Origin of the sequence: Streptomyces sp. NRRL WC-3742 (assembly GCF_000720635.1) — a bacterium.
Classification (GTDB): domain Bacteria; phylum Actinomycetota; class Actinomycetes; order Streptomycetales; family Streptomycetaceae; genus Kitasatospora.
In genome coordinates this window covers 1-56535 of record NZ_JOCF01000051.1, presented here as the reverse complement: position 1 = coordinate 56535, position 56535 = coordinate 1, and the positions used below count along the sequence as shown (strand labels likewise).

The window sequence follows — 56535 nt, the reverse complement described above, 5'->3', positions numbered from 1 at the left end:
CCCCGACCCCTCCCAATCCGCCCGACCCGCCCGACCCGCCTGATTCCGGAGCCCCCGCCATGCGCCGCCTCGCCCTCCGGCTCGCCCGGATGTACATGCACCTCCTGGCCCACCGCCCGCCCCGCGACTGGACCGTGCCCGTCGCGGACGGCCGGTACGGGTGCGGCGACGGGCCGTTGACCCTGCTGATGCTCGGCGACTCCCTCGCCCAGGGCTACGGCGCCCAGCGCCCCGACCAGACCCTCGGCGCCCTGCTCGCCCAGGGCCTCGCGGAGGGCACCGGCCGGCCCGTCGACCTGCGCGTCCACGCCAGGGTCGGCGCCACGACCGCCGCCGTGGGCCGCCAGGTGCACCGCGCGGCCCGGCTGCGGCCGGGCATCGCCGTGCTCCTCGTCGGCGGCAACGACGTCCTGATCCCCGCCCCGCTGGGCCGCGCCGCCCGCCAACACGCCCACCTCGCCCAGGCGTTGAGGGAGTCCGGCTGGCAACTGGTCGTCGTGCCCTGCCCCAACCCCGGCTACGGCCCCGGCTTCCGCGCCCCCGCCCGCTGGATCGGCCACCACCGCTCCCGCCGCCTCGCCCGCCGCCACACCCGCACCGCCGACCGCCTCGGCGCCCACCTCGCCCCCACCTCGGGCCCCGAGTTCCGCGACCGGGCCCCCCACCTCCTCGGCCCCGACGGCATCCACCCCTCCCCCCACGGCTACGCCACCCACGCCGCCCGCATGCTCCCGACCCTCCTCGCCGCCGCCGACCGCATCCCGCACCCCGCCCCGGCGACCACTTGACGCCCCCGTGCCCCCGTGCCCCAGGGGCGCGGGGGCACGGGGAACGGGGGCTCCCGAACCGACTCCCGTTCCCCGACGGTCAGTTCACCCCACCGTCACCGCAGTGGCGGCCCGCACCAACGCCTGCATCACCCGCAGGTCGTCCCCCTGCTCCGGGTGCCACTGCACGCCCAGGGTGAACCCCGGCCCCTCGATCGCCTCCACCGTCCCGTCCGGCGCGTGCGCCGACACCCGCAGGCCCTCGCCGACCCGCCCCACCGCCTGGTGGTGGTACGTCGGCACCTCCACCTCGCTCTCCGGCAGCAGCCCCCCGAGCAGCGTTCCCGGCACCGGCCGCACCAGGTGCGTCCCGTACTTCCCCGGCGAGCCCGTGTGCACGTCCACGCCCACCACATCGGGCAGGTGCTGCACCAGCGTCCCGCCGCAGACCACGTTGAGCACCTGCATCCCCCGGCAGATCCCCAGCAGCGGCATCCCCGACGCCAACGCCGCCCGCAGCAGCGCGACCTCCCACCGGTCCCGCTCGGGGGAGTCCACCTCGGTGGCCGGGTGCGGCTCCTCGCCGTAGTACGCGGGGTCGATGTCCGGCCCGCCCGCGATCACCAGCGCGTCGAGCCGCGCGAGCACCTCGGGCGCCCGTTCCGACGCGTCGGGCGGCAGCAGCACGGCGGTCCCGCCCGAGTCCCGTACGTACGCGGTGTACCGCTCGGGCACGAGGGCGACCCGCCGCGCCCGCCAGTTGCTCCAACTCGCGTCCACCAGGTAGGTGCTGACGCCGATCAATGGCCTGCGATCCATGGCGCGCATTCTGCACCCGCGACCCCCGGACCCCCGTCCGCCACGCGGCCGCCGTCCGGCCGGGAACCCGAAAGCGCGCCACACCCGTCCGCCCTCTTCCGCCCCGAGAGCCCCAGGCCGTACGGTTCCGTGTGACCGCTTGATCTCGAAGAGTGATCGATGAGGATGGTCCCGCCATGTCCGAACCCGCCGCCGCGGCCGCCCGGCCCCGCGCGCCTCTGACCGTGGACGAGTTGCGCACCCTGGTGGACGCCGGCGAGGTGCACACGGTCGCGCTGGCCTTCACCGACATGCAGGGCCGCCTGCAGGGCAAGCGCTTCGCCGCCCGGTTCTTCCTCGACGAGGTCCTCGTCAACGGCGCCGAAGCCTGCGACTACCTGCTCGCGGTGGACGTGGACCTCAACACCGTGGACGGCTACGCCTTCTCCTCCTGGGCCACCGGCTACGGCGACTTCGCGATGCGCCCGGACCTCGCCACCCTGCGGCTGACCCCTTGGCAGCCGGGCACCGCCCAGGTCACCGCCGACCTGGCCCGCCACGGCGGCCACCCGGTGGACGCGGCCCCGCGCCAGCTGCTGCGCCGCCAGATCGCCCGCCTCGCCGAGCACGGCCTCGCGGCGGACGTCGGCACCGAGCTGGAGTTCCTGGTCTTCCGCGACACCTACGAGTCCGCCTGGCTGGGCGGCTACCGCGGCCTGACCCCGGCGAACCTCTACAACGTCGACTACTCGATGCTCGGCACCGCCCGCATCGAGCCGCTGCTCTCCCGCATCCGCAACGACATGGCCGGCGCCGGGCTGGTCGTCGAGTCCGCCAAGGGCGAGTGCAACCTCGGCCAGCACGAGATCGCCTTCCGCTACGCCGACGCGCTCACCACCTGCGACCAGCACAGCGTCTACAAGACCGGCGCCAAGGAGATCGCCGCCCAACTCGGCTGCGCCCTCACCTTCATGGCCAAGTACGACGAGCGCGAGGGCAACAGCTGCCACATCCACCTCTCGCTGCGCGACGCCGTCGGCGCGCCCGCCTTCGCCGACCGCGACGGCCGGATGACCGACACCATGCGGCACTTCCTCGCCGGACAGCTCGTCGCCCTGCGGGAGTTCAGCCTGCTGTACGCGCCGAACATCAACTCCTACAAGCGCTACCGCCCCGGCTCCTTCGCCCCGACGGCCGTCGCCTGGGGCCGCGACAACCGCACCTGCGCCTACCGGGTGGTCGGCCACGGCCCGGGCCTGCGGATGGAGAACCGGGTGCCCGGCGGCGACGTCAACCCGTACCTGGCCGTGGCCGGGATGGTCGCCGCGGGCCTGCACGGCCTGCAGCGCAAGCTGGACCTGCCCGCGCCCTGCCTGGGCAACGCCTACGCGGTGGACGAGTACGCCCGGGTGCCCGGCTCGCTGCGCGAGGCGTCCGCGCTGTGGGCGGAGAGCGAGCTCGCCCGGGAGGCGTTCGGCGACGACGTGGTCGAGCACTACCTGAACATGGCCCGGGTCGAACAGTCCGCCTACGACGGCACGGTGACCGACTGGGAGCGCTACCGATCCTTCGAACGGATGTGAGGGCATGAGCGAGCCGACCGGCAGCACCGGCAGCGCCGTCCGCAACCCCGCCACCGGCGAGGTGCTGGCCGTCGTCCCGGACACCACCCCCGACCAGCTGGCCGAGGCCGTGCAGCGCGCCGCCAAGGCCCAGACGGGCTGGGCGGCGCTGGCCCCCGGCGAACGGGCCCGCCTGCTGCGCCGGTTCGCCGACCAGGTCGAGGTGCACGTCCCCGAACTGGCGGCCCTGGAGGTCAGCGAGGCCGGCCACACCCTGGCCAATGCCCGCTGGGAGGCCGGCAACGTCCGCGACCTGCTGGAGTACGCCGCCGGGGGAGTCGAGCGCCTGACGGGCCGTCAGATCCCGGTCTCCGGCGGCCTGGACGTGACGATCCACGAGCCGATCGGCGTGGTCGGGGTGATCGCCCCCTGGAACTTCCCGATGCCGATCGCCGCCTGGGGCTTCGCCCCCGCCCTCGCCGCCGGCAACGCCGTCCTCCTCAAGCCCGCCGAGGCCACCCCGCTCACCGCCCTGCGCCTGGCCGAACTCGCCTCCGCCGCGGGCCTGCCCGAGGGCCTCCTCCAGGTCGTCCCGGGCACCGGCGCCGTCACCGGACGGGCCCTGGTCGACCACCCGGGGGTCGGCAAGATCGTCTTCACCGGCTCGACCGTCGTCGGCAAGGAGGTCGCCGCCCGCTGCGCCGCCCGCGCCAAGCACGTCACCCTGGAACTCGGCGGCAAGAGCCCCAGCATCGTCTTCGCCGACGCCGACCTCCCCCGCGCCGCCGACCCGATGTCCTTCGCCGACAACAGCGGCCAGGACTGCTGCGCCCGGAGCCGCATCCTCGTCCAGCGCGAGGTCTACGAGGACTTCCTCGCCCACCTCCTGCCCGCCGTCGAGGCCCTGCGCACCGGCGACCCGGCCGACCCGGCCACCCAGCTCGGCCCGCTCATCTCCGCCGCCCAGGTGCGCCGCGTCTCCTCCTACGTCACCCCCGACATCCCCGTCCTGGCGCGGGGACCGGTCCCCGACGGCCCCGGCTACTGGTACCCGCCCACCGTCCTCGCCCCCGAGGACGAGGGCGAGCCCGCCGTCACCGAGGAGATCTTCGGCCCCGTCGCCGTCGTCCTGCCCTTCACCGACGAGGCGGACGCGCTGCGCCTGGCCAACGCCACCCGCTACGGCCTCTCCGGCTCCATCTGGACCAGGGACCTCGGCCGCGCCCTGCGCCTGGCCAGGGGCGTGCGCGCGGGCAACCTCTCCGTCAACTCCCATGCCTCCGTGCGCTACTGGACGCCCTTCGGCGGGTACGGCGAGTCCGGGGTGGGCCGCGAACTGGGGCCGGACGCGCTGCGCCACTTCACCGAGACCAAGAACGTCTTCATCCACACCGAGGAGTGACAGCCCGATGAGCGAGAAGGACGAGGCGGTCTGCCGCCGACTGGTCGGCCGCACCGCCGTGGTGACGGGCGCGGGCAGCGGGATCGGCCTGGCCGCCGCCCGCCGGCTCGCCTCGGAGGGCGCGGAGGTGGTCTGCGCGGACCTCGACGAGGAGAGCGGCCGGGCCGCCGCCAAGGAGGTCGGCGGGCTGTTCGTGCACACCGACGTCACCGACCCGTACATGGTCGAGGCGCTGTTCGACGAGGCGTACGAGACGTACGGCAGCGTGGATGTCGCCTTCAACAACGCGGGCATCTCCCCGCCGGAGGACGACTCGATCCTCACCACGGGCCTGGACGCCTGGCGCAAGGTGCAGGAGGTCAACCTGACCTCGGTCTTCCTGTGCTGCAAGGCGGCCCTGCCGTACATGCGCCGCCACGGGCGCGGCTCGATCATCAACACCGCCAGCTTCGTGGCCCGCATGGGCGCGGCCACCTCGCAGATCTCGTACACCGCCTCCAAGGGCGGGGTGCTGGCCATGTCCCGGGAGCTGGGCGTGCAGTTCGCCCGCGAGGGCATCCGCGTCAACGCGCTCTCCCCGGGGCCCGTGGACACCCCGCTCCTGCGCGAACTGTTCGCCAAGGACCCGGAGCGTGCCGCCCGTCGGCTGGTGCACATTCCGCTCGGCCGCTTCGCCAGGGCCGAGGAGATCGCCGCGGCGGTCGCGTTCCTGGCGAGCGACGACTCCTCGTTCATCACGGCGAGCGAGTTCCTGGTGGACGGCGGGATCTCCGGGGCGTACGTGACCCCGCTGTGACCGGGGGCGGCCTTCCCGCCGGCTTCTCACCGGAAAATCATCGAGAACCGGCGGAATTCGACGCCGCGCTGATTTCGCGTTTATCCGCCGGGCTTTAGATTCTCTTCTGTGAGTGAGCAGATTCCCGCCGGGTGGTACCCGGACCCCAAGGAGACCGGCGACCCGCGCCCGCAGCGCTGGTGGGACGGCAAGGGCTGGACGGCCTCGACCCGCCCCGCGCCCTCGGACGCGCCGACCCCGCCCCCGGCGCCCTCGGACGCGCCGACCCCGGCCCCGGAGGCCCCGGCGCACCCCGAGCCTCCGGCGGCGGGGGCTCCCGGGGCTCCCGGGGCTCCCGGGGCTCCCGGGGCTCCCGGGGCCGCCGAGGACGGCACGGCGGAGCAGCCCCGGGTGCTGGAGGGCGAGATCCTCTCCAGCGGCCCGACCGTCCGCTACCCGGAGCCGCCGCCCGTCGGCGCCGTCTGGGGCGCGCCCGCCGAGGCCCCGCGCAAGCCTCGGCGCAAGCCGTCCAAGCTGGTCGTGGTCACGGCCCTCGCCGCCCTGCTGGGCCTGGGCGCGGGCTCGGGGATCACCTACCTGGCGATGGACGGCCGCGACCACGACCGCCAGAAGCGGGTCTCCCGGCAGCTCGTGCCGGACGGCGGGAAGGGCATTCCCGGCTTCGGCGACGGCTCCGAGGGCCCCAACGGCGACGGCTCCAACGGGGGCAGCGGTGGCAACGGCGGTGGTGGCAACGGTGGCAACGGCGGTGGCGGAAGCGGCGGCAACGGCGGCGGCACCGGCAAGGCCAAGCCCGGCGCCGCGATCGACCTGGTGAACCGCCTCTCCGTCCCCGTCCCCGCCGGCTGGAAGGGCAGCCACACCTCCGAGGGCTACGCCGCGGCGTACGTCGGCTCGTACAGCTGCGCCGACGACCCCGCCAAGGAGTGCACCCTCGGCGGCGTGACCACCGGCCGGATCGACGGCGGCGGCAGCGACGCCCGGGCGGCGGCGAAGGCCGACATCGAGAAGGCCGCCAAGGAGTCCTACGGCGACCTCACGGGCCACCAGGAGCTGAAGAACGAGTCCGTCACGGTCAACGGCCAGGACGGCTGGCTCGTCCGCTGGAAGGCCGACCCGGTCAAGGGCAACTCCGGCTACGTGCAGACGGTGGTCTTCCCGTCCAGCGACGGAAAGGCGCTGATCTCGGTGCACTTCGGCTTCGACATCGCCGACAAGGCGCCGGACGTCTCCGTGATGGACACCATCGTCAAGGGCATCACCGACTTCAAGGGCAAGCTCCCCCAGCTCCCCGGCGGCGGCAAGCCCGGCCAGAATGGCGGCCAGAACGGCGGCCAGAACGGCACCGGCGGCACCACCACCTGACCGTCCAGGCCCGGAGAAGCCACACTCACGACGACGCGGCGGCCCGCCCGGAGGAACCCCCCTCCGGGTCGGCCGCCGCGTCGCGTCTGCGGGCGGTACCGACGGAACCGGACCGGACGGGGGTGTTTCCGGTCCGGTTCCGCGTCCGGCGTCAGACGTCGCGTCGAACAGCCTCGAGGCGACGACGCCGGAGCACCATGGTGGCCCAGCCGACGCCGATCGCGCCCGCACCGGCGAGCAGCAGCGGGCCGGCGGCCGAGGTGCCGACCGCCGCGGAGGCGGTCGGGACGGGCTGGCCGGCCGGGGCACCCGGGTCCCCGCCGTGGCCGTGGTGGGCGACCGTCGACCTGGAGGCGTCGGCGGCGATCTGCGCGTCGCTGGGCGCGGCGGCGACGGCCGGGGTGGCCGGGGCGGCGAGCGAGGAGACGGTGGCGGCGCCACCGAAGTCGACGTCCGAGCAGCTGTAGAACGCCTCCGGGCTGTCACTGCGCTGCCAGATCGTGTAGAGGACCTGACGGCCGGTGCGCTGCGGCAGCGTGCCCGAGTAGGAGTAGGACCCGTTGACGGTGTTGCGGTCGACCTGGACCTGGGCGACGGGCGTCGGGTCGAGGTCGGCCCACTTGAGCGGCTGGGTGGGGTTGTAGCCCGCCTTGGTGATGTAGACGGTCTGGGTGCCCAGGTGAGGGGCGGTGGCGCGGAACTGGAAGGTGAACGCGCCGGGCTTGACGGCGGTGGCGGCCCAGTCGGTGCGCGGCCAGTCGAGGGCCGCGTACTTGTCGCGGTTGGCCGAGCAGAGCCGGCCGTCCGGGATCAGCGCCTGGTGGTTGCCGGCGGCGTTGGCGATGTTGACCTCGTTCCAGTCGTACAGCGGCTGGGTGCCGCTGGTGGCGACGAGGTCCTTGCAGACCTGGGAGACGGGGTGCTCGGGGCCCTCCGCGTAGCAGGAGGCGATGCGGCTGGGCGGGTTGGTCATCGTGCCGTGCGCGTTGGCGGTCCCGGCGGTGGTGAGCGCCACCGCGAGGCACGCGGCGCCGACCACGCCGACGGACAGGGCGTTTCGCTTGATGGACATGGGGTGAGGACTCCTCGACCGTCGTTCCGGGCTGGTGTGGGGGAGAGCGGGCACGCCTGCCCGTCCGGAAGCCGCCGGCCCGGACCGCGGCTCCCGGCCGAAGCGTAGGATTGGTCTGGACCAGAAGGCAATAGGCCCGACGTTGACGACTTTTGACGGCCTGTCGGCCCGTGAGCAGCGCAAAGGCCCGACGGGACACCCGGGTTAGGTGTTCCATCGGGCCCGCTTAAGACTGCCGAAAGGGTCGCGGTGGCTCCGGCGGCCCGTTACAGGAACGTCCGCCCCTCGCCCCGGTACGTCGGAACGGTCCGGACGACCTCCGCGCCCTCGATCAGGTGCAACTCGCCGAAGCGCTCGCACAGTTCGCCCGCCTTGGCGTGGCGGAACCAGACCCGGTCGCCGATCAGCAGGTCGTCCGCCGCCGCGCCCAGCAGCGGGGTCTGCACCTCGCCGGCGCCCTCCATCGGGTCGTAGCGCAGGCCCGCGGGCAGGTACGGCACGGGTGAGCGGTCCGGCCCGGCCGCGCCCGAGGCCGGGTACCCGCCGCCGAGCACCGTCACCACGCCCACCCCGGGCCGGCGCACCACCGGCTGGCCGAACAGCGCGGCCGGACGGCCCTGGAACGCACGGTAGTTGTCGAAGAGCCGCGGCACGTACAGCCCGGAACCGGCGGCCACCTCGGTGACGGCCCGCTCGGCCGCCGTGGACTCCACGCTGCCGGTGCCGCCGCCGTTGACGAACTCCAGCTCGGCCACCCGCCGCAGCCGCCGCACCACCTCGGCCCGCCGGGCGGCCAGTTCGGCCCGCGCCCTGTCCTGCATCAGCCGGATGACCCGCGAGTACATCGGCCGCCCCGGCACCCGGTCGCCCACCCCGGCCACGTGCCCCTCGTACGCCATCAGGCCCACCACCCGGAATCCCCGGCGGCGCTGGACGAGCGCGGCGAACGCCTCCACGTCCTCCGGGCTGCGCAGCGGCGAGCGCCGGGCGCCCACCCGGACGCGGCCGCCCAGCAGGTGCAGGGCGGTGTCCAGTTCCAGGCAGACCCGCACCTCCGCGTCGCCGGCGCGGGCCCGGTCGATCAGGTCCAGCTGGGCGGGGTCGTCCAGCACCACGGTGATCTCGCGCGCGAGTTCCGGATCGGCGGTCAGCTCGGCGTACCCGGCGCGGTCGGCGGAGGGGTAGGCGAGCAGCACGTCGCGCAGGCCCGTACGGACCAGCCAGATCGACTCGTCCAGGGTGAAGCTCATCACCCCGGCGAAGCCCTCCACCGCCAGCGCCCGCTCCAGCAGCGCCCGGCAGCGCAGCGACTTGCTGGCCACCCGGATCGGCTTCCCGCCCGCCCGGCGCACCAGGTCGGCGGCGTTGGCGTCGAACGCGGCGAGGTCGACGACGGCCACCGGGCCGTCCAGATGAGCGGTGGCCCGGTCGTACCGGAGGCGATCGGAGACCGGGGCGGGTGCGTCGAGCAGAGCCATGCGCGCAGGCTGCCACACCGCGCTACCGGAGGGTAGGGGGTGCGGGCGCCGGAATACCTCGAAGGGCCGGAATACCTCGAAAGGGGTGTTCTGTCATACGGTCGGCCGGTGGACCGCAAAGACTTCTCCAACCCGGCGTTCGCCGGCAAGAGCATCCCGAACCCCGGATTCTCCGAGGACGACGGCAGCGCCGACCCCGCCCTGGCCGCCGCCCTCGCCCGCTGGTCGCAGGACCGCTCCGCCGAGCCCGAGGTGCTGGCCGCGCTGACCCCGACCCGGCTGATGGTGCCGATCGTCGCGATCCTCGGCGAGGTCGAGGTGGACGAGCACGGCCACCAGCACGACAAGTCCAGCGACATGGCCGTCCCCGTGCTGCAGGCCCCGGACGGGCGCCGCGCCCTGCCCGCCTTCACCTCGCTCGAGACGCTCACCCGCTGGCGCGCCGACGCCCGCCCGGCGCCGACGGCGGCCCCGCAGGCCGCGATGGTCGCCTTCTCCGAGCGCGCGGACACCCTGCTGATCGACCCGGCCGGTCCGGTGACGTTCCTGCTCGACGGTGCCCGGCTGCGCGCCCTCGCCGAGAACCGCCCCTACCTGCCGCCGGCGGCCGACCCGGAGGCCCGCGAGGCCGTACGGGCGCTGCTGGCCGCGGAGCCGCAGGTGGTCACCGCCCTGCTCGCGCCCTCGGAGAGCTCGGACGGGGTGCTCGCCGTGGTCTTCGACCCGGGGCTGGACCAGCAGGGGCTCCAGGCGGCCGCCCAGCGCGTCGGGCAGGCGGTGGCGGCGGACCCGGTGCTGCGGGTGCGGCTGGACCGGGGCCTCGACCTCGCGGTGCTCCCGGCCGGCGCCGAGCTGCCGGGCGAGCCGCTGTACAAGCGCTGAAACACGGGAGAGGCGCGTGCCGGGTGGCACGCGCCTCTCCCGTACGACGGTCAGGAGTAGACCGGCCCCGTGAACTTCTCGCCCGGCCCCGCGCCCGGCGCGTCCGGCACCAGCGAAGCCTCGCGGAAGGCCAGCTGCAGCGAGCGCAGCCCGTCGCGCAGCGGCGCGGCGTGGAAGTTGCTGATCTCCGGGGCGCCGGCGGTGACGAGCCCGGCCAGGGCGGTGATGAGCTTGCGGGCCTCGTCCAGGTCCTTGTCCTTCTCGCCGCCCTCGGCGAGACCGCACTTGACGGCGGCGGCGCTCATCAGGTGCACCGCGACGGTGGTGATCACCTCGACGGCCGGGACCTCGGCGATGTCCCGGGTGAGGTCGTCGAAGCCGATGGCGTCGTCGTCCGCGGCGGGGTTCTGGGTGGGCTCGCTGCTCAAGGGGGGCTCGTTCCGTCGTGCCGTGAAAGTGGGTACGGGGGGAGCCTACAAGGGCCCCGGAACGCGGCGGGAAAGGCCGTGCGCGGGGGCGGAATAGCGTTCGAGGTCCCGGCGCTGTATGCTTCGAGACTGACCGGCCGGGAGTCCGCAAGGGCACCTGGCCAGCAAGTGGAGGCTCCACTGAGGAGGCCCGAGAGGGCAACCGCGAAAGTCTCCCACCTTGTCGGCCTCGCGGCCGACGGGTCCCGGTCCGCGACGGGCGCCACGGCGCCGAGTCGCCCGCAGTGCCCCTCACCGGGTGTTGCCCCCGGATTTTGTGGAGCCCCGCTTGTACCGAGCGGGGCTTTTTTCGTGTCGCGGTGCACACGGTGCCGGAAGGTGCCGGGCAGCGAAACACGAATGAAGCCCTGCCCAGTGGTCGAGTCCACTACGTGCGACCGCCGTCCGACGGCCGCATCGCAGAAGGTGCAACCGAGGAGGCCCCATCAGCACCGAGCCCCGCATCAACGACCGGATTCGCGTCCCGGAGGTGCGACTCGTCGGTCCCAGCGGCGAGCAGGTCGGCATTGTGCCGCTTGCCAAGGCGCTGGAGCTTGCGCAGGAGTACGACCTCGACCTGGTCGAGGTCGCGGCGACCGCCCGGCCGCCGGTGTGCAAGCTCATGGACTACGGCAAGTTCAAGTACGAGTCGGCCATGAAGGCCCGTGAGGCGCGCAAGAACCAGGCGCACACGGTCATCAAGGAGATGAAGCTCCGGCCGAAGATCGACCCGCACGACTACGACACCAAGAAGGGTCACGTCGTTCGGTTCCTCAAGCAGGGTGACAAGGTCAAGATCACGATCATGTTCCGTGGTCGTGAGCAGTCCCGCCCCGAGCTGGGCTTCCGCCTGCTGCAGCGCCTCGCCGACGACGTCCAGGACCTGGGCTTCGTCGAGTCGTCGCCGAAGCAGGACGGCCGGAACATGATCATGGTTCTTGGCCCGCACAAGAAGAAGACCGAGGCGATGGCCGAGGCCCGCGCCCTCGCCGACGCTCGCAAGGCCGAGCGTCTGGGCCGCACCGCCGGCCCCGAGGATGACGCCGAGGACCTCGACGACGCGGAGCTCGACGCCGACATCGTCGACGCCGTCGAGACCGAGGAGCTTGACGCCCCGGTCGAGGCCGAGGCGGAGGCCCCCGAGGCCGACGCTCCGGTCGAGCAGCCGGCCGCCCCCCAGGGCGCCTGAGCCGCAAGGCTCGGGCCCGGGGATCGGCCACCAGGGTGACAGGGCGTCCCGCCCGGTCATCACAGATCCATCCAGTTCACGCCCGCGCGGCCCACGTCGCGCGGGCGCGGACGGGACCGACGAGGAGATACGGCGAAATGCCGAAGCAGAAGACGCACAGCGGCGCCAGCAAGCGCTTCAAGATCACTGGCTCTGGCAAGGTGCTGCGCGAGCGCGCCGGCCGCCGCCACCTCCTGGAGCGCAAGCCCTCGACGCTGACCCGCAAGCTGGCCGGGACGATCGAGCTGGCCCCCGCTGACGCCAAGAAGATCAAGAAGCTTCTCGGCAAGTGATCGCCTCCCGCCCGGCGAGAGCCGTGCGGGGCAGCTGATCCTTCCCGACCCATTCGATTGACGGACCACGTGAAGTAGTCCGTGGTCCAACCCAAGGAGTAATGAAGTGGCACGCGTCAAGCGGGCAGTCAACGCCCACAAGAAGCGCCGGGTCATCCTGGAGCGCGCCAGCGGCTACCGTGGCCAGCGCTCGCGCCTGTACCGCAAGGCCAAGGAGCAGGTCACCCACTCGCTGGTCTACAACTTCAACGACCGCAAGAAGCGCAAGGGCGACTTCCGTCAGCTGTGGATCCAGCGCATCAACGCTGCGGCCCGTGCCAACGGCATCACCTACAACCGCTTCGTGCAGGGTCTGAAGGCCGCCAGCGTCGAGATCGACCGCAAGATGCTCGCCGACCTGGCCGTCAACGACCCGGGTGCGTTCGCCTCCCTGGTCGAGGTCGCCCAGAAGGCGCTGCCGGCCGACGTGAACGCCCCGAAGGCCGCCGCCGACGCCGCCTGATCTTCCGAGATCGGTTGAGCTTCCGACCGGACCCGCAGGCTCGCCTGCGGGTCCGGTTCTGCTTTCGCCACCGCCAGCGCCTCCAGAGAACGAGACCATGCCGAGCACCGACACCCCCCTGCTGACCTCCCTGCGCTCGCCGCGCGTCGTCGCGGCCCGCCGGCTCGCCAAGCGGAACCAGCGCACCAAGGAGCGCCGCTTCCTGGCCGAGGGCCCGCAGGCCGTCCGGGAGGCCGTCGCCTTCGGCAGGCTGCCGGGCACGGAGGACCACGCCGTGGTCGAGGTCTACGTCACCGCGGAGGCCGCCGAGCGGCACGCCGGCATCGTCGAGGCGGCCCTGGACGAGGGGCTGCCGGTGCTGACCGCCACCGACGAGGTCGTCGCCGGCATCTGCGACACCGTGACCCCCCAGGGCATCGTGGCGCTGTGCCGCTTCATCGACACCCCCTTCGCCGAGGTGCTCAGGGCCCGCCCCAAGCTGGTCGCCGTGCTGGCGCACGTGCGCGACCCCGGCAACGCGGGCACCGTGCTCCGTACGGCCGACGCGGCCGGTGCGGACGCCGTGGTGCTCACCGACGCCTCCGTGGACCTCTACAACCCCAAGGCCGTCCGGGCCTCCGTGGGCAGCCTGTTCCACCTGCCGGTGGCGGTCGGCGTGCCCGTGGAGGAGGCGGTCGCGAAGCTGCGCGAGGCGGGCGTACGGGTGCTCGCCGCGGACGGCGCGGGGGAGCGCGACCTGGATCAGGAGCTCGACGAGGGCACCCTGGGTGCGCCGGGCGCGTGGGTGTTCGGCAACGAGGCGTGGGGGCTCCCGGAAGAGACCCGCGCGCTGACCGACGAGGTGGTGAGGGTGCCGATCCACGGCCACGCCGAGAGCCTCAACCTGGCCACCGCGGCGGCCGTCTGCCTGTACGCCTCCGCCAGGGCGCAGCGTTCCCCGGGCGGTTGCCGGGCCGGGGCCTGAGCCCGGACGACCCAGGATGACGTCGGCCTGACGACGGCCTGACGTCCGCGGACGGCGCGCGGGGCACGCCGTACCCGGCGCGAACGCGCGACACGCCCCACGACGCGCCGGTGATCCCCACCGCAGGCCCTACTGTCGGGGCCTGCGAGGCGCTAGGGTCGCCTCGGTGGGGGGAACGGCACGGTGGGTAATCGGGGAGGACACCCATGGTCGGCAGCGGGCCTGAGCTGGACCCGGACGACCTGCCCGACGGCCTGGTGGTCGCCGACGCGGACGGCCGCGTGGTCCGCTTCAACCGGGCCGCGGCCGCGCTGACCGGCGTGCCCCCGGAGGCGGCGCTGGGCGGGCTGCTGGAGGAGGTCCTCCCGCTGGAGGACCTCGACGGGCGCCGCTGGTGGCAGCTGACCGACCCGTACGGCGGGCTGGCCATCCGCACCCGGCAGCCGGAGCGCAACCTGCTGCTGCCGGGCGGGCGCGAGGTGCTGGTCACCGCCCGGTACGTCCGCGACGAGCCCGGAGGGCCGCTGCAGCGGCTGGTGATCGCCCTGCGCGGTACGGAGGAGCGGCGGCGCACCGAGCGCAGCCACGCCGAGCTGATCGCCACCGTCGCGCACGAGCTGCGCTCCCCGCTCACCAGCGTCAAGGGCTTCACGGCGACGCTGCTGGCCAAGTGGGAGCGGTTCACGGACGGGCAGAAGCGGCTGATGCTGGAGACGGTCGACGCGGACGCCGACCGGGTCACCCGGCTGATCGCGGAGCTGCTGGACATCTCCCGGATCGACGCGGGCCGGCTGGAGCTGCGCAAGCAGGTCGTGGACGTGGCGGCGGCGGTGCGCCGGCACGTGGAGCGGACGGTGGCCACCGGCATCGCCGAGGACCGCTTCGACGTCCGGATCAACGAGCCGCTCACCGTGCTCTGGGCGGACCCGGACAAACTGGACCAGGTGCTCGCCAACCTGCTGGAAAACGCGGTGCGCCACGGCGAGGGAACCGTCACCATCGAGGTGGCACCGGCCAAGGAGGTCGTCGAGGCCCCCGCATGGGAGCGCCCCGGCACCCCTCCCCGCATCGTGGAAGGCACAGCGGTCACCGTGAGCGACGAGGGCAGCGGGATCCCCGAGGAGTCGATGCCGCGCGTCTTCACCCGCTTCTGGCGCGGCTCCAAGCGCGGCGGGACGGGCCTGGGCCTCTACATCGTCAAGGGCATCGTCGAGGCCCACGGCGGTTCGATCCGGGTCGACCGCGCCCCCGGGGGCGGGGCCCGGTTCCGATTCATCCTGCCCGCCGGCATCCCGGACTTCATGCTCTAGCGAGTTCGCGAGCATGTTCCGAGGTCACGCCCGGCGGGCTCCGCGGAAGCCGCGCCACGGGCTGCGACTACACTCGACCTTTGGCGTTGGCCCACACACCTGAGCACGGACGAGCAGGGAGCACGGGAAGATAGAGATGTCGGCACCCAACAAGTCGTACGACCCGGTCGAGGTCGAGGCCCTCAAGCCCGAGGTGGTGGAGCAGGCGCGGGACGAGGCGATCGCCGCCTTCGCCGCCGCCGGCAGCCTCGACGAGCTGAAGCAGGCCAAGGTCGCCCACATCGGCGACCGTTCCGCGCTCTCCCTCGCCAACCGCGAGATCGGCGCCCTGCCCCCGCACGCCAAGGCCGCCGCGGGCAAGCTGATCGGCCAGGCGCGCGGCGCCGTCAACCAGGCGCTGGCCAAGCGCCAGGCCGAGCTGGAGGCGGAGCGCGACGCCCGCGTGCTGGTCGAGGAGGCGGTGGACGTCACGCTGCCGTACGACCGCGCCCCGCGCGGCGCCCGGCACCCGCTGACCACCCTGGCCGAGCGCATCGAGGACACCTTCGTCGCCATGGGCTACCAGGTCGCCGAGGGCCCCGAGGTCGAGGCGGAGTGGCTCAACTTCGACGCCCTCAACCTGGGCCCGGACCACCCGGCCCGCTCGATGCAGGACACCTTCTTCGTCCAGGCCCCGGACGGCTCCGCCGACTCCGGCGTGGTGCTGCGCACCCAGACCTCCCCGGTCCAGGCCCGCACCCTGCTCGACCGCGAGCCCCCCGTCTACGTCGTCTGCCCGGGCCGCGTGTACCGCACCGACGAGCTGGACGCCACCCACACCCCGGTGTTCCGCCAGGTCGAGGGCCTCGCCGTCGACGAGGGCATCACCTTCGCCGACCTCAAGGGCACCATCGAGGTGCTGGTCGAGAAGCTGATCGGCGGCGGTCTCGAACTGCGCTGGCGCCCCTCGTACTTCCCGTTCACCGAGCCGAGCGCCGAGATCGACCTGCAGTGCTTCGTGTGCCGCGGCGAGAGCGTCGGCAACCCGGACCGCCCGTGCCGCACCTGCTCCTCCGAGGGCTGGATCGAGCTCGGCGGCTGCGGCGTGGTCAACCCGCGCGTGCTGGTGGCCTGCGGCGTCGATCCGAACCGCTACAGCGGGTTCGCCTTCGGCCTGGGTCTGGAGCGGATCCTGATGAACCGTCACAACGTCGCCGACATGCGCGACATGGTCGAGGGCGACGTGCGCTTCACGCTGCCCTTCGGGATGGAGATCTGATGCGCGTCCCGCTTTCCTGGCTGCGCGAGTACGTCGACCTGCCCGCCGGCGAGACCGGCCGTGACGTCGCCGAGCGCCTGGTCCGGGCCGGCCTGGAGGTCGAGACCGTCGAGCGCCTCGGCGGGGACCTCCAGGGCCCGCTGGTGGTCGGCGAGGTGCTCTCCATCGAGGAGCTGTCCGGCTTCAAGAAGCCGATCCGCCACTGCTTCGTCAACGTCGGCGACGCCAACGGCACCGGCGAGCCGCAGGAGATCGTCTGCGGCGCGCGGAACTTCGCCGTCGGCGACAAGGTCGTGGTCGTGCTCCCGGGCGCCGTGCTGCCCGGCCCGTTCCCGATCGCGGCCCGCCAGACGTACGGCCACACCTCGGCCGGCATGATCTGCTCCGCCCGCGAGCTGGGCATGGGCGACGACCACGACGGCATCATCGTGCTGCCGCCGGAGTTCGAGCCCGGCACCGACGCCATCGAGCTGCTGCAGCTGGTCGACGACGTGCTGGACATCGCCGTCACCCCGGACCGCGGCTACTGCCTGTCCATGCGCGGCGTGGCCCGCGAGGCCGCCGCCGCGTACGGGCTGCCGCTGGCGGACCCGGCGCTGCTGGACGTGCCGCCGGCGAACTCCTTCGGCTACCTGGTCAAGGTCAACGACCCGGCCGGCTGCGACCGCTTCGTCGCCCGTACGGTCGTCGGCGTCGACCCGACCGCCAAGTCCCCGATCTGGCTGCAGCGCCGGCTCCAGAAGTCGGGCATCCGCCCGATCTCGCTGACCGTCGACATCACCAACTACGTGATGCTCGAGGTCGGCCAGCCGCTGCACGCCTACGACAAGCAGCGCGTGGACGGCCCGATCGTGGTGCGCCGCGCGGAGCAGGGCGAGACCCTCACCACCCTGGACGGCGTCAAGCGCGAGCTGTCCGTCGAGGACCTGCTGATCTGCGACAACAGCGGCCCGATCGGCCTGGCCGGCGTCATGGGCGGCGCCTCCACCGAGATCCTCGACCCGGCCGCCGGGCCGGGCACGACCGAGGTGATCATCGAGGCCGCGCACTTCGACGCCGTCGCCATCGCCCGCAGCGCCAAGCGCCACAAGCTGCCCTCCGAGGCGTCCAAGCGCTTCGAGCGCGGCGTCGACCCGGAGGCCGCCCGCGCGGCCGCCCAGCGCGCCGTCGACCTGCTGGTGCTGATCGCCGGCGGCACCGCCGAGGCCGGGGTCACCGACATCGCGGCCCCGCACCCGGTGCGCACCATCACCATCGCCGCCGACCTGCCCGACCGCGTCGCCGGCACCGGGTACGGCCGCGAGACCGTCACCCGGCGCCTTCAGGAGATCGGCTGCTCCGTCGCGGGCGCCGACGTCCTGGAGGTCACCCCGCCGACCTGGCGGCCCGACCTCACCGACCCGTTCGACCTCGCGGAGGAGGTCATCCGGCTGGAGGGCTACGACAACGTCCCCGCCCGGATGCCGAACGTGCCGCCGGGCAAGGGCCTGACCGAGGCCCAGCGCGTCCACCGCCGCATCGGCGTGGCGCTGGCCGGGGCCGGCTACGTCGAGGTCAACAACTACCCGTTCCTCGGCGAGGCGGCCTTCGAGGCGCTCGGCCTGGAGCCGGACGACCGCCGCCGCCGTACGGTCAAGCTGGTCAACCCGCTCAACGACGAGGAGCCGGCGCTGCGCACCACGCTGCTGCCGGGCCTGCTCGGCGCGCTGCGCCGCAACGTCGGCCGGGGCAACACGGACCTGGCGATCTACGAGACCGGCACCGTCTTCCTGCCCAAGGACGAGCTGAGCGTGGCCCCGCGCCCCGGCGTCGACCGCCGGCCCAGCGACGAGGAGCTGGCCGCGCTGGACGCCGCGCTGCCGGACCAGCCGCGCCGCGTGGCCGTCGCCCTCGCGGGCGAGCGGCTGCCCTCGGGCTGGTGGGGCAAGGGCGACCAGGCTTCCTGGGCGGACGCGGTCGAGGCCGCCCGTACGGTGGCCCGCGCCGCCGGTGTGGAGCTGACCGTCAGCCAGGACCAGCACATGCCCTGGCACCCGGGCCGCTGCGCCGCGCTGTACGTGGCGGGCACCGACCGGCTGGTCGGGCACGCGGGCGAGCTGCACCCGCGCGTGGTCAAGGCGCTCGGGCTGCCGGCCCGTACCGCCGCGATGGAGATCGACATCGACCTCCTGACGGCCGACGGCGCCGAGAAGGTCAGCGGTCCGGCGGTCTCCGGCTTCCCGGTGGCCACCCAGGACGTCGCGCTGATCGTCGACACCGCCGTCCCGGCCGCCGAGGTCGAGGGCGCGCTGCGCTCGGGCGCGGGCGAACTGCTGGAGGCCATCCGGCTGTTCGACGTGTTCACCGGTGAGCAGGTCGACGAGGGCAAGAAGTCGCTGGCGTACGCGCTGCGCTTCCGCGCCACCGACCGCACGCTCACCGCCGACGAGGCCACCGCCGCCCGCGAGGCGGCCGTCGCCGAGGCCGTGGCCCGTACGGGCGCGGTGCTGCGCGGCGCCTGAGCGCTGCCGTAGGGCCTTCGGGGCCCCGTCCGGACCGTTTCGCGGTCCGGACGGGGCCCTTCGCGTTGTCCGGCGCGTTGTCCGGCGAGATGTCCGGCGCGTGTCCGGGGAGTTGTCCGGGTTGACGGCGCGTCATCCGATCGTTTATATCTTTCACTATGGAAGTAGATAAAGTCTCTGACCGGCCCTCTCCCATCGAGTTCCGCCTGGACCCGGCCTCCGGCGTCCCGACCTACCTGCAACTCGTGCAGCAGGTCGAACAGGCGCTGCGGATGGGCTGGTTGAAGGAGGGGGACCAGTTGCCCCGGGTGCGTGAGGCGGTCGCCGCGCTGGCGATCAACCCCAACACCGTGCTCAAGGCGTACCGCGAACTGGAACACCGGGGCCTGGCCGCCGGCCGGCGCGGCCAGGGCACCTTCGTGCGCGGGCTGCCCGCCGGAGTGGTGCCGCTGCGCGAACGGGCCGAACTGCGGCGGGGACTGCTGGACTGGATGCGCTCGGCGCGGGCCGCCGGGCTGGACGAAGGGGGGATGGTCGCCGTGTTCGAGGACGCGCTGCGCGACCTGCGCGAAGGACACGACGGGGCGGTGGCCTGATGGCGGGGGACACCGTGATCGACTGCGGCGGGATCGGCAAGCGCTACCGCCGCTCCTGGGCGCTGAAGGACTGCCACCTGGCCGTGCCCGCCGGGCACGTGGTGGCGCTGGTCGGCCCCAACGGCGCCGGAAAGAGCACCCTGCTCGGCCTGGCCGCCGGGCTCACCCGGCCCAGCGAGGGCGCGATGACCGTCCTCGGCGACCAACTCCCGGGCTCGCCCCGCGCGTTGGACCGGATCGGCTTCGTCGCCCAGAACGCCTCCCTCTACCCCGGCCTGCGCGTGCGCGACCTGCTCGCCCTGGGCCGCCACCTCAACCGCCGCTGGGACGCCGCCCGGGCGTTCGACCACCTGGACGGCCTCGGCATCCCGATGGACCGCAGGTACGGCCGCCTCTCCGGCGGCCAGCAGGCGCAGGTCTCGCTCGCCCTGGCCCTCGCCAAGCGCCCCGAACTGCTCCTGCTGGACGAGCCGTTGGCCGCGCTGGACCCGCTCGCCCGGCACGACTTCATGTCCGTGCTGCTCACCGCCGTGGCCGAGGACGGTCTCTCGGTGGTGTTCTCCTCGCACGCCGTCAGCGAGCTGGAGCAGAGCTGCGACTACCTGGTGGTCCTCGGCGGCGGCCGGGTGCAGGTCGCCGGTGAGGTCGACGACCTGCTCGCCGGCCACCGGATGCTCACCGGCCCCACCGCCGAGGCCGACGCCCTCGCCGAGAAGCTTCCCGTCGTGCGCGACCGCCGCGCCGCCGGGCAGTCCCACCTCCTGGTCCGTACCGGCGGCGTGGACGCCCCCGTCTCCGGTGGCTGGCGCCAACAGCGCGTCGGCCTGGAGGAGTTGGTGCTGGCCTATCTGCGCGAGCCCACCGCCTCCGCCCTGCCCGGCCCGCGCGGGGCGGTCCGTACGAACCAGAAGGTCATGTCGTGAGCTCGATCACCCTCGCCCCGCCCCGCTCCGCCGTCCTGCGGGCCGCCGGGCTGCGCCACCGCCCCGCGCTGCGGACCCTGCTGTGCGTCGCCGCCGGGCTGGTCCTGCTGCTGGCCGTCAGCGGGTACCTCCTGCACGCCGACTTCACCGCCTCCGGGGCGGGTGGCTGCGACGAGGCCCAGCGGGCCTGCAACGAGCGCTGGAAGGGCTTCCTGCGCCAGGACGGCACCATGCTGATGGTCGGCGGCAACATCGTCTTCTTCCTGGGCGGCGCGCTCGGGGCGTTCGTCGGCGGGCCGCTGCTGGCCCGGGAGTTCGAGCACGGCACGGTGCGCTTCGCCTGGACCCAGGGCGCCGGGCGGACGCGGTGGACGACGGGTGCCCTGACGGTCGTCGGCCTCGCCCTGGCCGTCGCGACGGCGCTGACCGCCCTGGCGTACACCTGGTGGATCGACCCGATGGTCCAGCACTCGGGCGAGTTCGACGCGATGGCGTTCTCGGGCGCCGCGCCCGCCCTGGTGGGCCGGGTGCTGCTGGTGTTCGCGGTGTCCGCGCTGGCCGGCGCGGTGCTGCGGCGCACGGTGGTGGCGGTGGGGATCGGGGTGGCGGCCTCGGTGGTGACCGGCCTGGTGGCCCAGTCCCTGCGCTTCGGCTACATGGCGCCGCTGGAGGACACCGTTCACACCCTCACCCAGACCTCCGTCGACCACCGGTGGGAGGGAGGCATCTGGTACGCCGACCCGGCGGGAAAGCACCTCACTGTCGGCCAGTTCTACGACCTGGGGGGCGACTACTACGGCTCCCAGAAGCTGGTCAGCGAGGGCGGCTACTCGCTGCACGAGAACTACCAGCCGATCGAGCGCTACTGGCCCTTCCAGTGGATCGAGTTCGGCTGGACGACCCTGCTGGCCGTGGCCCTGTGCGCGGCGGCCGTCTGGTGGGTGCGCCGCCGCGCGGTCTGAACCGCGAAGGGCCCGGGAGCCGGAGCTCCCGGGCCCCACCGCGTCGCCCGCCGCTGGTCAGGCTGTTCCGGTCGTGGCCAAGGAGGTGTGAGACGGGCCCTGGCTGGCCGTGCCGCCGTACGGCCAGCCAGGGAGATCAGCCGTGGTGCGTGCGGGCGCGCACCTGCCGGGGCCGCTCGCCTGGGCAGTCGTCGTGCTCGACCAGCTCCCAGCGCTCGTCCACCGTCACCAGGAGCCGACCCGTCACGTGTCGGCGGCACGTCGCGCAGAAGCCCCGTGTCGTCACGGTCGGCACGGGCACCCCGCCCTCGGCGCTCATCCAGAGCCCTTCGGGCAGCCGGCGTGGTCGGTGATCCAGTCGGTGACCAGGCTGTGAGCGCCGTCGTATGTACCCAGCCCGTACTGCCTGCACCGGCGGCAGAGGCCGGTGACCCTTTCCTCGGGCTCGTCGCCCGTGATGTGCTCCAGCTCGGTCATCCGTCTTCCCTCGGGGTTATGCATCAGGAGCCTCCTGATAGGTGTCGGGTGCACGAGCAGCCGGTGACGCGGCAGAGGCACACGAGCGTCCCCTTGTCGTGCCGGAAGCCGCCCGGGCACGCCCAGTGGGCGCCGAACCGGCATTCTGCGCTGACGTACCGGCCGGCCCGGTGCACGTCGAGCTTGATGACGACGCCGGCCGACGGGGGCGGCCAGCTCGACGGGACGGCCGTCACGACTCGGCCGCGAGGCAGCCGGGGTGTGCGACGACCGGCCAGCCGAGCGGCGCGGTCCGGGCGCCGGTCGGCGTGTAGACGTGGCCGGCCGGGACCAGCCAGCCATCCTCACCGCCGCACTGGATGCAGGCGGTGCCTTGTAGCTGGGATCGGGTGTAGACAGGCGTGGTCACTCTCCAAGCGTCGACTGATGAGGCGCCAATCCCAATATCCGGGCGGTAATCTCACGGTGAGATGCATCGACCGAGGCGAGGGTTGAGGCCATGGGCACCGCGCTGGAACCGATCAGACTGCCGGATCTCGCATGGCAGAACGAAGAAGTCAGGGCCGCGCTCCGACGCCGGGATGTCGCATGCCTCTTCCGGTACGTCCAGCACCACAGCGGTGCCAGCCAGGCTCGGCTCGCTGTCCAGGTCGGTATGACCCAGAGCCGGGTGAACGAGATCATCAACGGTCGCCGCGAGGTCACCAGGCTGGATGTCTTCGAGCGCATCGCAGATGGCCTGAACCTGCCCGACCCGGCACGCCGGTTGCTGGGACTCGCCCCACGCACGGAGGGCCGGCACTCGACCGGGTCAGCATTCGATCTCGCCGCCTTCCCCGAGATCATCCGGGTCTTCAGCGACCAGTCGTCCGCCACCGCCGAGGTCCAACGTTCGGCCCGGTCGGCGGCCGAGCTGGACGTACTCGCGGTACGCGGGCTCGGGTTGCTCGCCCTCCGTGACTCGCTGCTGCGGCAGCACCTCGACCGCGACGGCGACGAGGCCCCGCGCCTGCGCGTGCTCCTCCTCGACCCGAACTCGCCCTCGGCCGCTCGGCGCGCAGCCGAGATCGGGGAGTCGACCGAGTCCCTCGCCGGCGGAATCCTCCTGGCCGAAGCCCGGCTCAGGGAGCTTGCCGAGGTCGGCCACGTCGAGGTCTACCGGTACACCACGGTGCCTGTGTGGCGCCTCATTCGCCTGGATCGAACCCTCTACGTCGGAACCTTCGACACGGATTGGGAGGGACACGAGTCGGCAACGTATAAGGTGCTGCCCACCCCGTACGGCCCGCTGTACAGGGGCTTGCGGCGGCAGTTCGAGGTGTTGCTGGATGGCGCTGAGCGCGTGATCTGACGGGAGGCATCAGAATGGCGATCGAGGCTGAGCTCAAGGCGCTTGTGCGTGACCCGGAGACGGTCCTCAAACAGTTGGAGGACCGGTACGGCGCAGGCCGCGCGGAGGTCTACCGGGACACCTACTACGACGCTTCGGACGGCAGCCTGATGAGTGCTGACCGCGAGCTGCGGATTCGTACCGTCCACGGTCCCGACGACACCAGAACTGTGCTCACCTACAAGGGTGCTCGGGTCGACGGCGCATCAGGGTCGAAGCCGGAGGCCGAGACGCGAGTTCAGGATGCCGATGCGATGCATGAGATCGTCCGGGGGCTGGGCTTCGTTGTGCGCATCGAGTTCGAAAAGCGGTGTCGGAACTACACCTTCGAGCGCGACGGCCGTCGGATGCTTGCCACGCTCGTTCGAGTCCCGGAGCTGAACGACGCGACGTTCATCGAGGTGGAGACGGAGGCCGTCACGGGCGATGATCTCGCACCCGCGCTTGCCTCGGTCCGTGAGGTCCTGGCGGAACTCGGCGTCGATGAGATCGATTTCACCACCGAGCTGTACACCGATGCGGTCGCTGCGGCGCGCGCCTGACGACGGCGGGGCCGACTTGGGAGCGGCGGGCCCAGCGAAGCGGCTCGGACGAAGGAGCGTCGCCTTCGTCCGAGCCGCTTCGTTTTGGGGGTCGACTGCCGTACTCGCAGCGGTTTGCGCTCGTCAGGCGGTCGCGGTGTAGTCGTAGAAGCCGCGGCCGGACTTGCGGCCGAGAAGGCCCGCGTCGACCATGCGGGACAGCAGCGGGGGAGCGGCGTACAGCGGCTCCTTGTACTCGTCGTACATGCTCTCGGCGATGGAGACGATGGTGTCCAGGCCGATCAGGTCGCACAGGCGCAGCGGGCCCATCGGGTGGGCGCAGCCGGCCTCCATGCCCTTGTCGATGTCGGAGGCGGTGGCCACGCCCGACTCGAACATCCGCACCGCGGAGAGCAGGTAGGGCACGAGCAGGGCGTTGACGACGAAGCCGGCGCGGTCGCGGGCGCGGATCGGCTCCTTGGCGAGCACCTGGGTGGCGAACGTCTCGACGCGCTCGGTGGTGGCGGCGGAGGTGGTGAGGGTCGGGATGACCTCGACCAGCTTCTGTACCGGTGCCGGGTTGAAGAAGTGCAGGCCGATGACCTGCTCCGGGCGGGAGGTGGCGGCGGCCAGCTTCACGATCGGGATCGAGGAGGTGTTGGAGGCCAGGATCGCGTCGCGGCGCTCGACGACCTTGTCCAGGGTCTCGAAGATCCGGATCTTGATGTCCTCGCGCTCGGCGACGGCCTCGACGACGAGGTCGCGGTCGGCGAAGTCGGCGAGGTCGGTGGTGAAGGACAGCCGCGACATCGCCTCGTCCCGCGCCTCCTGGCTCAGCTTGCCGCGCTTGACCGCGGTGTCCAGGGAGTTGGTCAGCCGGGTGCGGCCGAACTCCAGGGCCTCGCCGCTGGCCTCCGACACCAGGACGTCCAGCCCGGCGCGGGCGAACACCTCGGCGATGCCCGACCCCATCAGGCCGCAGCCGATCACTCCGACGCGCGCGATGTCACTCACTCAGTTGCCCTTCGGTGGTGCTGGGGATCGCCCAGCGTCTGGTGGCCCGGCGAGCCGCCGGTCAAGGGGCCGGTGTGCCGGATTTGGTGCACCGGGCACCGCCCCCCGACGTTACTACTCCCTACCGGCGAGTAGGTCACCCCCTCCCTGTCACGGTGCCACCACCCCTCGAGTCTCTCGACGGTCCCGAGGCAGTGCCCCGGCAGTGCCCCGGCGGTCCCCCGGCAGTCCCCCGAAGGAGTGAGGCGGCGGGCCCGGCGCGTGTGCCCGGGCCCGCCGCCGCCCGGCGGCCGTCAGAATGCCGCAGACGGGGGCCGGGGACGGGAAGGGAGCACGGGGTGCCGACGGGATCGTTGCAAGGACAGGTCGCCCTGGTCACCGGCGCGGGCCGGGGCATCGGCCGGGAGATCGCCGTCGGCCTGGCCGCCGAGGGCATGGCGGTCGGCCTGGTCGGCCGCACCCACGAGACGCTGACCGACACGCTCAAGGAGTGCGTCAGGCGCGGCGCCCGGGGCGTGGCCGTCACCGCCGACGTCTGCCGGATCGGAGCGGTCCGCGAGGCCGTACGGGTCGTCGAGCGGGACCTCGGGCCGGTCGACCTGCTGGTCAACAACGCCGGACTGGTCGACCGTGCCGAGGTGCCGATCTGGGAGACCGACGCCAACCAGTGGTGGCAGGTGGTCGAGACCAACCTGCGCGGCCCCTACAACCTGCTGCGCTGCGTCCTGCCCGGCATGGTGCAGCGCGGGCGCGGCCGGGTGGTCAACCTCAACTCCGGCTTCGCGCTGCGCCCGGACGGGCACTACACCGCGTACGCCACCTCCAAGGGCGCGCTGCTGCAGCTGTCGGACAACATGGCGGACTCGCTGGCCGGGCACGGCGTGGTCGTGCTCGACATCAGCCCCGGGGCGGTGGCCACCGACATGACCGCCGGGATGCCGATGTTCCGGGAGATGAAGACCTGGGGGTCCGTCCCGTACGTGGTCGCCGTCACCGTGGACGCCGCCCGGGGCCGCTTCGACGCCCTGCACGGGCGGTTCATCCACGCCGGGCGGGACGACCTGGAGGAGCTGGTCAACCGGGCGGAGGAGATCCGCGCCACCGACGCCCGTACGCTGCGGCTGCGGCCGTACAAGGACGACGACCCGATGGTCTGATCATGCGGTCACACGTTCATGCGGTCACACGTTCACGCGTTCATGCGGTCACACGGTCATGCGCAGAGCTGGCTCGCGGTCACCGGCTGGAGCCCCGCCTTGGCGAGCCCGTCCAGGATGCCCGGCAGCGCGTCGATCGTGCACTGGTGTCCCATGTGCAGGGCCACCACCGAGCCGCCGCGCACCGAGGTGAGCACCCGGCGCTGCAGCTCGGCGGCGCTCGGGTCGCTGTAGTCGCGCGGGTCCACGTCGAAGGACAGCACGTGCTCGTAGCCGACCGCCCTGGCCTGGTCGCGCACCGTCGGGGTGGCGTACTGGGCGGCGGAGGGCCGGAACCAGCGGCCGATCGAGCCGGTCAGGCGCATCAGCCGGTCCGCGCACTGGGCGATCTCGGCGCGGGCCTGGTCGGGGGTCATCGCCGAGATGTTGAGGTGGTTCTGGGTGTGGTTGCCCAGCTCGTGGCCGCCGTCCAGGATGCGCCGGGCCATCTGCGGCTGCTGGTCCAGCCAGCTGCCGACCACCATCACCGTCAGGTGGACTCCGCGCTGCTCGGCGGCGGTCAGCAGGGCGGTGGCGAGCTTCGGGTCGCCGCTGCCGTGGAAGGTGAGCGCCACGTACTTGCTGGTGCGCGGTCCGGACACCACCTCCACCGGGGTGCCGGGCGCCAGCGGCGTCAGCACCGGCGGGGCCGGGGGCGCGGTCGCCTGCGCGGCGGCGGCCGGCGTCTCCTCGGCGGGCTGGGGCGAGGCGGTCGGCGCGCCGGAGGCCGGGCCCTCGGCGCCGTTCCAGGCCGGGTCGGTGGTGTGCGACGGGTCGCCACTGCCGGGGTGTGCGGCGAGTGCCTCGTGGTCGGCCCGGCGGTGCCCGTCGCTGCCGCAGGCGGCGAGGAGCCCTCCGGCGGCGGTGAGGGTGGCGAGCCGGGCGGCGGTGCGCAGTACGGTGCGGCGGTCGGTGCTCATCGGCAGCCAGCATAGAGACGGCGGGAGGGCGGAGCGATCCGGGCGAGGGGTCGACGGGGGGTCGACGGGGGGTCGACGGAATGGCGCGCACCCTTTTTGACGTGCACACACTCCCATTTTCGGAGCTTGCGTAAACCTGAACTCCCGCTGTTTCCAGCAGAACTCCGTGGATACGATCGCGGCGCATCGCGCGTAGAGCGACGGTGAAGGCGTACGGCGTCGAGCGAGGGGGGCCCAACGGCATGTACGAGGACACGGAAGCCGTCGATCAGGTGACCGACTGGGAGTGGGCGCGCGTCGACGACTGGCAGCCGCCCACCGAACTCGACACCGGCACCCCGCACACCGCGCGCATGTACGACTACTACCTCGGCGGCAAGGACAACTTCGAGGCCGACCGCCGGGCCGCCCAGGCCGCCATCGCCGCCTACCCGGCCCTGCCGCTGCTGGCCCGCACCAACCGCCAGTTCCTCGGCCGCGCCGTGGAGTTCGCCGCCGGAAGAGGCATACGCCAGTTCATCGACATCGGCACCGGCATACCGGCGGTCGGCTCCACCAGCGAGGTCGCCCGGCGCGTCGTCCCGGACGCCCACGTGGTGTACGTCGACAACGACCCGATCGTCGCCACCCACGCCCGCGCCCGCGTCGCCGCCCACCCGGCGGGCCGCACCGCCGTCGTCGAGGCCGACCTGCGCGAGCCGGAGTCCATCCTCGAGCACCCGTTGCTGCGCGACACCGTCGACCTGTCCCAGCCCGTCGCCCTGATGCTCCTCGCCGTCCTGCACTTCATCCGCGACGAGGAGGGAGCCCAGAGCATCGTGCAGACCCTGCGCGACGCCCTCGCGCCCGGCAGCGCTCTGATCCTCTCCCACGGCAGCCCCGACTTCGCCTCCCGCGAGAGCGCCGCCGAGGGCGTGCGCATCTACCGGGGCGCCAGCTCCCCCCTCGTCCTGCGCCCCCGCGGCGACGTCGAACCCTTCTTCGGCGACTTCGAGTTCGCCGGCCCCGGCCTCGTCCAGCTCCCCCTCTGGCGCCCCACCCCCGGCCACGTCCGCACCAGCGAACTCCCTGAGGGCTGGCAGGACGTCTCCGCCTACGCGGGCGTCGCCTTCAAGCTGTAGGACATGAGCGCCACCCTCCCCCCGCTGCCGCCCGCCGCCGCCGACCTGCTCGCCGGGGCGGGCGCCCCGCCCCGGCTGCTCGCCCACCTCGCGCTGGTCCACGAGGTCGCCGAGCGGATCGCCGACTTCTGCGAGCGGCAGGGCCTGGCCTTCGACCGCGAGGCCGTCCTGTTCGGCGCGGCCACCCACGACATCGGCAAGACGCTCCACCCCGAGGAACTCTCCGTCCCCGGCAGCCTCCACGAGCCGGCCGGGCACGAACTGCTGCTCGCCCGGGGCGTGCCCGAGCGGCTGGCCCGCTTCGCCGGCACCCACGGGAGCTGGGGGGAACCCGGCGTCACCGTCGAGGACCTGCTGGTGAGCCTCGCCGACAAGGTCTGGAAGGACAAGCGGGTGCGCGACCTGGAGGACCTGGTCGTCCGGCACCTCGCCGCCGCTACCGGCCGGGAGCCCTGGGAGACCTTCCTCGCCCTGGACGACCTGCTGACCGCCGTCGGCGAGGACGCCCCGAGGCGCCTCGCCGTTCAGGCGGCCCACCCCGTCGTCTAGGCCCGGACAGGGCCTGGGGCCTCACCGCTGCCGGAGCTGGTCGATCTCGCGGCGTTCGCGCTTGGTGGGGCGGCCGGCGCCGCGGTCGCGTTCGGCGATCCTGGGGGCGAACTCGCGCGGCGGGCGCGGCGGGCTGTTGTCGGTCAGGCACTCGGCGGCGACGGCCGCGCCCACGCGCTTGCGGATCAGCCTGCGCACGACCACGACCCGCTCGTAGCCCTCCTCGCGCACCCGCACCTCGTCCCCGGGGCGCAGCGCCTGCGCGGGCTTGGCCCGGTCCCCGTTGACCCGTACGTGCCCGGCGCGGCAGGCCGCCGCCGCCAGGGCGCGGGTCTTGGCGAGCCGGACGGACCAGATCCAGGCGTCCACCCGTACGTTTCCCTCGTCTTCGGCCATCCCAGGAGCCTACGGGACCGAGTCCCTACGCCGCCGGGGCCTCCTGCACGGCCCAGCCGTTGCCGTCGGGGTCGTTGAAGAACACGAAGGAGTTCCACGCCTCCCCGCGCCCGTTGACCCGGGCCCCCGCCTCGAAGTGCTGGACGGGGCTGACGGGCACGCCCCGCGCGGTGAGCTCGGCGTGCGCCTTCTCGATGTCGGCCACCACCAGCTGGAGACCCTTCACCGAGCCGGGCGGGGACTCGATGACCCCGGAGCCGACCACGATGGAGCAGGGCGAGCCCGGCGGGGTCAACTGGACGACGCGGACGCCGTCGCGCAGCCGGGTGTCATGGTCGACCGTGAACCCGGCCTGCTCCTCGTAGAAGGCTTTCGCGCGCCCGACGTCCGACACCGGGACCACCACGACTTCGAGCTTCCAGTCCATCGCCCTCACCCCTCTCGCGGCGGGCTCTTCCAGTATCCGCCGGAACCGTTCCCCGTGTGCCCGTCCGATAGCCTGAGAACACGATGAATCCCGACATCACCAGCGCTTTCGCCACCCCGTGGGGCACCTTCGACCTCACCCGCCACCCCCAGGACCCGCGCGAGCGCCTGCGCGCCTGGGACGCCGCCGACGAGTACCTGCTGCGCCACCTCGCGGGCGAGAGCCCCAGCGCGGAGGGGACCGCCGTCGAGCTGGAGGGCCGCCGGATCGCCGTCCTCGGCGACCGCTGGGGCGCGCTGACCACCGCGCTGGCGCCGTACGGGCCCGTCCAGATCAGTGACTCCCACCTCGGCCGGGAGGCCACCCGGGCCAACCTCGCCCGCCGCGGCGCCGCCGTCGACGAGCAGCGGCTGCTGACCACCCGCGAGACCCCGCCCGAGCGGATCGACGTGCTGCTGGTGCGCGTCCCCAAGAGCCTGGCCCTGCTGGAGGACCAGCTGCACCGCCTCGCCCCGGCGCTCCACCCGGGCACGGTGGTCCTCGGCGCGGGCATGGTCACCGAGATCCACACCTCCACGCTGCAACTGTTCGAGAGGATCCTCGGCCCGACCCGCACCTCGCTGGCCGTCCGCAAGGCCCGGCTGATCCTCTGCACCCCCGACCCGGCGCTCGCCCCCGGACCCAGTCCGTGGCCGCACCGCTACGCGCTGCCGCCGGACATCGGCCCGGCCGCCGGCCGTACGGTCGTCAACCACGCGGGCACCTTCTGCGCCGAGAAGCTCGACATCGGCACCCGGTTCCTCCTCGCCCACCTGCCCGCCCCCGCGCCGGGCGCCCGGGTGGTCGACCTCGGCTGCGGCAACGGCGTGGTCGGGACGGCGGCCGCGCTGGCCGGGCCGGGCGCGGAGCTGGTGTTCGTGGACGAGTCGCACCAGGCGGTGGCCTCCGCCGAGGAGACCTTCCGCACGAACCTGGGCCCGGAGGCGAAGGCCGAGTTCCTGGCCGCCGACGCGCTCGACCCGGCCCTGTTCGCCCCCGCCTCGGTGGACCTGGTGCTCAACAACCCGCCGTTCCACAGCCACCAGGCCACCACCGACGCCACCGCCTGGCGGATGTTCACCGGCGCCAAGCGGGCGCTGCGCCCGGGCGGCGAGCTGTGGGTGGTCGGCAACCGCCACCTCGGCTACCACGTCAAGCTGCGCCGCCTCTTCGGCAACTGCCGCCTGGTCGCGGGCAATCCGAAGTTCGTGGTCCTGCGCGCCGTCAAGCGGTAGAACCCAGAATCCCCCGGTCGTACCCCGCCGCCACCGCCGCCGCACGGTCGTTGACGCCCAGCTTGGCGTACAGGTGCGTGAGATGGGTCTTGACGGTGGCCTCGCTGATGAACAGCGCCCGGGCGATCTCCCGGTTCGCCGTGCCCCGGGCGACCAGCACCAGCACCTCCCGCTCCCGGGCGCTCAGCGGCGTCCGAGCGGGAGACACCGGGGTGCGTACCCGGGAGACCAGCCGGGAGGCGACGGCGGGGGAGAGGACGGTACGGCCCTCGGCGGCGGCGCGAACCGCCGTGAACAGCTCCTCGCGCGGGGCGTCCTTGAGCAGGTAGCCGGTGGCGCCGGCCTCGATCGCCGGGAGCGTGTCGGAGTCCGTGTCGTACGTGGTGAGGACGAGCACCTTGCTGCGGGCGCCGCGCCGGGTGAGCTCGGCGATGGCCTCGACCCCGCCGCCGCCCGGCATCCGAAGGTCCATCAGCACCACGTCCGGGTCGAGCCGCCCGGCGAGTTCCACCGCCTCGACGCCGTCGGACGCCTCGCCGAGGACGCGGAAGTCGGGGGCGGAGTCGAACATGCCGCGCAGCCCGTCGCGGACCACGGGGTGGTCGTCGACGAGGATCAGGGTGATGGCCGAGCCGGTGTCGGTCACGTCGGTCACGTCGGTCATGTCGGTCACGTCGGTCATGTCAGTCGGACCAGTCCTGTCAGTCATGGCGCACCAACGGTACGCGGGCGGAGATCGCGGTGCCGCCGCCGGGCTCCGACTCCAGGTCGACCGTCCCGGCGAGGCGTTCGGCGCGGGCGCGCATCCCGCCGAGCCCGAAGCCGCCGGACTCGCTGCGCGGGGGCAGGTGGAGCGGGTCGAAGCCGCAGCCGTCGTCGCGTACGTCGAGGGTGACCTCGTCGTCCATGTAGGAGAGGGTGACGCCGACCCGCTCGGCCTTCGAGTGCCGGGCGGCGTTGGACAGCGCCTCCTGGGCGATCCGCAGCAGCGTGGCCTCGATCTCGTCGTGCAGCGGTTCGGCGGTGCCGGTGATGGTGAACTCGGCCCGCACCCCGGCCCGTTCGGACCACTCGGCCACCGTCTTGCGCAGCGCCTCGCCCAGTACGTCGTGCTCGAGCGCGCCGGGCCCGAGGCCGTGCACCGAGCGGCGGGCCTCGCCGAGGCTCTGCCGGGCCAGGGCCTGGGCCCGTTCGAGGTGCCGGTGGGCGACGTCCCGGTCCTCGGCCGCGGAGACGGCCTGGAGCTGGGTGATGATCCCGGCGAGGCCCTGGGCGATGGTGTCGTGGATCTCGGCGGCGAGGCGGCGCCGCTCCTCGTCCACGCCCGCCTCCCGTGCCTGGAGCAGCAGTTGGGCCTGCAGCCCGGCGTTCTCGGCGAGGGCCTGCTCGAGCCGGGCGTTGGTGCGCTCCAGCTCGGCCATGGTGGCGGCCTTGGCGCGGGCCTCCGCGGCCTCCCGCTCGCCGAGGTTGCCGAAGATGGTGGAGAGCGCCGCGTGGACGGCGAAGATCGCGCCGAAGAGCAGCCAGCCGCCCATCGAGCGCGGCGGCAGTCCGCCGGACTGCGATCCCGCCAGGGTGACGGCGGTGGCGAGCAGTCCGGCCTTGGCCAGGCGCGGAGGCAGCAGCCGGACGGCGTCGAAGTAGCCGATCACCGCGAAGATCGAGAACAGCGGGTTCAGCCAGGTCAGGACGAAGGCGAGCACCGTGCGCAGCACGTAGTAGACGCGCGCCGCCGGCGCGTGCTCCGGCAGCCTGGGCCGCAGCCGTCCCCACCACAGCTGCAGGCCGAGCGCGAGGGGGAGCAGGGCCGCGGCGGCGATCACGCCGTCGCGCGTCATGAGGACGGGGGCGGTGGCGGCGCTGATGGAGGTGGCGAGGGCGAGGAGGCCGTACGGGCCCCAGCGGAAGAACTTCCCCCAGCGCTCCTCGGCGCTGGACACCCGTCCGGCCTGCATTCCCGTCCCCCGTTCGATCCCCGTCACTGTCCACGCCACCGCCGTCACTCCCAGCGGAACCAGCGCACGGCCACGCCGATCAGCAGTACCGCCCACAGCCCGGTGACCCCGAGGTGCGACCAGTCCGGCCACTGCCCGACGCTCGCCTGGTCCAGCGCCTGGGAGGCGGCCCCGATCGGCGTCAGGCCGACGATCTGCCGCAGCACGCTTGGCATGACCGGTACCGGAGCATAGACCCCGGCGGTGAACATCAGCGGGAAGAAGACGATCGTTCCGATGGTCTGGGCGATCTTCGCGGTGCGCGACAGCGCCGAGATGGTGGCGCCGAGCGCGAGCCCGGCGAGCACGGTGACCACGAGCGCCAGCACGTACCCGGCGGCCTGCTTGGGCAGGGCGACGCCGAACGCGATCCGTCCGACGGCCAGCGCCAGCAGCACGGAGACCAGGACCGCCGCCGAGTGCAGCACGATCTGTACGGTGAGCAGGTGCTTGGGGCTGGCCGGTGTGGTGGACATCCGGCGCAGGATGCCGCGTTCGCGGTAGCCGGTGAGCACCCCGGGCATGGTCTGCGCCCCGGCCATGATCACGGACAGCAGGACGACCACGGGCACGTACAGGTCGACGGTGCGCCGCCCGCCGAGTTCGGCGTGGGCGACCCGGAAGGCGGGGATCGACCCGAGGATGACGAGCAGCACGGCCGGGAACGCGATCAGCCAGAAGATCACGGCGGGCTCGCGGCGGAAGAGCCGGGCTTCGGTCCTGAGGACGGCGGTGGTGGCGGACACGTCAGGACTCCTGGTGTTCGGTGAGGTCTTCGGTGATGTCCTCGGTGAGGTCGAGGAAGGCGTCGTCCAGCGTGGCGTCGACGACGCGCAGCCGGCCGGCGGTGATGCGGTGGCGGGCGAGCAGGGACAGCACGGCGCCGACGGTCTCGTCGGTGCCGGTGATCACGATCCGCCGGTCCGGCTCGTGGCCGGCCTCGACGGCGGCGATGCCCGGCAGCAGGGCGAGTTCACGCTGGTCCAGCGGCTGGGAGGGGGTGAAGGACATGACGGTGGAGCTGGAGGCCCGGCCGATGAGGCCCTGCGGGGTGTCGAGGGCGGCGACGCGGCCCTTGTCGATGACGGCGATCCGGTCGCAGAGGCGCTGCGCCTCCTCCATGAAGTGGGTGACGAGCAGGACCGTCACCCCGGAGTCGCGGACCTCCTCGATCAGCTGCCAGGTGTCCCGGCGGGCGCGCGGGTCGAGCCCGGTGGTGAGCTCGTCGAGCACGACGACCCGCGGGTTGCCGATCAGGGCGAGCGCGATGAACAGCCGCTGCTTCTGCCCGCCGCTGAGCTTGCCGAAGCGCACGTCGAGGCGGTCGGTGAGGCCGAGGCGCTGCGCGAGGTGGCGCCAGTCGGCGGGCCGGCGGTAGAAGGCGCCGTACAGTTCCAGCGCCTCGCGGACGGTGAGCTTGGCCTGGAGCTCGCTCTCCTGGAGCTGGGCGCCGAGGACGCGGGTGACGCGCTCGCGGTCGGCGACCGGGTCGAGCCCGAGGACCCGGACGCGGCCGGCGTCGGGGGAGCGCAGGCCCTCGACGCATTCGACGGTGGTGGTCTTGCCGGCGCCGTTGGGGCCGAGGATGCCGAAGATCTCGCCCTCCTCCACGGCGAACTCGACGCCGTCGAGGACGGTGCGTCCCCCGTATGCCTTCTTCAGGCCGCTGACTTCGATGACTGACATGCCTCGATCCTGTCGGTGGGGCCCTGTTGCGGGCATCGCCCATCGCGCTCGAAGCGGCATCAACCGATCGGCTGATGGCGGGGTACGACCCCGGGTGCCGGGTGCCGTCCGAGGCGAGCCTTGCATGAATTTTCCGTCGCGCGTATATTCATGCCACGACCCAGCGAGCAAGAGCGACCAAGGAGGAACGCCATGGCTGTGCGAGTCGCCGTCGCCGGCGCGAGCGGATACGCGGGCGGTGAGGTGCTGCGCCTGCTGCTCGGCCACCCGGAGGTGGAGATCGGGGCGCTGACCGGCGGCTCGAACGCGGGCACCCGCCTGGGCGCCCTCCAGCCGCACCTGTGGCCGCTCGCCGACCGCGTGCTCGAACCCACCACCCCCGAGGTGCTGGCCGACCACGACGTGGTGTTCCTGGCGCTGCCGCACGGCCAGTCCGCCGCCGTCGCCCAGGCCCTCGGCCCGAACGTCCTGGTCGTCGACTGCGGCGCCGACTTCCGGCTCAAGGCGGCCGCCGACTGGGAGCAGTTCTACGGCTCCGCCCACGCCGGCACCTGGCCCTACGGCCTGCCCGAACTCCCCGGCCACCGCGCCGCGTTGAAGGGCAGCAACCGCATCGCCGTCCCCGGCTGCTACCCGACCGCCGTCTCCCTCGCGCTGTTCCCCGCCTACGCGGCGGGCCTGGCCGAGCCGGAGGCCGTCGTGGTCGCCGCCTCCGGCACCTCCGGCGCCGGCAAGGCCGCCAAGACCCACCTGCTGGGCAGCGAGGTCATGGGCAACGTCAGCCCGTACGGTGTCGGCGGCGTGCACCGGCACACCCCCGAGATGGCGCAGAACCTCACCCCGCTCGCGGGCGAGCCCGTCACCGTCTCCTTCACCCCCACGCTCGTCCCGATGCCGCGCGGCATCCTCGCCACCTGCTCCGCCAAGGCGAAGCCCGGCGTGAGCGCGCAGAGCCTGCGCGCCGCCTACACCGAGGCGTTCGCGGGCGAGCCCTTCGTCCACCTGCTGCCCGAGGGGCAGTGGCCGCAGACCAGCAGCGTCTACGGCGCCAACACCGCGCTGGTCCAGGTCGCCCTGGACGCCACCGCCGGGCGGATCATCGCGATCAGCGCGATCGACAACCTGGTCAAGGGCACCGCCGGCGGCGCGGTGCAGAGCATGAACATCGCCCTCGGACTGCCCGAGGAGCTCGGCCTCCCGATGAACGGAGTCGCACCGTGAGCACTGCCCCGAACCTTGAGACCGGCTCCAATGTCGGCGTCACGGCCGCCAAGGGCTTCCGCGCCGCCGGGGTCACCGCCGGCCTCAAGGCGTCCGGCGCCCCGGACCTCGCGCTGGTGGTCAACGACGGCCCCGCGAACGCCGCCGCCGGCGTCTTCACCTCCAACCGCGTCAAGGCCGCGCCCGTCCTCTGGTCCGAGCAGGTGCTCAAGGGCGGCCGGGTCACCGCCGTCGTCCTCAACTCCGGTGGCGCCAACGCCTGTACGGGTCCGCTCGGCTTCCAGGACACCCACGCCACCGCCGAGAAGGTCGCCGACGACCTGGGCCTGAGCGCCGGCGAGGTCGCCGTCGCCTCCACCGGCCTGATCGGCGTGCGCCTGCCGATGGACCTGCTGCTGCCCGGCGTCACCGCCGCGGCCGGCGCGCTCAGCGCCACCGGCGGTGAGGCCGCCGCCGTCGCCATCAAGACCACCGACACCGTCCACAAGACGGCCCAGGTCACCAGCCCGGCTGGCTGGACGGTCGGCGGCATGGCCAAGGGCGCGGGCATGCTCGCCCCGAGCCTGGCCACCATGCTCGTCGTCCTCACCACCGACGCCGCCGTCGACACCCCCGGCCTGGACGCGGCCCTGCGCGGCGCCACCCGCACCACCTTCGACCGGATCGACTCCGACGGCTGCATGTCGACCAACGACACCGTGCTGCTGCTCGCCTCCGGCGCCTCCGGAGTCGTCCCGGACGAGGCCGAGTTCGCCGAGGCCGTCCGTACGGTCAGCGCCGACCTCGCCCGCCAACTCATCGGCGACGCCGAGGGCGCGAGCAAGGACATCCGCATCGACATCACCGGCGCCGCCACCGAGGACGAGGCCGTCGAGGTCGCCCGGACGATCAGCCGCAACAACCTGCTCAAGTGCGCCGTCCACGGCGAGGACCCCAACTGGGGCCGGGTGCTGGCCGCCATCGGCACCACCGCCGCCGCCTTCGAGCCGGACGAGCTGGACGTCGCCATCAACGGCGTCTGGGTGTGCAGGTCGGGCGGCGTGGGCGAGGACCGCGATCTCGTGGACATGAAGGGCCGCGAGGTGGTCATCACGGCTAACCTCAACGCCGGAACGGCCAGTGCCTCGCTGTGGACCAACGACCTCACGGCCGACTACGTCCACGAGAACAGCGCCTACTCCACCTGATCCGCGACATCCTCCCCGAGCCTTCGGCCGGGGGGACCCGCACCTACGAGGGACATCCCCGTGCAGATCGCACCCAAGGGCGAACAGGCCCGCAACAACACCGCGTTGCCCAAGGCCATGACGCTCATCGAGGCACTGCCGTGGCTGGAGCGCTTCCACGGCAAGACCATCGTCATCAAGTTCGGCGGCAACGCCATGGTCGACGAGAGCCTCAAGGCGGCCTTCGCCCAGGACGTCGTCTTCCTGCGCTACGCGGGCCTGCACCCCGTCGTGGTGCACGGCGGCGGCCCGCAGATCAGCGCCCAGCTGAACAAGCTCGGCCTGGAGTCCAACTTCACCAACGGCCTGCGCGTCACCACCCCCGAGACCATGGACGTGGTCCGGATGGTGCTCGCCGGCCAGGTGCAGCGCGAACTCGTCGGCCTGCTCAACGAGCACGGCCCCTTCGCCGTCGGCATGACCGGCGAGGACGCCCACACCATGACGGCCGTCAAGCGCTACGCCGTCGTGGACGGCGAGCAGGTCGACATCGGCCTGGTCGGCGACATCGTCAACATCGAGGCCGGCGCGGTGAAGGCGCTGATCGCCGACGGCCGCATCCCGGTCATCTCCTCGATCGCGCGCGGCGCCGACGGCCACGTCTACAACATCAACGCCGACACCGCCGCCTCCGCCCTGGCCGTCGCGCTGGGCGCCGAGATGCTCGTGATCCTCACCGACGTCGAGGGCCTCTACAAGGACTGGCCCGACTCCGACGACGTCATCAGCCAGCTCGGCGCGAGCGAGCTGGAGCGGCTGCTGCCGGGCCTGGCCACCGGCATGCTGCCCAAGATGGAGGGCTGCCTGCGCGCCGTCCGCTCCGGCGTCGGCACCGCCCGCGTCCTGGACGGCCGGGTGCAGCACAGCCTGCTGCTGGAGATCTTCACCGACGAGGGCATCGGCACGATGGTCGTGCCCGACGACGAGACCACCGTGACCGGGGGACTGGCATGACCGCGAACGACCAGCTCAAGGACCGCTGGCAGCACACCTTCACCGACAACTACGGCACCCCCCGCCTGCCCCTGGTGCGCGGCGAGGGCAGCAAGCTGTGGGACGCGGACGGCAAGGAGTACACCGACCTGCTGGGCGGCATCGCCGTCAACGCCCTCGGCACCGCCCACCCGGCCGTCGTCGAGGCCGTCACGCAGCAGATCGCCACCCTCGGCCACGTCTCCAACCTCTTCATGGCCGAGCCGACCATCGCCCTCGCCGAGCGGCTGCTCGAGCTGGACGGCCGCGAGGGCGGCCGGGTCTTCTTCTGCAACTCCGGGGCCGAGGCCAACGAGGCCGCCTTCAAGCTCAGCCGCCTCACCGGCCGCACCCACCTGGTCGCCCTCGAGGGCGGCTTCCACGGCCGGACGATGGGCGCCCTCGCCCTCACCGGCCAGCCCGCCAAGCAGGCCCCCTTCCTCCCGCTGCCCGGCGACGTCACCCACGTCCCCTTCGGCGACGTCGAGGCCCTGCGCGCGGCCGTCACCACCGAGACCGCCGCCGTCGTCCTCGAGCCCGTCCAGGGCGAGAACGGCGCCGTCCCGCTGCCGGACGGCTACCTGAGGGCCGCCCGCGAGATCACCCGCGCCACCGGCACCCTGCTCGTCCTGGACGAGATCCAGACCGGCGTCGGCCGCACCGGCCACTGGTTCGCCCACCAGGCGTACGAAGGCGTCGAGCCGGACGTCGTCACCCTCGCCAAGGCCCTCGGCGGGGGCCTGCCCATGGGCGCCGTCCTCGCCTTCGGCCCCGCCGCCGACCTGCTCAGCCCCGGCCAGCACGGCACCACCTTCGGCGGCAACCCGGTGGCGGCCGCGGCCGCCCTCGCGGTGCTGGACACCATCGAGTCCGAGGGCCTGCTGGAGCACGTCCGCAAGATCGGAGACCGGCTGCGCCACGGCGTCGAGGCGCTCGGCGACCCGCTGGTCTCCCATGTACGCGGCGCGGGCCTGCTGCTCGGCATCGTCCTCACCGAGCCGGTCTCGGCCCGGGTGCAGGCCGTGGCGCAGGAGGCGGGCTTCCTCGTCAACGCCGCCGTCCCGGACGCCGTGCGCCTCGCCCCGCCGCTGGTGCTGACCGAGCAGGAGGCGGACGCGTTCCTCGCCGCCCTGCCCGGCATCCTCCGGACGGTGCGCGAGAGCGCCCCGGCCGTGGCGAGCTGACCGTCGTCCGGGAGAATAATCACATGACCGCTTCCCTCTCCGGCCCGTCCGCCGCCGGTCCGACGCCGCAGGTCCCCCAGACCCGCACGGCGCGCCACCGGCGGATCGTGGACCTGCTCACCCGCCAGCCCGTGCGCTCGCAGAGCCAGCTCGCCAAGCTGCTCGCCGACGACGGACTCGTGGTCACCCAGGCCACCCTCTCCCGGGACCTGGACGAGCTGGGAGCGGTCAAGATCCGCAACCGGGACGGCGCGCTCATCTACGCCGTCCCGGCCGAGGGCGGGGACCGCACCCCCCGCGCGCCCATGGGGGAGTCGGCCAGCGAGGGCCGGATGGCCCGCCTGGCCGGCGAGCTCATGGTCTCCGCGACGGCCTCCGGCAACCTCGTCGTGCTGCGCACCCCGCCCGGGGCCGCGCAGTTCCTCGCCTCGGCGATCGACCAGGCCGAGGTGTTCGAGATCATCGGCACCATCGCCGGCGACGACACCGTGCTCCTGATCAGCCGGGACCCGGCCGGCGGCCAGGCCCTGGCCGACCACCTGATGCAACTGGCCCAGGCCAAGGCGCAGTAGGCCCGCAAGGCCCGCAGGGCCCGCAGGGCCCGCAGGGAACGCCGACCCCGTCCACCGGGCGGGGTTGGCGTTTCATACGCCATCGTGCATACTTATGCCCATCACCGTAAACCTGTACGCGATGTACGTCCCGCACGTCCTGCACGTCCCCTCGTAAGGAGCTCGACGCGATGACCGCCGACCAGTCCGCCGACGTCCGCCTCTGGGGCGCGCGCTTCGCCGACGGCCCGTCCGAGGCGCTGGCCAAGCTCTCCGCCTCGGTCCACTTCGACTGGCGCCTCGCGCCGTACGACATCGCCGGCTCCAAGGCGCACGCCCGCGTCCTGCACAAGGCGTCGCTGCTCTCCGACGAGGAACTCGCCGCCATGCTGGCCGGGCTGGACCAGCTCCTCGCCGACGTCCGGGCGGGCACCTTCACCGGCACCATCGCCGACGAGGACGTGCACACCGCCCTGGAGCGGGGCCTGCTGGAGCGCCTCGGCGCCGAACTCGGCGGCAAGCTGCGGGCCGGGCGCTCGCGCAACGACCAGATCGCCACCCTGTTCCGGATGTACCTGCGCGACCACGCCAAGGTCATCGGCGGCCTGGTCCTCGACCTCCAACAGGCCCTGGTCGGCCTCGCCGAGGCCCACCCCGACACCGCGATGCCGGGCCGCACCCACCTCCAGCACGCGCAGCCCGTCCTCTTCGCCCACCACGTCCTCGCGCACGTGCAGGCCCTCGGCCGCGACGCCGAGCGGCTGCGCCAGTGGGACGCCCGCACCGCCGTCTCCCCGTACGGCTCCGGCGCGCTGGCCGGCTCCTCGCTCGGCCTCGACCCGCAGGCCGTCGCCGCCGAACTCGGCTTCGAGGGCGGCTCGGTGGGCAACTCCATCGACGGCACCGCCTCGCGGGACTTCGTCGCCGAGTTCGCCTTCGTCACCGCGATGATCGGCATCAACCTCTCCCGCATCGCGGAGGAGGTGATCATCTGGAACACCAAGGAGTTCGGCTTCATCACCCTGCACGACGCCTTCTCCACCGGCTCCTCGATCATGCCGCAGAAGAAGAACCCGGACATCGCCGAGCTGGCCCGCGGCAAGTCCGGCCGCCTCATCGGCAACCTCACGGGCCTGCTGGCCACCCTCAAGGCGCTGCCGCTGGCCTACAACCGGGACCTCCAGGAGGACAAGGAGCCGGTGTTCGACTCCTGCGACACGCTGGAGGTGCTGCTGCCCGCGTTCACCGGGATGATGGCCACCCTCACCGTGCACCGGGAGCGGCTGGAGGAGCTGGCCCCCGCCGGGTTCTCCCTCGCCACCGACATCGCCGAGTGGCTGGTCAAGCAGGGTGTGCCGTTCCGGGTCGCGCACGAGGTGGCGGGCGCCTGCGTGAAGGTCTGCGAGGCCGAGGGCATCGAGCTGTCCGACCTGACGGACGAGCAGTTCGCCGCGATCTCGGAGCACCTGACCCCCGAGGTGCGCTCGGTGCTCAGCGTGCACGGCGCCATCGCCTCCCGCGACGGGCGCGGCGGCACCGCCCCCTCTGCAGTCGCGGTCCAGCTCGCCGAGGTGAAGGCGGACCTGGCGCGGCAGCAGGAGTGGGTGCGGGGCTGACGCGCGGTCGGGGGAGGGGCGCGGCGGCCGTGCCGTCGCGCCCCTCCCGCGTGCGTGCCCCCGGTGGTCCGTAACCGCGCCCGCCCCGGCCCGGTCATGCACGGTGTGTGCACCCCCGACCCGGTCCTCCCCTCCGTCCCCTCCGCCGAGGACGTCTACCTCGCCGAGCACCGCCGCCGCGTCGTCCGCGAGACGGTCGCCGCCCTGCCCGGCCGCTGCCCGCAACTCGTCGCCGCCCTCGCCGAGGACCCGCCGCCGACGTACCGCGAGCTCTCCGAGCGCCTCGGCATGCCCAGGGGCTCCATCGGCCCCACCCGCTCCCGCTGTCTCGCCTGCCTGCGCCAACTCCTCCACGCGGAGCGCTATCCGTGACGTTCGCCACGTATGACCCTCCCGAAGGTTGAGCGGAGCTTGCACCCGGGTAGAGCGCTGGCGAACGAAAGCTCTTGACGGTGGCGCGATCACTCGGATACTGAGCGTGAGCGCGCCACCCTCTGCGCGCCGGGTACGACGATGGGGAGGCCCCAGCACATGGGCATGAGCGTGATCATCTCGGCGGCCGACGCCGAGGACGCGGAGCAGATCCTCAAGCTCCAGTACCTCGGCTACCAGCCCGAGGCGGAGCTGTACGGCAACTGGGCCATCGAGCCACTGACGCAGAGCCTGGAGAGCCTGCGCGGCGAACTGTCCCGGCAGCACGTCCTGGTCGCCCGGCTGGGCGACGAGGTGGTCGGCACCGTCCGCGGCAGCCTCGGCAAGGACAGCGTCGCCCGGATAGAGCGGCTGGTCGTCCACCCGAGGATGCAGCGCCACGGCCTCGGCGGCCGTCTGCTGGAGGCGCTGGAGCAGCGCCTCTCCGAGGACGGCCCGGTGGCGGCGTTCCGCCTGTTCACCGGTCACCGCAGCCTCGGCAACCTCCGGCTGTACGCCCGTCAGGGCTACCGTCAGACCGGCGTCGAGCAGGTCAGCAGCAGGCTCAGCTTCGTCCACCTGGAGAAGAAGCCGGCCGCCCTCCCGCTCGCCGCCACGGCCTGATCCACCGCCCGCACCTCCTCGGCGCCGCCACCATCCGGACGTTCCGGTGGCGGCGCCGAGCCATGTTTCCGCAGGTGACAGGCGCGTGTGTCCGCATTGCGGACAGCTGTCGCGACTGATTGGGCACCAACCGACCCATCTGATTTACTGGCTCACATGACTGCGACGACGAACTGGACCCCCACCGGCACCCTGCCGGCAGGTGAGCGTGCCATGTGTCGTCGAATGTGTCACCGCTGAGGGCCACCGCCCCCGGGCACCCCGTCGAGGGTGCCTCCTCCTCGCGCCCCGAAGCGAGACTCCGGCGCCGTTCCGTCCGTGTGAACGTCGCCGCCTTCCTCCCGGAACCCTTCCCCCTGTCGTGCCCGCTCGCGGCCGCCGGTGACTCGTAAGGGCCACGCCGTCGCGCGGCCCGGCCGTCCACCGGCCACGATCAAGGAGTGGCAGGCCCGGATCCCCCCTTCGGCGCAGCGCCGTACACAGCGCCGAACCGACAGCGCCGCCGACCCGCCCGGTCGGGCGGTCGTCCCACGCCGCCCGCCCCCGACCCACGGAAGCCCCTGTGATCACCACCACGGACCTCACGAAGGTCTACCGCTCCCGAGGCCGCGAGGTCACCGCCCTCGCCGGCGTCGACCTGCACGTCCGCCCGGGCGAGGTCTACGGAGTCGTCGGCACCAGCGGTGCCGGCAAGTCCACCCTCATCCGCTGCGTGAACATGCTGGAGCGCCCGACCTCCGGCACCGTCACCGTGGACGGGCTCGAACTCACCGCCCTGCCCGGCGGCGAGAACCGGGCCGGCCGGGAGCTGCGCGAGGCGCGCCGCCGCATCGGCATGGTCTTCCAGCACTTCAACCTGCTCTCCTCGCGGACGGTGCGCCAGAACGTCGAACTCCCGCTGGAGATCATCGGCCTGGACCGCACCGAACGCCGCCGCAAGGCCGGCGAGCTGCTGGAGCTGGTCGGCCTCGCCGACAAGGCCCGCAGCTACCCGGCCCAGCTCTCCGGCGGCCAGAAGCAGCGCGTGGGCATCGCCCGCGCCCTCGCGGGGGACCCGAAGGTCCTCCTCTCCGACGAGGCCACCTCGGCCCTCGACCCGGAGACCACCCGCTCGATCCTCAGGCTGCTGCGCGACCTCAACCAGCAACTGGGCCTGACCGTCCTGCTGATCACCCACGAGATGGACGTCATCAAGTCCGTCTGCGACTCCGCCGCCCTGATGCGCGGCGGCCGGGTGGTCGAGTCCGGCGCGCTGACCGACCTGCTCGCCCGGCCCGGCTCCGAACTGGCCCGCGAGCTGTTCCCGCTCAGCGAGTTCGGCACCGGCCACCCCGGCGCCACCGTGCTGGAGATCACCTTCCAGGGCGACACCCCGGCCCAGCCGTTCGTCTCCCAGCTCGCCCGCACCTACCAGATCGACATCAACATCCTCGGCGCGGCGGTGGAGACCATCGCCGGCCGGATGGTCGGCCGGATGCGCGTCGAGCTGCCCGGCGGCCACCAGGACAACGTGGTGCCGATCGGCTACCTGCGCGAGCAGGGCCTGCAGGTCGACGTGGTCGGTGCGACGGACGGAGCGGCGGCATGAGCGGCCTGACCTGGGACCAGATGCAGGACCTGATGTGGCCCGCCACCCAGGAGACCTTCCAGATGGTCGGCGTCGCGACCGCCTGCACCGTCCTCCTCGGCCTGCCCCTCGGCCTCCTGCTGGTGCTCACCTCCAAGGGAGGGGTGCTCCAGAACCAGCCGGTGAACAAGGTGCTCGGCGCGATCGTGAACCTCACACGCTCGATGCCCTTCATCATCCTGATGATCGCCCTGATCTCCTTCACCCGCTGGCTGACCGGCAACTCCCTCGGCTGGCAGGCGGCCACCGTGCCGCTGACCGTCGGCGCGATCCCCTTCTTCGCCCGGCTGGTCGAGACCTCCGTCCGCGAGGTCGACCGCGGCCTGGTCGAGGCCGTCCACGCGATGGGCGGCGGCACCTGGACGCTGGTGCGCAAGGTGCTGGTCCCCGAGGCCCTGCCCGGCATCGTCGCCTCGATCACCACCACCGTCATCGCCCTGATCGGCTACTCCGCGATGGCCGGCACGGTCGGCGGCGGCGGCCTCGGCGACCTCGCCTACCGGTACGGCTACCTGCGGTTCGAGACCACCTTCATGTGGATCATCGTGGCGGAGATCGCGCTCATCGTCACCGTGATCCAGCTGGCCGGCGACTACGCCGTGCGCCGGCTGGGCGGCCGCGGCACCGGCGGCGGACGCACCCGGCTGCTGCGCCCCCGCCCCGCGACGACCTCCGACGAGGACCTCGTCGCCTCCTGAACCTCCCTCGTCCGACCCCGGGCGCGGCTCCCCGTTCCACGCAGAAAGGCACTTTTCGTGCGCAACACCGTGAAGTTCACCAGCGTCCTCGCCACCGCCGGCCTCGCCCTCTCGCTGGCCGCCTGCAGCAGCTCCGGTTCCTCCTCCTCGGACCCGAACGCGCCGCTGAAGGTCGCCGCGACCCCCACCCCGCACGGGCAGATCCTGAAGTTCGTCAAGGACAACCTCGCGGACAAGGCCGGCCTCAAGCTCGAGATCAAGGAGGTCACGGACTACGTGACCCCCAACACGGCGGTGCAGGACGGTTCGGCCGACGCCAACTACTTCCAGCACGTGCCGTACCTGGAGGACTTCAACAAGAAGAACGGGACGGACATCGTCTCCGTCGAGACGGTCCACCTGGAGCCGCTGGGCGCCTACTCCAAGAAGGTCAAGTCGCTCAACGACCTGCCGGACGGCGCCACCGTCGCCGTGCCCAACGACGCCACCAACGAGGGCCGCGCGCTCAAGCTGCTCGCCGACAACAAGCTGATCACCCTCAAGGACGGCGCCGGGACGGCCGCCACCCCGGCCGACGTCAAGGACAACCCGAAGCACCTCAAGTGGAAGGAGCTGGAGGCCGCCCAGCTGCCCCGCTCCCTCGGCGACGTGGACGCCGCCGTGATCAACGGCAACTTCGCGATCGAGGGCGGTCTCAAGCCGACCACCGACGCCCTGGTGCTGGAGAAGGCCGAGGGCAACCCGTACGCCAACATCCTGGCCGTCAAGAAGGGCAAGGAGAACGACCCGCGGGTCAAGAAGCTGGCCGAGCTGCTGCACTCCGCCGAGGTCAAGAAGTACATCCAGGACACCTTCCAGGGCGCCGTCATCCCCGCGTTCTGATCGTCGTACCGCAATACCTCGTGACGCCCGACCGGGCCCCCGCCGACCGCAGGCGGGGGCCCGGTCGGGCAGTATGCCCGGGTGGACGCCTCGGCACAGGGCGTTCTGACGTACCGTCGTGCGCGCGGCGCACCGGGCGCCACCCGTCGCACGGCGGGGGCGTACGGTGTTGTGTTCACGACCCGGCGAGGAGAGACGGCATGCCAGCGAGCTTCCCCGAGACCGCCATCAGCACCGAACGGCTGCTGCTGCGGCCCCTGGCGGAGGACGACGCCCCGGGCCTGGCCGAGATGATGGCCGACGACCTCGTCCTGGCCTGGACGGACCTCCCGCACCCGTTCACCGAGGCGTACGCGGCCGACCTCGCCCGCACCCACGCCCCCGCCCACCGCGCCGCCGGCCACGGCATCCTCTTCGCCGTCACCGAGCACCTCACCCAGCGCCTGGTCGGCCTGGTCGAACTGCGCAACACCGACTGGCGGCTGCGCAGCACCGAGATCTCGTACGTCACCGCCTCCTGGGCGCGCGGCGAGGGCTACGCCCCGGAGGCCGTCCTCGGCGTCGCCCAGTGGCTCTTCGAGGACCGCGGCTTCCTGCGCCTGGAGCTGCGCACCGCCGCCGGGAACACCGCCGCCCAGCAGGTCGCCCAGAAGATCGGCGGCATCAGCGAGGGCGTGCTGCGCAGCGCCTGGATAGTGCGCGGGGAGTCCGGGGAGTTCGTCGAGAGGTCCACCGGGGAGAGCCGCAGCGACCTCATCCTGTGGAGCCTCCTCCCGGAGGACCTGGAAGCCCCCGAGCCCCGGCCCGTCGGCCGCTACGCGCTGCGCGACTAGAGGAGGCCCCGCCCGGCACGGACACGTGTGCGAGTCATGAGCCTCATGGGGGATCACACCCGGTAACCTCTCCTGCGGCACCCCGAGTGGCGCCGAGTGGCTCCGAGTGGCACCGAGTCGAGGGAGAACGGCCGCAGATGGCTGACCGGATCACGGTCATCGGGTGGGACGGCACACCGCTGACCGAGGCCGCCGGCGCGGCCCTGGCCGGCGCGACCCTCGTCGCCGGCGCCCCCTACCAACTGGGCGCCCTGCCGGTGCCGCCCACCGCCGAGCGGATCATCCTCGGCGACATCCAGCAGGCCGCCAAGCGGATCGCCGAACACCGGGGCGCCGCCGTCGTCGTCGCCGAGGGAGACCCGGGGTTCTTCGGCGTCGTGCGCACCCTGCGCCGCCCGGAGTACGGCCTCGAACTCGAGGTCCTGCCCGCCGTCTCCTCCGTCGCCACCGCCTTCGCCCGGGCCGGCATGCCCTGGGAGGACGCCCAGGTGGTCAGCGCCCACGGCGGACGGCTGCGCCGCGCGGCCAACATCTGCCGGGCCCACCCCAAGGTCGCGGTCCTCACCGCCCCGGGCGCCGGGCCCGCCGAACTCGCCCTGATGCTGCGCGGGGTGCACCGCACCTTCGTCGTCTGCGAGGCCCTCGGCACCCCGGAGGAGGACGTCACCGTCCTCACCTCCGACCGCATCGCCGACCACGACTGGCGCGACCCCAACGTGGTGCTGGTGATCGGCGGCAACGCCCAGACGGCCGGCGCCACCGTCGGCCAGGCGGCCGGCTGGCTGGCCGGACGGCCCGTCGGCTACCCCGGCGCGGAACGCGGCTGGGCACTCCCCGCCGACGCCTACGCGGGCGCCGGGCGCGCGGAGGGCGAAACCGGCGCACCGGAGGCCCTTCCGGCGCACGCCCGCGCACTGGTGCTCGCCCGACTGGGCGCCCGCCCCGGGGACCTCGTCTGGGTCGTGGGCGCCGGCCACGGCGCGCTCGCGGTGGAGGCGGCCCGCTTCGGCGCCGCCGTGGTCGCCGTCGAGGGCTCCCGCTCGGCCTGCGCCCGGCTCACCGTCAACGCCCGCCGCTACGGCGCCGAGGTGGAGACGGTCCACGGCCACGGCCCCGAGGTGCTCGGGGGCCTGCCGGAGCCGGACCTCGCCGTGGTCGAGTCCGGCGGCCTGGACGTCGTACGCGCGGTGCTCGCCCGCAAGCCCGAACGGTTCGTCGCGGTACCCCGGACCTTCGCCGAGGCCGACCAGGTCCGCCGCGCCATCGCCGAGGCCGGCTACCGGGTGGACGGCGCGCTGCTCCAGTCCACGCCCCTGGTGGGGGAGGAGGACGGGCTGACGCTGGGCTCCGGAAGGGGCGGCGTGCTGCTGCTCTGGGGTGAGCAGATCCTGTGAAGGGCTCGGGCGCACGGCGGAACCGCCGGGTGCCCCCGCGGTGATCCAGGTCGCATCCGGACACCGATTCGAGAGGTCACCGCGTCGGGCCGGTAGTGTGACGTCATGGCGGCCGTTGTCGCCGACGGCGCGCCCGATTCGGTCGGTTTGTCACCTTTTTGACGCGGTGCAGCCCGGTTCCGCTCGGAGTGTGGGCAATTCGACGGGCCGGGCGCCGGACCTGGAGAATGCCGTAGGGTCCGGTGCGGTCGTGCCGGTTGCCCCGGGTTGTCGTTGTTTCAGACGGTGCGCCGCCCCTGCGGGCGGTGCCCGGGCCGGGGTGTCGCAGCGCGCCGGAAGGACCTGGCCGCAGCGCCTCGGCGCGGCGGCCGCGTGTGGTTGAGGGGCGGGTCGGTGCAGGCCCGGCCCGGCGGATGGGCGCTGCGGTCGGTTGATCGCGTCGCCAAGGGGCGCGGCAGCGGCCTGGAAGGAGCTTTGACAATGACCGATGGCGGCCACGTCCCCGGTGAGGGACTGCCGGAGCACCTGCACGCCGGGCCCGACCCGCTCGGCGGACCGGAGGGCGTCGCGGGCGTTGCACCCCTGCAGGGCGTCGCGACCGACGGGGGCCTGATCCCCAACCCGGCGGCGCCCCACGGCGTCATCCCGCAGCAGGGCCAGCAGGGCTTCACCGTCCCGGCCCCCGGCCTGCCCGGCGACGGCTGGACCGTCGACCAGGGCACGCCCCGCCCGGCCTTCCACTTCCTCGACCAGCCGGACGGGCTGGACGAGGAGGAGGACGTCCTCCTGATGCCCGGCCCGCAGGGCTCCTGGGGCGAGCCCTCCGTGGCCGCCCCGGTCGAGCACGCGCCGCAGGCGCCGCACGCCCAGCAGTTGGAGGGCGCGCAGGTGGACGGCACGCAGCTGGAGGGCACGCCCGTCGAGCCGTCCTGGCCGCCGTTGGACCCGCCGGCGCTCGGAGGCCCCGAGCACGGGCAGCAGCCCGTCCACGCCGTCCCGGCCCAGCCGCAGGCACCGCAGCCGGTGACGCCCCTTCAGGCGCAGCGCCGCCCGCTGCACGCCGGGCCGCCCATCCCGGACCCGTCGATGATGACCGGCCAGGTGCCGGTCCGTTCGCTGGCCGACCGCGGGCCCTCGCAGGGCGGCACGCCCGCGCACGGCATCCCGGTCGTCGGGCCCGCCCAGGGCACGCCCGCGCACGGCGTTCCGATGGTCGCGCCGCTGCAGGGCGTCCCGGTGGCCGACCAGTCGCAGGTCGGCACCCCGGCGCACGGCGTCGCGGTGGCCGAGCCCCTGCAGGCCGGGGCCCCGGTCGTGGCCCAGGGCGTCCCGGTGGCCGACCAGCCGCAGGCCGGTACGCCCGCGCACGGTGTCGCGGTGGGCGACCCCTCGCAGGTCGGTGTCCCGGTCGCGCCTTCGGCGGGCACGCCTGCCCAGGGCGTCGTGGTGATCGACCCGTCGCTGGCCGGTGCGCCCGTGGACGGCGTCGCTGTGGTCGACCCGGCGCAACTCGTCGAGGTCGCCCAGGTCGTCGAGGTCGCCCAGGTCGTCGAGGTCGTCGAGCAGTCGCAGTCCGGCACGCCCGCCCACGGCATCCCGGTCGCCGGGCAGCCGCCGATGGCCGAGGCCGTCGCCGCAGCCGCCCCGCAGCCGGTGCCTCAGGTCACCTTCATCGCCCCGGTGATGCAGGAGGCCCCCGCGGCTCCGGGCACGGAGGCGCATGCGTACGAGCAGGTGCCGCTGGCCTCCCAGCCGGTCGAGGGCGTGCCGTCCGTGGAGACGGTCGGCGCCATCGAGGTGATCGAGGTCGTGGAGACGCCGGAGGACGGCGTCGCCCAGGCCGCCCCGGCCGCCCCGGTCGCGCCGGAGCCCGTCCAGGAGCCGGTGGCGCAGGCCCTCGTGACGGAGCCGCAGGCCGTCGTCGCGGAGTCGGTCGCCGTCGAGACCGTGGTCGTCGAGGCCGTCGCCGAGCAGCCCGAGGCTTCCGCCCCGGCCCAGCCGCGCCGGATCTCCGCCTTCCTCGCCGCGCCCACCTCGCACGGCTTGCCCAAGGTCGAGGCGGCCGCGCAGCAGGAGGCGCCCATAGTGGCCGCCGACGCGCCGCAGGCCGTCGAGGTGGCCGAGGCCGTCGAGCCGGTCGAGCAGCCCGAGCAGCCCGAGGCCCCCGTCGTCGAGGAGGCTGCCGAGCCGGTCGCCGAGACCGCCGTCGGCACCGGTGAGATGCCGTCCGGTCAGGCCGTCGCCGAGCCGGTCGAGTCCCCGGAGGCCGCGGAGTCCCCGGAGGCCCCGGAGCCGTCCGTCGAGGGCGAGCAGCCCGCCGAAGCCGCCGCAGCCGTCGAGGCCGTCGCGGCCGTCGCGCCGGAGTCCGAGCAGCAGCCCGCCGCCGAGGCGCCGCAGGCCGAGCAGGCCGAGCAGGCGGAGCCCGTCGCGGAGCAGCCGTCCGAGGCTTCCGAGCCCGCTGAGCCCGCCGAGCCCGAGCCCGTCCAGGAGGAGGCCCCGGCCGTCGAGCAGCAGCCCGCCGAGGCCGAGCAGCCGCAGCCCGAGGAGCCCACCGAGCCCGCCGAGCCCCGCGGCCCCGCCGCCCCCGGCTACGACGAGGCCGGGCGCGACGCCGTCCACCAGGTGATCCGCGAGCGCCGCGACATCCGCAACGGCTTCCGCCCGGACCCGATCCCGCACGAGGTGCTGATCCGCGTCCTGGAGGCCGCCCACACGGCCCCCAGCGTCGGCTACTCGCAGCCCTGGGACTTCGTGGTGATCCGCTCCGCCAAGACCCGCAGGCGCATGCACGCCCTGGCCGAGCGCCAGCGCGAGGCGTACGCGGACTCGCTGCCCAAGGGCCGGGCGAAGCAGTTCAAGGAAATCAAGATCGAGGCCATCCTCGACACCCCGGTGAACATCGTGGTCACCGCCGACCGCACCCGCGGCGGCCGCCACACCCTGGGCCGCCACACCCAGCCGCAGATGGCCCCGTACTCGGCCGCCCTGGCCGTCGAGAACCTCTGGCTGGCCGCCCGCGCCGAGGGCCTGGGCGTCGGCTGGGTGAGCTTCTTCGACGACGAGCAGCTGGTCCGCGAGCTGGGCCTGCCCGAGCACCTGGAGGTCGTCGCCTACCTGTGCGTCGGCTTCGTCGACGAGTTCCCGGGCGAGCCGGAGCTGGAGCAGCAGGGCTGGGCGAAGAAGCGCCCGCTGTCCTGGGTGGTCCACGAGGAGCAGTACGGCAACCGCGCGCTGCCCGGCGAGGAGCCGCAGAACCTGCTCGCGGAGACCCTGCGCGGCATCCGCCCGCTGGACGCGAAGGCGCTCGGCGAGGCGTGGGACCGCCAGAAGCGGATGACCAAGCCGGCCGGCTCGCTCGGCATGCTGGAGATCATCTCCGCCCAGCTGTGCGGACTGTCCCGCAAGTGCCCGCCGCCGATCCCGGAGCCCGCCTGCGTGGCGATCTTCGCGGGCGACCACGGCGTGCACGCCCAGGGCGTCACCCCCTGGCCGCAGGAGGTGACCGCCCAGATGGTCGGCAACTTCCTGGCCGGGGGAGCGGTGATCAACTCCTTCGCCAAGCAGATCGGCACCGAGGTCTGCGTGGTGGACGTCGGCGTGGCCGCCGAGCTGCCGGAGGCCGTCCAGCAGGGCCGGGCGACGGGCCTGCTGCCGCGCAAGGTCAAGCCCGGCACGGACGACATGACCCAGGGCCCGGCGATGACCCGCGAGGAGGCGCTGCAGGCCATCGAGGTCGGCATCGAGACCGCCCGCGACTTGGTCGCGGCGGGCAACAAGGCCCTGGTCACCGGGGACATGGGGATCGCCAACACCACCGCCTCGGCGGCCCTGATCTCGGTGTTCACGGGTCTGGACCCGGCCGAGGTCACCGGCCGCGGCACCGGCATCGACGACGAGACCCACGCCCGCAAGATCGAGGTCATCCGCGCCGCGCTGGCCCTCCACCAGCCCGACCCGAACGACCCGATCGGCGTCCTCGCCGCGATCGGCGGCCTGGAGCACGCGGCCATCGCGGGCTTCCTGCTCGGCGCCGCCTCGCTGCGCACCCCGGTGGTGCTGGACGGCGTCATCGCCGGTTCGGCCGCACTGGTGGCCAAGGCCATCGCCCCCGAGGTGCTGGCCGCCTGCATCGCGGGCCACCGCTCCGCCGAGCCCGGCCACCAGGCCGCGCTGGCCAAGCTCGGCCTGCGCCCGCTGATCGACCTGGACCTGCGCCTCGGCGAGGGCACCGGCGCCCTGCTGGCCCTCCCGCTGGTGCAGAGCGCGGCCCGGGCGATGCACGATGTAGCCACCTTCGACTCCGCCGGGGTCACCGAGAAGGCTTGACGCAGCCCGTACACCGCTTCGCGGACCGGCCCGAGGGCGCCGGTCCGCGCAGCGGCGTACAGGGTCTGTCCGGCCGACCTCGCCGGGCCCGCGACGCCGGGCGCCCAACGCCGCGGGCTGATCCGCCGAGGTCGGCCGGACAGACCCTCGCCGTACGCACGCCCCACACCCTCACCTCGCACCAGGAGCACCGCCGATGACCGCGCCCACCCCGCACCCCAGCACCGAAGGCCGTACGCCCTACCCGGTCGGCCTGCTGCTGGCCGGCCGCCGCGTCGTGGTGGTCGGCGGCGGCCACGTCGCGCAGCGGCGGCTGCCCGCCCTGATCGCCTCCGGCGCCGAACTGCACCTGATATCCCCGGCCACCACCCCGGCCGTCCAGGCCATGGCCGACGCGGGCGAGGTCACCTGGCACGCCCGCCCGTACGAGGACGGCGACCTCGCCGGCGCCTGGTACGCCCTGGTCGCCACCGACGACCCGGCCGTCAACGCGGCCGTCAGCGCCGAGGCCGAGCGCGAGCGGGTGTTCTGCTCCCGCAGCGACGACGCCTCCGCCGCCTCGGCCTGGACCCCGGCCAGCGGCCGCGACGCGGGCGCCACCGTCGCCGTCCTCACCGGGGACCCGCGCCACTCCGCCGCCCTGCGCGACGCCATCGTGGACGGCCTGCGGGACGGCTCCCTGGCCGCCCGCCAGTACCGCTCCCGCGGCGCCGGGGTGGCCCTGGTCGGCGGCGGCCCCGGCGACCCGGACCTCATCACCGTGCGCGGCCGCCGCCTCCTCGCCGACGCCGACGTGGTGGTCGCCGACCGCCTCGCCCCGCGCGAGCTGCTCGCCGAGCTGCCCGAGCACGTCGAGGTCATCGACGCCTCCAAGATCCCCTACGGCCGGTTCATGGCCCAGGAGGCCATCAACCGCACCCTGATCGAGCACGCCAAGGCCGGAAAGTTCGTCGTCCGGCTCAAGGGCGGCGACCCGTACGTCTTCGGCCGCGGCGGCGAGGAACTGCTCGCCTGCGCCGAGGCCGGCATCCCCGTGACCGTGGTGCCCGGGATCTCCAGCTCGATCAGCGTCCCGGCGGCGGCCGGCGTGCCCGTCACCCACCGGGGCCTCACCCACGAGTTCACGGTGATCTCCGGCCACGTCGGCCCCGACGACGAGCGCTCCCTCACCAACTGGGACGCCGCCGCGCGGATGAGCGGCACCCTGGTGCTGCTGATGGCCGTGGACAAGATCGGCGCGATCGCCGCCCGGCTGGTCGCCGCCGGCCGCTCGGCCGACACCCCGGTCGCGATCGTCCAGGAGGGCACCACCGCCGCCCAGCGCCGCGTGGACGCCATCCTGGGTACCGTCGCCGCCGTGGTCGAGGCCGAGGGCGTCAAGCCGCCGGCCGTCATCGTGATCGGCGAGGTCGTCGACGTCCTGGCCGCCGCCTTCCGGAAGTGAGCTCGGCCCAGTGACCCCGGCGGAGTGGGAAGTCGGCCCGTCCGACTTCCCACGCACTCCGGTTCCCGCTCACTCCAGCGGCTGCTCCGTCCAGATGACCTTCCCCGTCGCCGTGTAGCGCGTCCCCCAGCGGTCCGCGAACTGCGCGACCAGGAACAGCCCGCGCCCGCCCTCGTCCTCGCTCGCCGCGTACCGCAGGTGCGGCGAGGTGCTGCTGCCGTCCGACACCTCGCAGATCAGCGCCCGGTCGCGCAGCAGCCGCACCCGGATCGGCCCGGAGCCGTAGCGGATCGCGTTGGTCACCAGCTCGCTGAGGATCAGCTCGGTCACGAACGCCGCCTCCTCCAGCCCCCACTGCGCCAGCCGCTCCGCCACCGCCGCCCGCACCTCCCGTACGGCCGCCGGGTCCGAGGCCACCTCCCACTCCGCGACGTGGTCCGGCGCCAGCACCCTCGTCCGCGCGACCAGCAGCGCGATGTCGTCCTGCGGCTCGGCCGGCAGCAGCGCCCCCAGCAGGTCCGCACAGGTCTGCTCGGGCGTGCGCGCCGACCCGGACAGCACCGCCCGCAGCTGCTCCAGCCCCGCGCCGACCTCCCGGGTGCGGTCCGCCACCAGGCCGTCCGTGAACAGCACCAGCCGGCTGCCCTCGGCGAGCTCCAGCTCCACCGCCTCGAACGGCAGGTCCGCCAGCCCCAGCGGAGGCCCGATCGGCACCGGCGCGAACGCCACGTGCCCCTGCGGGTCCACCACCGCCGGCGCCAGGTGCCCGGCGCCCGCCATCGTGCAGCGGCGCGAGACCGGGTCGTAGATCGCGTACAGGCAGGTCGCCCCGGCCGGGCCGAAGCCCTCCCCGGCCGCCTCCTCCCGGTCGATCCTGCTCACCAACTCGTCCAGGTGGCCCAGGAGTTCATCCGGCGGCAGGTCCAGCGTCGAGAAGTTGTGGATCGCCGTGCGCAGCCGCCCCATCGTCGCCGCCGCGTGCAGCCCGTGCCCGACCACGTCCCCGACCACCAGCGCCACCCGCGCCCCCGGCAGCGGGATCACGTCGAACCAGTCCCCGCCCACCCCGGCCCGCGCCGGCAGGTAGCGGTACGCCACGTCCAGCGCGTCCTGCTCCGGCAGGGTGCGCGGCAGCAGGCTGTGCTGCAGCGTCACCGCCATCTCGTGCTCCCGGGTGAAGCGCCGGGCGTTGTCCACGCACACCGCCGCGTGCGCCACCAGCTCCTCCGCCAGCACCAGGTCCTCCGCCTCGAACGGCTCCGGCCGCTGCGCCCGCCAGAACCGGACCACCCCGAGCAGCACCCCGCGCGCCCGCAGCGGCACCCGCAGCAGCGAGTGCACCCCGTACGCCAGCACCTGCTCCGACCGCTCCGGGTCCTGGCGCCGCCAGCCCTCCGCCTCCGCCAGGCGCGGCTCCAGGCCCGGCTCGCCGCTGTCCAGCGCCCCGGCCAGCGGGGTGGCGGGCACCACGTCCAGCACCGTGCCGACCGGGTGGAACGGCGCGTCCTCGCGCACCCCGGCGAGAGCCGTGCGCCGCACCCGCCCCAGCTGCCCGCCCGGCGGGGGCTCCTCACCGGTGAGCACCTGCTCGGCGAGGTCCACCGTGACGAAGTCCGCGAAGCGCGGCACCGCGACCTGGGCCAGCTCCTCCGCCGTTCGCGTCACGTCCAGCGTGCTGCCCACCGTCATCCCCGCGTCGTACAGCAGCCGCAGCCGCCGCTGCACGGTCTCCACCCGGCCGCTCAGCGCCAGCAGCTCGGTGGAGTCGCGCAGCGTCGCCACGCAGCCGGGCGGCCCGCCCGCCTGGTCCGTCAGCCGCACGTTCACCGCGAGCAGCCGCTCGCCGGCGGGCACCACCTGGTCGGTCACCGGACGGTCGGCGGTCAGCAGCTCCAGCGGGGCCGGCTCCAGGCCCAGCTCCGTGACGGGCCGGCCCTCGGCGTCCGGCGGCAGGTCGAGCAGGCGGCGGGCCTCGTCGTTGCAGAGCAGCAGCCGCCCGTCTCCGGCGACGATCACCACGCCCTCGCGCACCGCGTGCAGCACCGCCGCGTGGTGCTCGTACATCCGGGTCATCTCCGCCGGGTCCAGCCCGTGCGTCTGGCGCCGCAGCCGCCGGGTGATCAGCGCCGTCCCCAGCGTGGCCAGGGCGATCGCGCCCGCCGCCACGGCCAGCACCACCGGCAGCTGACGCGCGCTCGCGGTGTCCACGTTCCGTACGGTGATGCCCGCCGAGACGAGCCCGGCCACCGAACCGTCCGGCGCGTACACCGGCACCACGGCCTGCACCAGCGGCCCGAGCGTGCCGTTGACGTGCTCGGTCACCACCTTCCCGTGCAGCGCGGGCTCGAAGGTGCCGATGAACATCTGGCCGATCCGGGCCGGGTTCGGATGCGTGTAGCGGATGCCCTGGTCGCTCAGCACCACCACGAAATCCACCCCCGAGGCCACCCGCGCCGCCTCCGCCCTCGGCTGCAGCACGGCCGTCGGGTCGGGGGAGCGCAGCGCGTCCACGATGCCCGGCGCGTTGGCGAAGGTCTGGGCCACCGCCACGGAGTGGTCGCGTGCCTCCTGGTCGGCGTCCCCCCGCGACTGCACCACCAGTGCCACCGCCGCGGCGATCACCAGCAGCAGCACCACGAGGATCTGCAGCGCGAACACCTGTCCGGCCACCGACCGCAGCCGCACCGGCCAGGGCCGCCTCGCGCGGGGTCGGGCCATACGGTCATGTTGGCACTCCCGTCACGCCGGGACCACCCGCCCCTTGGCCCGTTTGGCCTTCCCCGCCCGGCCTTGGCAAGATCGCAGGGTGTCCGAACCCAGCACCGTCACCGACCCCGCCGACCCGCGCCTGGCCGACTACACCGGCCTGACCGACGTCGAACTGCGCCGCCGCCGCGAACCCGCCGAGGGCCTGTTCATCGCCGAGGGCGAGAAGGTCATCCGCCGCGCCCTCGCCGCCGGCTACCGGATGCGCTCGATGCTGCTGACCGCCAAGTGGCTGGACGTGATGGCCGACGTCATCGCCGAGGCCGACGCCCCCGTCCACGTGGTCGACCCGCACCTCGCCGAAGCCGTCACCGGCTACCACGTCCACCGCGGCGCCCTCGCCTCCATGGAGCGCAAGCCCCTCCCCGACGCCGCCACCCTCCTCACCGGAGCCCGCCGCGTCGCCGTCCTCGAAGGTCTCGTCGACCACACCAACCTCGGCGCCATCTTCCGCAGCGCCGCCGCCCTGGGCATGGACGCCGTCCTCCTCTCACCCGACTGCGCCGACCCCCTCTACCGCCGCGCCGTCAAGGTCTCCATGGGCGCCGTCTTCGCCGTCCCCTACGCCCGCCTCGACCCCTGGCCCGCCGCCCTCGACACCGTCCGCGCCGCCGGCTTCACCCTCCTCGCCCTCACCCCCGCCGAAACCGCCCTCGATCTCCCCACCCT

The 56535-nt window shown here is 73.6% G+C and carries 54 protein-coding genes; 38 read left to right on the top strand and 16 right to left on the bottom strand.

Annotated elements, in window-relative coordinates; translation table 11 throughout:
* The first annotated feature begins 59 nt into the window (after positions 1–59).
* Positions 60–788 carry an SGNH/GDSL hydrolase family protein gene (locus IH61_RS0126285; RefSeq protein WP_051838001.1) on the top strand — a complete coding sequence of 243 codons (729 nt, stop codon included), beginning with the start codon at positions 60–62 and terminating at the stop codon, positions 786–788.
* 84 nt (positions 789–872) lie between these two features.
* Here the strand turns inward: IH61_RS0126285 and IH61_RS0126280 are convergent, their stop codons facing one another.
* Positions 873–1586: a gamma-glutamyl-gamma-aminobutyrate hydrolase family protein gene (locus tag IH61_RS0126280; RefSeq protein WP_031074092.1), complete on the bottom strand. Its 714-nt coding sequence runs from the start codon at positions 1584–1586 to the stop codon at positions 873–875.
* Between the two features lie 176 nt (positions 1587–1762).
* Here IH61_RS0126280 and IH61_RS0126275 point away from each other — a divergent pair, with 176 nt between their 5' ends.
* From IH61_RS0126275 to IH61_RS48830, 4 genes are all read left to right on the top strand, one after another.
* Complete coding sequence (locus tag IH61_RS0126275; protein WP_051837999.1) at positions 1763–3148, top strand: glutamine synthetase family protein; 1386 nt, start codon at positions 1763–1765, stop codon at positions 3146–3148.
* Positions 3149–3152: 4 nt separating this feature from the next.
* Complete coding sequence (locus IH61_RS0126270) at positions 3153–4529, top strand: aldehyde dehydrogenase family protein (protein WP_031074089.1); 1377 nt, start codon at positions 3153–3155, stop codon at positions 4527–4529.
* A 7-nt stretch (positions 4530–4536) separates the two neighbouring features.
* Positions 4537–5325: a 3-oxoacyl-ACP reductase gene (locus IH61_RS0126265; protein ID WP_031074087.1), complete on the top strand. Its 789-nt coding sequence runs from the start codon at positions 4537–4539 to the stop codon at positions 5323–5325.
* Positions 5326–5433: 108 nt separating this feature from the next.
* Positions 5434–6690 carry a DUF2510 domain-containing protein gene (locus IH61_RS48830; RefSeq protein WP_078911408.1) on the top strand — a complete coding sequence of 419 codons (1257 nt, stop codon included), beginning with the start codon at positions 5434–5436 and terminating at the stop codon, positions 6688–6690.
* A gap of 151 nt (positions 6691–6841) precedes the next feature.
* On the opposite strand, the gene IH61_RS0126255 is transcribed toward IH61_RS48830, so the two are convergent.
* Both IH61_RS0126255 and IH61_RS0126250 read right to left on the bottom strand, forming a co-directional pair.
* Complete coding sequence (locus tag IH61_RS0126255; protein WP_031074083.1) at positions 6842–7762, bottom strand: lytic polysaccharide monooxygenase auxiliary activity family 9 protein; 921 nt, start codon at positions 7760–7762, stop codon at positions 6842–6844.
* Between the two features lie 266 nt (positions 7763–8028).
* Positions 8029–9240: an alanine racemase gene (locus IH61_RS0126250; protein WP_031074081.1), complete on the bottom strand. Its 1212-nt coding sequence runs from the start codon at positions 9238–9240 to the stop codon at positions 8029–8031.
* Positions 9241–9348: 108 nt separating this feature from the next.
* On the opposite strand from IH61_RS0126250, the gene IH61_RS0126245 reads away from it, so the two are divergent.
* The gene (locus IH61_RS0126245) at positions 9349–10122 is read left to right on the top strand and encodes an SseB family protein (RefSeq protein WP_051837993.1); all 774 of its coding nucleotides are present in this window, start codon (positions 9349–9351) and stop codon (positions 10120–10122) included.
* A gap of 50 nt (positions 10123–10172) precedes the next feature.
* Here IH61_RS0126245 and IH61_RS0126240 read toward each other — a convergent pair whose 3' ends face one another.
* Positions 10173–10550 carry a DUF1844 domain-containing protein gene (locus IH61_RS0126240; RefSeq protein WP_031074078.1) on the bottom strand — a complete coding sequence of 126 codons (378 nt, stop codon included), beginning with the start codon at positions 10548–10550 and terminating at the stop codon, positions 10173–10175.
* 484 nt (positions 10551–11034) lie between these two features.
* Here IH61_RS0126240 and infC point away from each other — a divergent pair, with 484 nt between their 5' ends.
* The 10 genes from infC to IH61_RS0126190 all read left to right on the top strand — a co-directional run bounded on the left by infC (position 11035) and on the right by IH61_RS0126190 (position 21126).
* Entirely contained in the window at positions 11035–11778 is a 744-nt protein-coding gene (gene infC / locus IH61_RS41420; RefSeq protein WP_051837992.1) for a translation initiation factor IF-3, read from the top strand.
* A 137-nt stretch (positions 11779–11915) separates the two neighbouring features.
* Positions 11916–12110 carry a 50S ribosomal protein L35 gene (gene rpmI, locus IH61_RS0126230; RefSeq protein WP_031074076.1) on the top strand — a complete coding sequence of 65 codons (195 nt, stop codon included), beginning with the start codon at positions 11916–11918 and terminating at the stop codon, positions 12108–12110.
* Between the two features lie 106 nt (positions 12111–12216).
* A complete protein-coding gene (rplT, locus tag IH61_RS0126225) occupies positions 12217–12612 on the top strand; it encodes a 50S ribosomal protein L20 (protein WP_030055649.1) in 396 nt (131 codons plus the stop codon).
* 97 nt (positions 12613–12709) lie between these two features.
* Positions 12710–13576 carry a TrmH family RNA methyltransferase gene (locus IH61_RS0126220; protein ID WP_031074075.1) on the top strand — a complete coding sequence of 289 codons (867 nt, stop codon included), beginning with the start codon at positions 12710–12712 and terminating at the stop codon, positions 13574–13576.
* 206 nt (positions 13577–13782) lie between these two features.
* Positions 13783–14886, top strand: a complete 1104-nt coding sequence (locus tag IH61_RS0126215) for a sensor histidine kinase (RefSeq protein ID WP_031074074.1) — start codon at positions 13783–13785, stop codon at positions 14884–14886.
* Positions 14887–15022: 136 nt separating this feature from the next.
* Positions 15023–16144, top strand: coding sequence for a phenylalanine--tRNA ligase subunit alpha (gene pheS / locus IH61_RS0126210; RefSeq protein ID WP_031074073.1), 1122 nt, complete (start codon positions 15023–15025; stop codon positions 16142–16144).
* Entirely contained in the window at positions 16144–18645 is a 2502-nt protein-coding gene (gene pheT, locus IH61_RS0126205; protein ID WP_031074072.1) for a phenylalanine--tRNA ligase subunit beta, read from the top strand. The genes pheS and pheT overlap by 1 nt, the downstream gene beginning before the upstream one ends.
* Positions 18646–18803: 158 nt before the next feature.
* The gene (locus IH61_RS0126200) at positions 18804–19241 is read left to right on the top strand and encodes a GntR family transcriptional regulator (RefSeq protein WP_051837990.1); all 438 of its coding nucleotides are present in this window, start codon (positions 18804–18806) and stop codon (positions 19239–19241) included.
* Positions 19241–20164: an ATP-binding cassette domain-containing protein gene (locus tag IH61_RS0126195; RefSeq protein ID WP_051837987.1), complete on the top strand. Its 924-nt coding sequence runs from the start codon at positions 19241–19243 to the stop codon at positions 20162–20164. Before IH61_RS0126200 ends, IH61_RS0126195 begins: the two co-directional genes overlap by 1 nt.
* On the top strand, positions 20161–21126 hold the full coding sequence (locus tag IH61_RS0126190; RefSeq protein ID WP_031074066.1) for an ABC transporter permease subunit: 966 nt from the start codon (positions 20161–20163) through the stop codon (positions 21124–21126). Before IH61_RS0126195 ends, IH61_RS0126190 begins: the two co-directional genes overlap by 4 nt.
* A gap of 136 nt (positions 21127–21262) precedes the next feature.
* Here IH61_RS0126190 and IH61_RS0126185 read toward each other — a convergent pair whose 3' ends face one another.
* The 3 genes from IH61_RS0126185 to IH61_RS47155 all read right to left on the bottom strand — a co-directional run bounded on the left by IH61_RS0126185 (position 21263) and on the right by IH61_RS47155 (position 22012).
* Complete coding sequence (locus IH61_RS0126185) at positions 21263–21445, bottom strand: hypothetical protein (RefSeq protein ID WP_031074064.1); 183 nt, start codon at positions 21443–21445, stop codon at positions 21263–21265.
* Positions 21442–21603 carry a hypothetical protein gene (locus IH61_RS47160; RefSeq protein WP_158845304.1) on the bottom strand — a complete coding sequence of 54 codons (162 nt, stop codon included), beginning with the start codon at positions 21601–21603 and terminating at the stop codon, positions 21442–21444. The genes IH61_RS0126185 and IH61_RS47160 overlap by 4 nt, the downstream gene beginning before the upstream one ends.
* A gap of 232 nt (positions 21604–21835) precedes the next feature.
* Entirely contained in the window at positions 21836–22012 is a 177-nt protein-coding gene (locus tag IH61_RS47155; RefSeq protein WP_158845301.1) for a hypothetical protein, read from the bottom strand.
* Between the two features lie 90 nt (positions 22013–22102).
* Between IH61_RS47155 and IH61_RS0126170 the strand changes: the two genes are divergently transcribed.
* Positions 22103–22954: a helix-turn-helix domain-containing protein gene (locus tag IH61_RS0126170; protein WP_031074062.1), complete on the top strand. Its 852-nt coding sequence runs from the start codon at positions 22103–22105 to the stop codon at positions 22952–22954.
* 14 nt (positions 22955–22968) lie between these two features.
* A complete protein-coding gene (cyaB, locus tag IH61_RS0126165; RefSeq protein WP_031074060.1) occupies positions 22969–23535 on the top strand; it encodes a class IV adenylate cyclase in 567 nt (188 codons plus the stop codon).
* A 123-nt stretch (positions 23536–23658) separates the two neighbouring features.
* Here the strand turns inward: cyaB and IH61_RS0126160 are convergent, their stop codons facing one another.
* The gene (locus tag IH61_RS0126160; RefSeq protein ID WP_031074058.1) at positions 23659–24528 is read right to left on the bottom strand and encodes a 3-hydroxybutyryl-CoA dehydrogenase; all 870 of its coding nucleotides are present in this window, start codon (positions 24526–24528) and stop codon (positions 23659–23661) included.
* A 338-nt stretch (positions 24529–24866) separates the two neighbouring features.
* On the opposite strand from IH61_RS0126160, the gene IH61_RS0126155 reads away from it, so the two are divergent.
* A complete protein-coding gene (locus tag IH61_RS0126155) occupies positions 24867–25685 on the top strand; it encodes an SDR family NAD(P)-dependent oxidoreductase (protein ID WP_031074056.1) in 819 nt (272 codons plus the stop codon).
* A gap of 56 nt (positions 25686–25741) precedes the next feature.
* Here IH61_RS0126155 and IH61_RS0126150 read toward each other — a convergent pair whose 3' ends face one another.
* On the bottom strand, positions 25742–26644 hold the full coding sequence (locus IH61_RS0126150; RefSeq protein ID WP_031074054.1) for a polysaccharide deacetylase family protein: 903 nt from the start codon (positions 26642–26644) through the stop codon (positions 25742–25744).
* 242 nt (positions 26645–26886) lie between these two features.
* Between IH61_RS0126150 and IH61_RS0126145 the strand changes: the two genes are divergently transcribed.
* Positions 26887–27765, top strand: coding sequence for an SAM-dependent methyltransferase (locus IH61_RS0126145; protein ID WP_051838033.1), 879 nt, complete (start codon positions 26887–26889; stop codon positions 27763–27765).
* A gap of 3 nt (positions 27766–27768) precedes the next feature.
* The gene (locus IH61_RS0126140; RefSeq protein ID WP_031074049.1) at positions 27769–28314 is read left to right on the top strand and encodes an HD domain-containing protein; all 546 of its coding nucleotides are present in this window, start codon (positions 27769–27771) and stop codon (positions 28312–28314) included.
* 21 nt (positions 28315–28335) lie between these two features.
* Here IH61_RS0126140 and IH61_RS0126135 read toward each other — a convergent pair whose 3' ends face one another.
* Complete coding sequence (locus tag IH61_RS0126135) at positions 28336–28710, bottom strand: RNA-binding S4 domain-containing protein (RefSeq protein WP_031074047.1); 375 nt, start codon at positions 28708–28710, stop codon at positions 28336–28338.
* Positions 28711–28735: 25 nt separating this feature from the next.
* On the bottom strand, positions 28736–29137 hold the full coding sequence (locus tag IH61_RS0126130) for a VOC family protein (protein WP_031074045.1): 402 nt from the start codon (positions 29135–29137) through the stop codon (positions 28736–28738).
* 83 nt (positions 29138–29220) lie between these two features.
* Here IH61_RS0126130 and IH61_RS0126125 point away from each other — a divergent pair, with 83 nt between their 5' ends.
* Positions 29221–30411: a methyltransferase gene (locus tag IH61_RS0126125; protein ID WP_031074042.1), complete on the top strand. Its 1191-nt coding sequence runs from the start codon at positions 29221–29223 to the stop codon at positions 30409–30411.
* Here IH61_RS0126125 and IH61_RS0126120 read toward each other — a convergent pair.
* Genes IH61_RS0126120 through IH61_RS0126105 form a run of 4 tightly spaced genes read right to left on the bottom strand, consistent with a single transcriptional unit; the run spans position 30401 to position 34091 of the window.
* A complete protein-coding gene (locus IH61_RS0126120) occupies positions 30401–31075 on the bottom strand; it encodes a response regulator transcription factor (RefSeq protein WP_051838023.1) in 675 nt (224 codons plus the stop codon). The two genes, IH61_RS0126125 and IH61_RS0126120, sit on opposite strands and share 11 nt — an antisense overlap.
* A 37-nt stretch (positions 31076–31112) precedes the next feature.
* Entirely contained in the window at positions 31113–32366 is a 1254-nt protein-coding gene (locus IH61_RS0126115) for a sensor histidine kinase (RefSeq protein WP_031074040.1), read from the bottom strand.
* A 44-nt stretch (positions 32367–32410) separates the two neighbouring features.
* The gene (locus IH61_RS0126110) at positions 32411–33151 is read right to left on the bottom strand and encodes an ABC transporter permease (protein ID WP_031074039.1); all 741 of its coding nucleotides are present in this window, start codon (positions 33149–33151) and stop codon (positions 32411–32413) included.
* Between the two features lies 1 nt (position 33152).
* Positions 33153–34091, bottom strand: coding sequence for an ABC transporter ATP-binding protein (locus IH61_RS0126105; RefSeq protein WP_031074037.1), 939 nt, complete (start codon positions 34089–34091; stop codon positions 33153–33155).
* Positions 34092–34283: 192 nt separating this feature from the next.
* On the opposite strand from IH61_RS0126105, the gene argC reads away from it, so the two are divergent.
* From argC to cobA, 15 genes are all read left to right on the top strand, one after another.
* Complete coding sequence (gene argC / locus IH61_RS0126100) at positions 34284–35312, top strand: N-acetyl-gamma-glutamyl-phosphate reductase (protein ID WP_031074035.1); 1029 nt, start codon at positions 34284–34286, stop codon at positions 35310–35312.
* Positions 35309–36499: a bifunctional glutamate N-acetyltransferase/amino-acid acetyltransferase ArgJ gene (gene argJ / locus IH61_RS0126095; RefSeq protein ID WP_031074033.1), complete on the top strand. Its 1191-nt coding sequence runs from the start codon at positions 35309–35311 to the stop codon at positions 36497–36499. The genes argC and argJ overlap by 4 nt, the downstream gene beginning before the upstream one ends.
* Before the next feature lie 117 nt (positions 36500–36616).
* Positions 36617–37492 carry an acetylglutamate kinase gene (argB, locus tag IH61_RS0126090; protein ID WP_051838010.1) on the top strand — a complete coding sequence of 292 codons (876 nt, stop codon included), beginning with the start codon at positions 36617–36619 and terminating at the stop codon, positions 37490–37492.
* Entirely contained in the window at positions 37489–38694 is a 1206-nt protein-coding gene (locus tag IH61_RS0126085; protein ID WP_031074028.1) for an acetylornithine transaminase, read from the top strand. The genes argB and IH61_RS0126085 overlap by 4 nt, the downstream gene beginning before the upstream one ends.
* 23 nt (positions 38695–38717) lie before the next feature.
* On the top strand, positions 38718–39266 hold the full coding sequence (locus IH61_RS0126080) for an arginine repressor (protein ID WP_031074026.1): 549 nt from the start codon (positions 38718–38720) through the stop codon (positions 39264–39266).
* A 170-nt stretch (positions 39267–39436) separates the two neighbouring features.
* Complete coding sequence (gene argH / locus IH61_RS0126075; RefSeq protein ID WP_031074024.1) at positions 39437–40861, top strand: argininosuccinate lyase; 1425 nt, start codon at positions 39437–39439, stop codon at positions 40859–40861.
* A gap of 63 nt (positions 40862–40924) precedes the next feature.
* Positions 40925–41233 (top strand): hypothetical protein, encoded by a 309-nt coding sequence (locus tag IH61_RS41415; protein WP_158845298.1) that lies wholly within the window; start codon positions 40925–40927, stop codon positions 41231–41233.
* 159 nt (positions 41234–41392) lie between these two features.
* Positions 41393–41896, top strand: a complete 504-nt coding sequence (locus IH61_RS0126065; protein ID WP_031074021.1) for a GNAT family N-acetyltransferase — start codon at positions 41393–41395, stop codon at positions 41894–41896.
* Between the two features lie 562 nt (positions 41897–42458).
* Positions 42459–43484 (top strand): methionine ABC transporter ATP-binding protein, encoded by a 1026-nt coding sequence (locus IH61_RS0126060; protein ID WP_031074020.1) that lies wholly within the window; start codon positions 42459–42461, stop codon positions 43482–43484.
* A gap of 5 nt (positions 43485–43489) precedes the next feature.
* Entirely contained in the window at positions 43490–44221 is a 732-nt protein-coding gene (locus IH61_RS0126055) for a methionine ABC transporter permease (protein WP_031074019.1), read from the top strand.
* A gap of 57 nt (positions 44222–44278) precedes the next feature.
* Complete coding sequence (locus IH61_RS0126050; protein ID WP_031074018.1) at positions 44279–45103, top strand: MetQ/NlpA family ABC transporter substrate-binding protein; 825 nt, start codon at positions 44279–44281, stop codon at positions 45101–45103.
* A gap of 200 nt (positions 45104–45303) precedes the next feature.
* Positions 45304–45936: a GNAT family N-acetyltransferase gene (locus IH61_RS0126045; RefSeq protein WP_031074016.1), complete on the top strand. Its 633-nt coding sequence runs from the start codon at positions 45304–45306 to the stop codon at positions 45934–45936.
* A gap of 137 nt (positions 45937–46073) precedes the next feature.
* Positions 46074–47330: a precorrin-6y C5,15-methyltransferase (decarboxylating) subunit CbiE gene (cbiE, locus tag IH61_RS0126040; protein ID WP_031074013.1), complete on the top strand. Its 1257-nt coding sequence runs from the start codon at positions 46074–46076 to the stop codon at positions 47328–47330.
* 480 nt (positions 47331–47810) lie between these two features.
* On the top strand, positions 47811–51656 hold the full coding sequence (gene cobT / locus IH61_RS0126035; RefSeq protein ID WP_078911407.1) for a nicotinate-nucleotide--dimethylbenzimidazole phosphoribosyltransferase: 3846 nt from the start codon (positions 47811–47813) through the stop codon (positions 51654–51656).
* Between the two features lie 196 nt (positions 51657–51852).
* The gene (gene cobA, locus IH61_RS0126030; RefSeq protein WP_031074009.1) at positions 51853–53100 is read left to right on the top strand and encodes a uroporphyrinogen-III C-methyltransferase; all 1248 of its coding nucleotides are present in this window, start codon (positions 51853–51855) and stop codon (positions 53098–53100) included.
* A 69-nt stretch (positions 53101–53169) separates the two neighbouring features.
* On the opposite strand, the gene IH61_RS0126025 is transcribed toward cobA, so the two are convergent.
* Entirely contained in the window at positions 53170–55818 is a 2649-nt protein-coding gene (locus IH61_RS0126025) for a SpoIIE family protein phosphatase (RefSeq protein WP_031074000.1), read from the bottom strand.
* 88 nt (positions 55819–55906) lie between these two features.
* On the opposite strand from IH61_RS0126025, the gene IH61_RS0126020 reads away from it, so the two are divergent.
* On the top strand, positions 55907–56535 hold a 629-nt coding region (locus IH61_RS0126020; RefSeq protein ID WP_031073998.1), incomplete at its 3' end, for a TrmH family RNA methyltransferase.

What these genes read in the sequence shown, in the direction of transcription:
- IH61_RS0126140 (WP_031074049.1), top strand. Translation starts at nt 27,769, where the DNA reads ATGAGCGCCACCCTCCCCCCGCTGCCGCCCGCCGCCGCCGACCTGCTC.
- argB (WP_051838010.1), top strand. Translation starts at nt 36,617, where the DNA reads ATGACGCTCATCGAGGCACTGCCGTGGCTGGAGCGCTTCCACGGCAAG.
- IH61_RS0126255 (WP_031074083.1), bottom strand. Translation starts at nt 7,762, where the DNA reads ATGTCCATCAAGCGAAACGCCCTGTCCGTCGGCGTGGTCGGCGCCGCG.
- cyaB (WP_031074060.1), top strand. Translation starts at nt 22,969, where the DNA reads ATGGCGATCGAGGCTGAGCTCAAGGCGCTTGTGCGTGACCCGGAGACG.
- IH61_RS0126250 (WP_031074081.1), bottom strand. Translation starts at nt 9,240, where the DNA reads ATGGCTCTGCTCGACGCACCCGCCCCGGTCTCCGATCGCCTCCGGTAC.
- IH61_RS0126265 (WP_031074087.1), top strand. Translation starts at nt 4,537, where the DNA reads ATGAGCGAGAAGGACGAGGCGGTCTGCCGCCGACTGGTCGGCCGCACC.
- IH61_RS0126170 (WP_031074062.1), top strand. Translation starts at nt 22,103, where the DNA reads ATGGGCACCGCGCTGGAACCGATCAGACTGCCGGATCTCGCATGGCAG.
- IH61_RS0126105 (WP_031074037.1), bottom strand. Translation starts at nt 34,091, where the DNA reads ATGTCAGTCATCGAAGTCAGCGGCCTGAAGAAGGCATACGGGGGACGC.
- IH61_RS0126130 (WP_031074045.1), bottom strand. Translation starts at nt 29,137, where the DNA reads ATGGACTGGAAGCTCGAAGTCGTGGTGGTCCCGGTGTCGGACGTCGGG.
- IH61_RS0126215 (WP_031074074.1), top strand. Translation starts at nt 13,783, where the DNA reads ATGGTCGGCAGCGGGCCTGAGCTGGACCCGGACGACCTGCCCGACGGC.
- IH61_RS0126285 (WP_051838001.1), top strand. Translation starts at nt 60, where the DNA reads ATGCGCCGCCTCGCCCTCCGGCTCGCCCGGATGTACATGCACCTCCTG.
- IH61_RS0126275 (WP_051837999.1), top strand. Translation starts at nt 1,763, where the DNA reads ATGTCCGAACCCGCCGCCGCGGCCGCCCGGCCCCGCGCGCCTCTGACC.
- argC (WP_031074035.1), top strand. Translation starts at nt 34,284, where the DNA reads ATGGCTGTGCGAGTCGCCGTCGCCGGCGCGAGCGGATACGCGGGCGGT.
- cobT (WP_078911407.1), top strand. Translation starts at nt 47,811, where the DNA reads ATGACCGATGGCGGCCACGTCCCCGGTGAGGGACTGCCGGAGCACCTG.
- IH61_RS0126185 (WP_031074064.1), bottom strand. Translation starts at nt 21,445, where the DNA reads ATGAGCGCCGAGGGCGGGGTGCCCGTGCCGACCGTGACGACACGGGGC.
- IH61_RS0126125 (WP_031074042.1), top strand. Translation starts at nt 29,221, where the DNA reads ATGAATCCCGACATCACCAGCGCTTTCGCCACCCCGTGGGGCACCTTC.
- cbiE (WP_031074013.1), top strand. Translation starts at nt 46,074, where the DNA reads ATGGCTGACCGGATCACGGTCATCGGGTGGGACGGCACACCGCTGACC.
- IH61_RS0126220 (WP_031074075.1), top strand. Translation starts at nt 12,710, where the DNA reads ATGCCGAGCACCGACACCCCCCTGCTGACCTCCCTGCGCTCGCCGCGC.
- IH61_RS47160 (WP_158845304.1), bottom strand. Translation starts at nt 21,603, where the DNA reads ATGACCGAGCTGGAGCACATCACGGGCGACGAGCCCGAGGAAAGGGTC.
- IH61_RS0126065 (WP_031074021.1), top strand. Translation starts at nt 41,393, where the DNA reads ATGGGCATGAGCGTGATCATCTCGGCGGCCGACGCCGAGGACGCGGAG.
- IH61_RS0126150 (WP_031074054.1), bottom strand. Translation starts at nt 26,644, where the DNA reads ATGAGCACCGACCGCCGCACCGTACTGCGCACCGCCGCCCGGCTCGCC.
- rpmI (WP_031074076.1), top strand. Translation starts at nt 11,916, where the DNA reads ATGCCGAAGCAGAAGACGCACAGCGGCGCCAGCAAGCGCTTCAAGATC.
- IH61_RS0126085 (WP_031074028.1), top strand. Translation starts at nt 37,489, where the DNA reads ATGACCGCGAACGACCAGCTCAAGGACCGCTGGCAGCACACCTTCACC.
- cobA (WP_031074009.1), top strand. Translation starts at nt 51,853, where the DNA reads ATGACCGCGCCCACCCCGCACCCCAGCACCGAAGGCCGTACGCCCTAC.
- argH (WP_031074024.1), top strand. Translation starts at nt 39,437, where the DNA reads ATGACCGCCGACCAGTCCGCCGACGTCCGCCTCTGGGGCGCGCGCTTC.
- pheS (WP_031074073.1), top strand. Translation starts at nt 15,023, where the DNA reads ATGTCGGCACCCAACAAGTCGTACGACCCGGTCGAGGTCGAGGCCCTC.
- IH61_RS0126145 (WP_051838033.1), top strand. Translation starts at nt 26,887, where the DNA reads ATGTACGAGGACACGGAAGCCGTCGATCAGGTGACCGACTGGGAGTGG.
- IH61_RS0126280 (WP_031074092.1), bottom strand. Translation starts at nt 1,586, where the DNA reads ATGGATCGCAGGCCATTGATCGGCGTCAGCACCTACCTGGTGGACGCG.
- IH61_RS0126200 (WP_051837990.1), top strand. Translation starts at nt 18,804, where the DNA reads ATGGAAGTAGATAAAGTCTCTGACCGGCCCTCTCCCATCGAGTTCCGC.
- IH61_RS0126270 (WP_031074089.1), top strand. Translation starts at nt 3,153, where the DNA reads ATGAGCGAGCCGACCGGCAGCACCGGCAGCGCCGTCCGCAACCCCGCC.
- IH61_RS0126045 (WP_031074016.1), top strand. Translation starts at nt 45,304, where the DNA reads ATGCCAGCGAGCTTCCCCGAGACCGCCATCAGCACCGAACGGCTGCTG.
- IH61_RS0126115 (WP_031074040.1), bottom strand. Translation starts at nt 32,366, where the DNA reads ATGCAGGCCGGACGGGTGTCCAGCGCCGAGGAGCGCTGGGGGAAGTTC.
- IH61_RS0126120 (WP_051838023.1), bottom strand. Translation starts at nt 31,075, where the DNA reads ATGACCGACGTGACCGACGTGACCGACACCGGCTCGGCCATCACCCTG.
- pheT (WP_031074072.1), top strand. Translation starts at nt 16,144, where the DNA reads ATGCGCGTCCCGCTTTCCTGGCTGCGCGAGTACGTCGACCTGCCCGCC.
- IH61_RS0126080 (WP_031074026.1), top strand. Translation starts at nt 38,718, where the DNA reads ATGACCGCTTCCCTCTCCGGCCCGTCCGCCGCCGGTCCGACGCCGCAG.
- IH61_RS0126195 (WP_051837987.1), top strand. Translation starts at nt 19,241, where the DNA reads ATGGCGGGGGACACCGTGATCGACTGCGGCGGGATCGGCAAGCGCTAC.
- IH61_RS0126135 (WP_031074047.1), bottom strand. Translation starts at nt 28,710, where the DNA reads ATGGCCGAAGACGAGGGAAACGTACGGGTGGACGCCTGGATCTGGTCC.
- IH61_RS0126025 (WP_031074000.1), bottom strand. Translation starts at nt 55,818, where the DNA reads ATGGCCCGACCCCGCGCGAGGCGGCCCTGGCCGGTGCGGCTGCGGTCG.